Raw genomic sequence first — 57,671 nt, 5'->3', positions numbered from 1 at the left:
TAAATCAATGATTGCCTTCTCATCTTTTTTTAGCTCTATACTTCCAATCGTGTTTATTGCTCTTATATCTATATTTTGTTTATTAAGAAATTCTACAAGCGAATTATACATTAGTTCACTATCTGTATTTCTTCTACAGCCAATTCCTATTACTATATCTTTTGGGATTACTCTTATTATTTTTTCATTAATATAATCATTCTCAAACTCATTATCTGTATTTAAATTTTCAACATCTCTAATACAATTTATTTTATGACTTATTATAACTACTTTTTCTATGTACTTATTTAAGAAACTCTCTTTTAACTCATCAATATTTTGTATAAACTTAAAGCCTCTAGTATCAACTTGATACCATTCATCAACATATAAACCAACACATTTATTGTTAACTAACTTAGAATTCACTTCTTTTACATTTTCTCTAAAGTTATCAATGTATGCACTTAGATTTTTTGCTATCATGTCTAATGAGGCTTTTTGATTTATATCAGTGGCTGTTGTTATTACTGGATTAGCATCGATAAGATTACTTATGTAATGTGTTAATTTATTTGCTCCTCCAATATGCCCACTCAATAAGCTTATTACGTTTTTACCTTTCTCATCTAGTACTAAAATTGCTGGGTCACTAAATTTACTCACTATATATGGCGCTATACTTCGTACAACTATACCTGTAGCCATTATAAATACTATGTAATCAAATTTATTAAATATTTCTCCCACAAAATCGCTCAGTTTCTTTTGAACTATATGTACACAGGTTTCTTGAAGATTTAAATTAATTTCTTTATTTTTTATTTGATATACAACACAATTATCTACTAGAGATTTTATCTTTATAGCTAGATTCTTACCATTTTCTGTGATACAGATTATAGCAATATTACCCTCTATATTCATGTTTAAAATCCTTGTCATATAACTTTGAGTTATTATATTCTTCTCCTAAGAATCTTCCAACCATTATTAAAGCAGTTTTATTTATATTATTTTCTTTAACTTTTATAGCTATGTCACTTAAAGTTCCTTTAACTATTTTTTCATCTGCCCAAGTTGCTTTATATATAACTGCTATAGGAGTATCTTTTGGATATCCACCTTCCAGTAATCTAGACACAACTTTATCAATTTCTTGAACAGATAAAAATATTACCATAGATGTCTGATGCTTAGCATATGATTGTATTGATTCTTTCTCTGGAACTGGGGTTCTTCCTTCCATTCTTGTTATAATTACACTTTGAGAAATTTCTGGAACTGTATATTCAACACCTAAAGATGAAGCTGCTCCTAAAAAAGAACTTACTCCTGGAGTGCAATCGTAATCTATATTCAATTTATTTAAGTCCTCTACTTGCTCTCTAATTGAACCATATATAGAAAAATCACCTGTTTGCAGTCTTACAACAGACTTGTTATTTTCTATACCTTCTCTCATGACATCTATTATCTCTTGTAAATCCATATGTGCGCTATTATGTATTTGGCAATCTTCTTTACAATATTCCAAAAGTTCAGGATTAACAAGTGAACCTGCATATATTACTACATCTGCATTACTTAATAATTTGTATCCTTTTAATGTTATTAATTCTTTATCTCCAGGCCCTGCTCCTACAAAATGTACTTTATTCATAATCATTTTCCCCTTTTTCACAAGATATTATATATATAGGATTTAGTGGTTTAAAGTATTCACCTTTTCCTAATTTCTCTAGTTTAGAAACATTTAAAACACTTACATCTATTTCTTTAAATCCATATTTTTTAAGTAATTTTAAAGTTTGATTAAAAGTATCCATTATTATAAAATTAGCTACAAGTCTTCCTCCTATAACTAAATTATTTTTAGACCATTCTATTATTTCTTCTAAATTATTCCCTGTCCCACCAAGAAAAATAGACTCAACTTGGGTATTTAATCCTACATCGATTGGAGCATACCCTTTTATTACTTCTATATTTTTTAAGTTAAACTTTTTTATGTTTTTCTCTATAAGTTCTATAGCAACATCATTTTTCTCTATAGATATAACATTTAGATTAGGATAATTATATGCAGCTTCAATACTTACACTTCCTGTACCAGCACCTATGTCTATAAAGTTTTTAGCCTTTACTAAATTCAACTTACTTATTGATATTGCTCTAACTTCTTCTTTAGTAATTGGAACTTTCCCTGTTATAAATTCACTATTCTTCATCTAAAATCACCACAACATTCATCTCGAAATTGTCCATTCTTATTATCTCTTCTGGTTTTGCTATTGTTATTTTTTCATTTTCATATGATAAATTTTCTCCTACTACAACAATCTTATTTAAATTTCTATCTATTATTTCTTTACTTATTTGTTTTGGACCTATCTTAGAGTCTGTAACCATACATACTTTTTTATGTGATAGTATATAATCAAAATCTGGTACTTTTCCATGACTACTTGTGATATATACATCATTCATATCAATATATATTTTTGAAAATATATATTGTAATGAACTAATTCCAGAAACCATATTTATCATTTTGTTGTCAATATTCTTAGATAGATACCTACCTATACCATATATTAATGGGTCACCAGAAGCTATTACTGATATTTGCTTTTCTTTATTATTATTTATGTACTCTATAATTTCTCTCAAATTAGAATCTAAGATTATTTTTTCTCCTTCGAAGTTTTTTATAGATTCTAGATTCCTCTTACCACCAATTAATACATCAGAAGTGGAAATTAAGTTTTCACCTTTTTTTGTTATATAGTCCAAATTTCCAGGCCCTAGACCTATTATGTTTATCATATAAAGACCTCCACTAATGCATCTGTATTATCCGATTTACCTAACAATGACTTATCCATTGAAAATATCATCACTTCCACATCAATATCATCTGACTCTTCATTTAAGTATTCCTTTACTCTATCTCTACATTTATTACTCAATATATTATACACCTGTTTATACTCACTATTGTTTATTATATCTATAGCTTCTTCAGATGTTAGGCACTGATTTATTTTATTTAAAAATTCGTATTTAGCTCCCATTAAGGCTAGATTTGCCACTAATATCTCACTTCTAGCATCTGCAACTTTACTATGAGTATTAAAGATACCAGCAGATAGTTTTATAAATTTGCCTATATGACCAGCCATTAATATTTTTTTATACCCTATTCTTTGAGCTTCTTTAATCATATAGCCTACAAAATTACTCGTTCTAACTACATACTTAATATCCAAGTTTAGTTTTTCTCTTATAAACTGTTCTCCATGATTTCCTGGAACCAGTATTATTTTATCTAAGCCTTGTTCTTTTTTCATTTGAAGTTCTATGGACAAGGATTTTTTCCATCCTTCATCACTCATAGGTTCAACAATACCTGTTGTACCTATTATAGATATTCCTCCAACTATACCTAATCTTGGATTAAATGTTTTCTTTGCTACCGTTTCTCCTTGTGGAGCAAAGATTGTTATTTTTAAAACTTTATTATCTCCAAGTATAGATTCAAAATTACTTCCTACAAGCTTTCTTATTTCCTCGTTTATCATTTTAAGTGGAGTAGGATTTATAGCTGGCTTACCAACATCTACACTTAGTCCTTTTTTGGTTACTACTCCAATACCAATTCCACCATAAACTCTAATATATTTATAAAGTTCATTTTGACTCTCACTATTAGTATTTACACTATCAATATCACATAAAGTAAGATAATCTTTATCATTATCGTTTTTGGACACAATTTCAGCTCTTGCATAAATATCCATGGTGTGAGTTGCATCTATGTCATCTCCACCATCTTTTTTTATAGAACATTCCACAAATGTATTAGAAATATTTATATTATCAACCTTTAATGATAATGGTATCCCTTTAGGAGTATCTATATTTATAGTATCAATTTTATTTTTTGTTATCAGCATATATACAGCAGCTTTGGATGCACCTGTTGCACATGAGCCTGTAGTATATCCTCTTCGATATTTTTTACCATCTATATATACATATTCTTCCATACATATACCTACATAGTATATAATATAGCATTTACTATTGCTGCTGCTAAATTACTACCACCTTTTCTACCTTTAGAAATTATATATGGTATGTCTGTTTTTTCAACCTCATCTTTTGATTCTTGCGCCCCTACAAAACCTACAGGAACTCCTATAACTGCATCTAAATCTAATTTACCTTCTGATTTCATCTCCATAACTTTATATAAAGCTGTTGGTGCATTTCCTAAAACAAATATCTTTCTGCCATCTTCTTTAGCTGCAATTTCTACTGCTGCCATAGAACGAGTAATTCCTTTCTCTTTAGCTAATTTTGCTGTTTCTTCGTCTGCTACTAAGCATTTATATTTACATCCTAATACTTCTAGCTTTCTTTTATTTATTCCACTAAGAGCCATATTTGTATCAGTATAAATACTAGCATTATTTTTTAATGCATCTATTATACTATCTACTGCTTCTTCTGATATTTTTAATATGTCTAAGTAATCGAAATCAGCAGTAGTATGTATAGCTCTTTTTATTATTTTTTCTTCGATATTATTCTTAAATCTATAATCTGGTCTAATCTCATCTATTATTTCTTGTATTAATTCAAAACTTTTTTCTTCTATTTTCATAGGATTCTTTATGTATTGCATTCTATTTCCCCCTTAATTCCTCCATTTATTATGTTCAATGTATAAATCTTATTATAAACAGAATCTATATTAGATTCACATAATACATCTATTATCTTTTTATCATCCATAAACTTATCAATTAAGATGCCTATTACTGTACCACTGTGAGCAATGTTTACTCCATATGCTCCACATTTTTTTGATATTTTTATTATTTCACTTAGGTACTCTTTTTTCTCTATATTTTCATTTGCTAAACTACTTAAAGTACAAGCCTCTCCAACTAGGGATAAGTTATCACTTTTTAATCCCTCTTCTAGAATAGCAAATGACCTTTTTATGATTTCTCTATTTTCTATTTTTAAGGTATTGTAATCTTTCCTCAGCCTAATTTTCATAGTATCTAACATTTTGTTTGGTTCAAGTATTATAACTTTTGCATTGGTTAGATTCCCTAAATATTTTATAACAGTTCCACTTAAGGGATTAAATATGCTATTTTTATCTATAAATATAGAATCTGTTGGTTCTATTTCTGCTGCTAATTTACAAATCTCTTCACTACTTAAATCTTTATCTATCAATGACAATGTTGCCTTTATAGTAGCTCCTATATCAGCAGTCGAACTTGCCATTCCCTTTCCAACAGGTATCTTACTGTCTATATTCAGAGAAATATTTTTAGTATATTTTTTAGGTAGATTAAACTTTTCAAATACTTTCTCAATTGCTAGTCTTGACTTACGTCTACCTAAGTTTATATCTATTAATTTTTCTTCAATATACACCTTGGAATACATATCTATTGCATATGAGCATAGATATTCTTCATCATCAATTATTCCTTGTACAAACTCTCCACAAGATGCTGGGCACATTCCATAAGATTTCATTCTAATCACCCAATAAACCTTTTATATTTTCTATAAGAATTTTATTATCTTCATGAGATTTTATAGCTACTCTTATAAAACTATCATCTAGTCCTACAAAGTTAGATGCATCTCTAACCAATAAATTTCCTTGCTTAAATAAATCTTTTTTCAATTCTCTAGATGTTTTTTTATAAATTTTTATCAAAATAAAATTAGCATCTGTATCATAGACTTTTATATTTTTTACGTTTCTCAACTCTTGTAACATGTATTTTCTTTCTTTTATGTAATATTCTTTACTCTTTCTAATATACTCTTTATCTTCAAAAATAAAATCAGATAGTATGTCTGCAAAAGAATTTATAGTCCATGGCTCTTTGTATTCATAAATTTTGTCCATAATGTTAGTATTGCTTGTAATACCATATCCTAACCTTAAGCCAGGCATACCAAAAAACTTAGTCACAGCTTTAATTATGAATATGTTTTTGTTTGATTCTATATATTTGACTAAGCTATACTCATTTTCATCTTCAACAAACTCCATAAAAGTTTCATCAACTATTAACATCTTATTATACTGACCTAATAAATAAACAAGCTCCTTTAAGTCTTGAACATTTCCACTAGGATTATTAGGATTACATATAAATAAGCTATCGAATTTTTCAATGTTATTTTTTATTATATCTATATCAAATTTAAAATTATTTTCTGAATCTAACTCTAAATCTATAATATCTAGATTGTTTAACTTAGCACTTCTTCTATATTCTGAAAATGTAGGATTTATTATAGCTAATCTTTTTTTAAGACTCTTCATAAGCAAATAAATCACTTCTGTAGCACCATTTCCAGGTATTATAAAGTTCGGATTTATATCTATATATTTTGATATATTCTCTCTCAAATTTGTATAGTTTATGTCTGGATAATTCCTACACTCCTTTAATCCTTTTAAAATGTATTTTTCTAAATTTGGCAATACATTTGGATTTATATTTGAGCTAAAATCTATTATTTCTTTTGGGTCTTTCCCATACAATTCAGCCATCTCATCCACATTGGCACCATGCCCTAAATCCTTCATCTATGTCCCCCTTAAGTTCGCAAACCATCATTTATATAATTAATTTGATTAAAATCATCCTACACAACACATATAATAGTGTAAATACTAATATGGATACAAACGAAGATGCGTACATAATTTTATTCGTTTTAATTATATCCTCTTTATCTATCTCCCTAAGCTTATCCCCTATTGTTGGCTTATATACTTTTTCCCCAAAATAAACGTTAGTACCACCCAATTGGATTCCTAAAGCACCAGATACTGCACCCTCTGAAAAAGCACAGTTTGGACTTTTATGATTCTTTCTATCTCTAATGGATATCTTAAAACAATTTCTATAGTTGTAACGTAAAAAGAAACTCCCAATTGTCATAAGGACAACGGATATTCTAGCTGGTATATAATTGGCTACATCATCAATCTTAGCAGAAGCAAAGCCAATATCTTTATATTTTTCATTTTTATATCCAACAGTTGAATCTAATGTATTTATAGCTTTATACACCATAGCAAGTGGTGCTCCTCCAATAAATGCATAAAACATAGGTGCGATTATACCATCTACAGTATTTTCTGCAACAGTTTCTACAGTTGCTCTTATTATCTCAGACTCACTTAAAGTAGTAGTATCTCTACCTACTATATAAGACAACTGCGTTCTAGATTTCTCTATATCTCCAGTTTTTAATACATTATAAATTTTTAAAGCTTCATCTTTCAAACATTTTGTAGCCAGTGTGGTATAAATTATAAAACCATTTACCACAACGCTCAATAATCCATTAAAGCTAAATAACTTCACTATAGAATAGGTTATTAAATACGTTATTCCCACAGTTATAAACCATAATATAAATCCACCAAATTTTAACTGTTTATCACTCTTAAAGACCTTCCTTATTATACCTTGAGTAAAATTTATAAGTTTACCAATAAACCTTACTGGATGAGGAAAAGAATACGGGTCTCCTACAATTAAATCTGCCACATATCCTATATAAATAGATAAAATATTCATTTACTTATTTCCTTTATTCAAAAAATTTTCTATACAATTTAAATTATTATAGAAATGAGTATGAAGATATGTAGCTAAAGTATTTCCTTTACTATAACCGCCATCCCATTCCTCAACTATATTTCCATCTCTTTCTTTTTTCATTGAATATGCACATTTTTCATCACTTTCAAATATTGAATGATGAAACTCATGACCTTTGATAGCCTCTCCTTTTTTAGATAAAAGAGTATTTTCTTTAGCTACACCAATACAGTATCCAAATCTTTTTAAAGAAGATGTCATCTTACTAATTCCACTGAATATACCAACCATATTAAATTCTTGTTCTTCTTGATTCAATAGTTTCTCACCTAGGTACATCAGCCCCCCACATTCTGCATAAATTGGTATGTTATTGTTATGTGCCTCTAATATAGAAGCTCTCATTGACTCATTTGCCTCCAATTCTTTTCCAAATATCTCTGGAAATCCCCCTCCAATATAAATATAATCTGAAGTTGGCACTGATGTATCTTCAAGAGGGCTAAAATAGTTTACCTCTAATCCAAGTTCTTCTAAAAGCTCTATATTCTCTCTATAATAAAAATTAAATGCCTTATCATATGCTATAGCTATTGATTTATTCTTAACATGCTTTTTTATTTCATTATTCTCTATTAAAGTTTGAAAATCAAAATCACTCTCAAACTCATCACTTTCTGAAATTTCTATTATCCTATCAATATCTATATAACTTTCAATTTCATCAGCTAAAGTATAAAATTTTTCTCTTAAAGATTTCATCTCCACACTAGGAACCAATCCTAAATGTCTAGATTCTAAAGAAAACTTATTATTTGGAGGAAAATACCCCAATACTTCAATATTACAATATTTCTCTATAGAACTTTTAATTATTTGATAATGGCTATTGGTCTTAACATTATTTACTATGACACCTTTTATATTTACATCTTTATCTAATTCCTTATATCCAAGTACCATAGCAGCACTAGATGCAGCCATAGATTTTCCATTTATAACTAATATAACAGGTGATTTTAACACCTTTGAAGTATGTGAGCTTGTACAGTTATCTAAATCTATTCCAAAACCATCATATAGCCCCATAACACCTTCTATTACTGAAATATCTGCATCTTTTGATGATTTATTCACTATATACTTTATTTTTTCATCATCTAACATATAAGAATCTAGATTTCTGGAATGTCTTCCAGTTATAAAAGTGTGATATGAAGGGTCTATATAGTCTGGCCCTACTTTATATGGCTGTACTTTCATATTCCTCTTGACTAAGGCTTGCATTATTCCTAATGAAATTGTTGTCTTGCCTACTCCACTACTGGTACCTGCAATTAAGATTTTTTTCATAATACACCTCCTACCTAAATTATAAATACAGAATCATTACTATTTCATAATCTCATATATTTTCTCTATATCTAAATGCTCTCTTAAAAAATCAGCCAATTTATCATATTCTTTATCTTTAAATTCACCAAAAGAATTTACCTTGCTTTCTAATTCTTGTAGACCTTTTTTCTTTCTTATATTATTTAAAATTTTCCTTGTGAAACTTATTTCATCAAAGATTCCATGAATATAAGTTCCAATTACAGTACCATCTTTATTTATGCTTCCTTCAGTATAATTCACTTCTTCATCCAGTTTTTTTGTTATCAAATCTAAGCTTCTTATACCATCACCTCGATTTGTAATACCCATATGGATTTCATAACCTTTTACTTTTATACCTTTAAGGTCATTCATATATTCACCATTACATTCAACAATAGTAGCTTCTACTTGTGTGGTAGTTTTTTCTTTCTCAAATATTGTTTCTGTATCTAAGAGACCTATACCATCAACTTCTTCAATTTCACTTTCAACATGATAAGGGTCTCTTAATTTCTTACCTAGCATTTGATACCCACCACATATACCAAATATCAATTTACCTTGACCATGCAAATTTTTAATTTGTGACTCAAGACCACTTTCTCTTATATACATTAAATCATTTATAGTACTTTTAGTTCCTGGTATTATTACCATATCTGGATTTCCTAAAGATTCTCCAAAATCTACATACCTGATGCTTACATCTTCTTGTGTCTCAAATATATTGAAATCTGTAAAATTTGACATGTGTGGAGTTCTAATTATTTCTATGTGTATATCACCTTTATTCATTTTTTTCTTAAATCTAGTAGTCACACTATCCTCATCTTCTATTTTTATATCTGTATAAGGAACTACTCCTATAACAGGTACTTTTATAATGTCTTCTAGCATCTTTACTCCATCTTGTAAAAGCTCTTTTTTTCCTCTAAATTTATTAATTATTACACCTTTTACTCTTTTTTTCTCATCTTCATTTAATAAAAGCATTGTTCCTACTAATGATGCAAATACTCCTCCTCTATCAATATCTCCAACTATTATTACAGGTGCATCTGCTATTTCTGCCATACCCATATTAGATATATCTCTATCTTTTAAATTTATCTCTGCATTACTACCAGCGCCTTCCATAACTACAATATCATAAGTTGAATTCAAGCTATCAAAGGTATCTTTCAATATATCTACCAATTCTAGTTTGTAATCATGATATTGGGAAGAAGGCATTTCCCCTATAACTTTACCTCTTACAATAACTTGACTTTTGTTATTTCCAGAAGGTTTTAATAGAACTGGATTCATATCAGCTATAGGCTCTATTTTTGCTGCTTCAGCTTGAAATACTTGTGCTCTTCCCATTTCTAATCCTTCTTTAGTTATAAAGGAATTTAAAGCCATATTTTGAGACTTAAAAGGAGCAACAGTATAACCATCTTGTTTAAATATTCTACACAAACCTGCTACTAAGATACTTTTACCTACGTTTGATGCTGTTCCTTGTAGCATTATTTTTTTCCCCACTTTCTAACCCCTCCTTGCTAAAATTTACTAAAATGCCAATAAAAAAAGTCCTATTGCTTCTAAAGATAGGACTTTTATACGTATTAATTAAAAATCTTTCACCCCGAAGACCTCTTGTTTTAAATTAAATTAGGCAGGTATCCTGGCTTAACTTCATCCTACTTCTATAACCTTCCCATCAAATTGACAGTGGTATTTATAGTTTCGTTGGTTTCACAGTAGCGGGGGCTGCAAAGGCATCTAACCTTTTTCCCTTTTAACATATAATTAAGAACCTAATTTTAATCTAATATTCTATTTTCATTAATATTTTTACAGACATATATTGTAATACTTAATTTTAATTAAATTATATAAAGTCTGTAAAATTCATTTTATCTACTACAGTAAATCCACTATTAATTTCTAAAACTGTAATAGATGCATTATCAATTTTAAAGTTCCAATGATATTTATAACCACCAGAAATCAAATGTGTTATTATATTTCTTATTGTTCCTGCATGAGAACATATAAGTATTGTTTTTATATCTAAATGACTATCATTTTCTAAAAGTATATTATCAATTTCTTTTGCCACTCTTTTATAAGAGTCTATGAGACTTTCTCCATTTGGATATCTATAGTTGTTACCTTCTTCTATCATCTTTTCGAACTCTTTGGGATATTTGACTTTAATTTCTTCAAAAGTTATTCCTTCAAAGTCTCCAAAACTAATTTCTCTTAAAGCTTCTTTTTCTTCTATTTCTATTAATTTTAACCTTGATATCTTTTCTATTGTATCCTTTGTACGTGAAGATGGTGTCGTGTAAATTCGGTCTATATTTTCATTACTTAGGTATTCAGTAATTTTATTTATTTGAATTTTTCCTTCTTCACTGATACAACTATTTATGTGACCTGATAATCTTCCTTTTTCATTATCATTTGTCAATGCATGTCTTATTAGTATTAATCTTATCACATTATCACCACTTTTTAGTTTTAAAAAAACATAAAAATTAACAAATATATATAAATCAAATATACAAGCTCTGAAAGTTCTATTCCACAACCTAATATATCACCTGTTACTCCATCAATCTTTTTATAAATGTGTTTTTTGAATAATATTATAAATATAAAAATTACTATAGCTGAACCTAATATTTTAATCAACACTATATTAGGTAATAAGAATATAAATTTAGTAATAAGAATAACTATTAATGATGTATATACTATAGCTGTTATTAACATATTTGTAGTCAGTTTACCTATAAATAAATTTCCCATTCCTTTTTCTCTTGGTGTCACAGTTTTATATGTCAATAACATTACTCCTAATCTTGCAATCATTGGCATAAATATTATAACCCATAATGAATTATTACTTATTATATTGTATATGAATCCAACCTTTAATAAAAGCACAAACATAATTGCTAAAAGTGAATTTGTACCTAACCTTGAATCTTTCATTATTTCAAGCATTTTTTCTTTATCTCTATAGCTATATATTGCATCAAATGTATCTCCTAATCCGTCTATATGAAGACCTCCAGTAATTAATACCCCAGCTAGAGTTATTATTATAGAAGCTATAAATGGTTCAAATAAAAGCATAGAAATCCATCCTATTAAATAAGATAATACACCAATAACAAAGCCTACAAGTGGAAAATACACTATTGATTTATAAAATTCATCATCAAATCCTACATTTAATTTTATAGGTATCCTTGTTAAAAACTGTAGTATTAAAATAAATCTTTTCATAGTCACATACTACTCCTTTATTTTCATAGGTATGCCACTAACTACAAAATAAACTTCATTACTTTTTGATGCTATGTATTGATTTATGCGACCTACAATATCAGCATATATCCTACTAAGTTTATTCCCAGGAACAATTCCCATACCTAATTCATTTGTAACAAATACAAAGTATAGATTTGTTTTTTCTATTTCTTCAATAAGTCTTATAACTTGTTCTTTTATATATTCTTCCAATTTGTTTATCTCTTCTTGAGTAGACTCTTCTATATTTAGATTGTGTTTAAACATTAGATTATTTACTAATAAGGTTACACAGTCTAGTATAACAGTTTCATGTTCTTTGTATAGCTGTCTAATTATGGAATATATATCTTCATATATTTCATATGTATCCCAATTTCTAGGTCTATTTTCTTGATGCTTTTTTACCCTATCTTTCATTTCATCATCAAACGGAATAGAAGTTGCTATATAAGCTGTTTTATTATTCTTATTTAAACATAGCTTTTCTGCAAAGTTACTCTTCCCTGACCTAGCTCCTCCTGTTACCAGAACAATTTCACTCATCAAAACACTCCTACAAATTAAATTTTTATGCCTTATCTCCCCATGTCAATTTCATCAAAAGTTGCCATATTCTTATAAGTATAATTTGAAGCTTCTATTATGTTAAATGCTAAAGCAGCTCCACTTCCTTCACCCAACCTCATATCCATATTTAGTAAAGGGTCTAATTTCAATATATCTAAGGCTCTCTTAGTTCCTGATTCTGCTGACAGATGAGATGCTATCATATATTCTCTAGTTTTTGGATTTATCTTATAAGCAATTAGTGCTGCTGCATAAGAAATAAATCCATCGATTACTACTGGAATCCTATTAGCACTACATCCTAATATTACACCTGCCATTGAACCTATTTCAAATCCACCCACTTTAGATAAAATATCTACTCCATCAGTTGGATTTGGATTATTAATTTCAATAGCTCTTCTGATTACTTCAGCCTTATGTTTTAGTCTCTCTTTTTTAAGACCTGCACCTATACCAGTAACTTCTAATGGGTCACAGCCTGAAATTACAGATATTATTGCTGTACTTGGAGTAGTATTTGCTATCCCCATCTCTCCAATACCAATAACCTTGTAATCTTTTTCTATACACTGTTCTGCTATTTCAATTCCTATCTCTAAACATCTAATAGCTTCTTGTTTACTCATAGCTGGCCCTTTGGCCATGTTTGATGTTCCTTTTCTAATCTTATAATCCAATACTCCCTCTAGTTTTTCATCACAGTTTATTCCTACATCTACAGCTACAACATCTGCCCCTACAAATTTACTTATTACTCCAACTCCACATAATCCTTTCGAAAAATTTGGAAATTGTAGTTTTGTTATATTTTGAGGGTCAGGCGCTACACCTTCTTCATATACACCATGGTCTCCTGCAAAAGCTATTATAACTTTTTTACTTGTATCAAAATTTTCATTACCAAATATCCCTGATAATTGCATACAAATATCTTCTATTTTGCCTAAGCTTCCAGTTGGATGTATAAGCCTGTCCAATCTCTGCTTTGTTTTTTCAATAGAAGAATTATCTAAAGAATATATATTTTTTGATATACTTTCTAATAAACTCATTTTCTATCCTCCCAACATTTTTTTATTTTTTAAATTATCTTTTTAGATAAAAAATACTCTTATTTTCTAAAAATTTCAACTTTTTATTTTTATTTTTACATATATACAAAAATTATTCTACATTTTATCTCTATTTCCTTTATTTTCCATTATGAATTTGCATACAATCGCATGCTTTTTGTAAAAATATATTTAAAAGAACTTTAAGGAGATGATTTTGTGGATGATTTTTCTAAATTAAAAAATTTATATGAAGATGGATATAGATGTATTTATCATGATTGTGTAGATAATAATTACACTATATATCTTAAGAATTTTTATACGGAAGGTTCAGAAACTATCGAGTTAAGTAGCGAATCAGATTTCTCGCAATTCAAAGATTATATATATGGACTGAGAATGTCTTAAATATTATGAAACCCATTAAAATAGGGAGTTTAACAACTCCCTATTTTGAAGTCACAATTTTTTTTATAAGCTTTAAAAGTTCGTCTCTGTTTACTTCTCTTTCATTTTTTCTGTCCTTATACTCTTGAAAGTTAACAACTTTTGTATTTGGTTTTTCCATAAACTCACTTCCCATTTAACATTATTAACTTATCTTAATATATTTTATTCTATACAATTTATCTATTTCCTTCTATTTATAATACAAAATTTCTTAAATAATCCCAAATTTTCAAAACAAAATTTTCAAAATATACTAAAATCTACCTTTCAAATATAATATCAAATAAAATTTAATAATCCTTATACTTTATAGTATAATATACTCATAAAATATAATAAAGGAGATTTTAAATGAATATATTACAAAATGAAAAGTTAATTATAGAATCAAACAATTCTGGTGCTGAACTCACTAAAATATTTTCTAAAAGATATAATAAAGACATTCTTTGGAATGGTAATAAAAAATATTGGGGTAGACAATCACCTATATTATTTCCTATAGTAGGTAAACTTGTTGATAATGAAACTATAATAGAAGAAAATCTATATAGCATGACTCAGCATGGATTTGCCAGAGATATGGAATTTGAGATTATAGATAAAGGAGATACATTCATATCTTATAAATTAACAGACAATGAATCTACTTTAGAAAAGTATCCATATTCTTTTGAGCTAATCATAAATTATACATTAAAAGATAATAGTATAAATATAGAGTGGATTGTAAAAAATACTGACTCTAAAGATATATTCTTTTCTATAGGCGGACATCCTGCATTTAATCTTCCTCTTTTTGAGCAAAATGATTTTTCTAAATATCATCTTGAATTTAAAAAAAGAAGTGATGTAGAAAAAATCAATTTAAATACTTCTTTTATAGATGATATAACATTTATCGGAGATTTAAAAAACTTACAGTTAAGTCCAGAATTATTCAAGAATGATGCCTTAATATACACTAATATAGATGAAGTGTCTATATGTAATAATGATGGTGGCAAATATATAACTCTATCTATGCAAGATTTTCCTCTAGTTGGTATTTGGACTCCTTATTATAGTGAAACTAATTCTACTGCTCCATTTTTATGTATAGAACCTTGGTATGGTCTTGCTGATAGTATACATTCTAATAAAATTTATAAAGATAAGAAATTCATTAATAAACTTGGTAAAGGAAAAATTTTTACTGCTTCTTACAATATAAATATACATTAAATAAAAGTCAGTTACATGTACTACCAAAATGATAAAATATTTTAACATAAGCTAGTATAAGAATATGAGGTAGTATTATTTAATATTCCTTAATCAAAAAATATTACTGGAATGCAAAATTCCAGTAATATTTAATAACTAAACAATATGCTTTTATATAAACCTATAAATAGCTTATTTTTTCTAATTTAACAGTACATACTTATATACGTTTTTTTAATTCTATTTAGAGCTTCATTTAATGTCTCTTTAGGGCACCCTATATTAAGACGGATAAACCCTTCTCCATCTTTTACAAAATAACTTCCAACTACCATAGTTAAATTTGCATGTCTAAAAAACTCTTTAGCTTTTTCTTCATTTTCAAATACTTCTCTAACATCTATCCAAGCCAGAAAAGAAGAGTCTGACTTCATAACCTTTGCTTTTGGTATATATCTTTCAAAGAAATCATAAACTATTTCAAAATTATTCTCTACATAATTGGTCATTTCATCTAGCCATTTTTCACTTTCATTGTATGCTGCAATAATCGCTGGTATTGCAAATACATTTGGAGAAGTTATTGAATTACTTTTTAATCTTTCTAACAAAATTTCTCTAACTTTTAAATCTCGTATTAATACATAAGATGTTTTTAATCCTCCTAAGTTGAATCCTTTATTAGGAGATACACAGATTATACTATTTTTATAAATTTCTGGATGAGCATTCCATAAAGACACAAATCTATGACCTTTAAATACTATATCCCTATGAATTTCATCACTTACCAAAAGTACATTATACTTTAAGCATAACTCTGATACTTTATACAGTTCTTCCTTTGTCCATATACGACCTGATGGATTTTGTGGACTACAGAATATAAATAATTTTATATTTTTGTATTTCATTTGAGCTTCTATATCTTCTAAGTCTAAATAATATCTATTATTCTCTAATTTTAATGAGCTACAACATAATTTTCTATTATTGTTTACTACAGCTTCTGCAAAAGGGTCATAGGCAGGTGTATTTATCAATACACACTCTCCTTGCTTAGTGTATGTTTGGACTATATAATGAAGTGTTGAAACAGTCCCAAAAGTTAACTTTATCCATTCTTTTTCTACATATATATCAAACCTTCTTTTATTCCAATTTATAATAGAATCATAGAAGTCATCTCCTATAAAAGTATAACTATAATCTCCTACTGATGCTCTTTTTAAGATAGATTCTTTTATAGCAGGAGCACATTCAAAATCAATATCAGCTAAATCCATAGGAATTGCATCTTCATTTAAGTCAAACTTTTCTTTAATTACATGGTTGCTCCACTTCCTACAATTCCCCTCTTTACGATTTAATACTTTGTCAAAATTATATTTCATAATTTTATTCTCCTAATATCATAAAATCTTTGGATGTCTTATTGAGTGGAACACCTTTTCCATCTATTATAACAATGTCATCTTCTATCCTAACTCCCCCTATATTTGGAATGTAGATTCCTGGCTCACAAGACATTACCATTCCCTCGGTTAATATATCATCACTATTTGGATTTAGAGTAGGAATCTCGCCATCTCCAAGACCTATACCATGACCTAGACCATGATTAAAATACTCACCAAATCCATGTTTATCTATAATTTCTCTAGCTACTTTGTCAACATCACGGGCCTTAACTCCTTCTTTTATTGACTCTATTGCAGATAATTGTGCTTCTAATACTACATTATATATCTCTTGAATAATTTTAGGAGGTTTACCTATAGATATTGTACGAGTCATATCCGATTGATACCCTTGATAAACAACACCAAAATCTATCGTTATAGCTTCATTTACTTTCAACTTTTTATTTGTAGGTCTTCCATGTGGCATTGCTCCTCTTTCCCCTGATACCACTATTGTCTCAAAAGACATACCACTTGCACCTTTTTTCAATGCATGATACTGAATTAGAGCTGATACTTCTAGTTCGGTCATATCTTTTTTAATCTCAGAAATAACTTCATTAAACACTTCGTCTGTAATATCACAAGCATTTTTAATAAGTTCAATCTCTTCTTTAGATTTCACAGACCTTAACTTCCATAATTCATTGGTTATTAAATTGATTTCAAAGCCTGCATTTTTTAGCAAAATATACTCTTGTATACTCATAGATTGATTTTCTATTGCTAACTTTCCTATATTCAATTCTCTTAATAGCCCAATTATATTTGGTATATAAGTACCTTGAGATACAACTCTTTTTATGAAGCCAGTCGTTTTTTTATCTGCTTCATCAATATATCTACCATCTAGAATTTGATAGTTTTTATCTTTAGTAATAAGTACATACACACCACTACCTGATAATGCTCCTATGTATCTTTTAGTGTTCTTAGCTTTAATCAAAAGAGCGTCAACACCTCTTTTATAGATTAAATCTACTAGTCTCTCTATTGTATTATCCATATCAAAATATTAGAAATCCAGACCTAAGCCATCTAATAAGTCTTCTTCTTCTTTAGAGAATATGTTCTTTGTTTCTTCTTTTTGTTTTTTATTATTCTGTTGACGTTCCATTATTTTAAAGAATGGCCAATATAATAAGACTGCCAATACTAGCTGTAATGCATTTGCTAATATAGAATGCCAATCTCCATTAGTTAAAAAACCTTCTAAGAATACCCCCACATATGGAGGGTCAAATACTGGTTTTGCTAACCATCCCCAATGCATAAAAAACATTGGCAATGTCCCTATTATAGCCCCACCAAATACATGTGGTATAAACATTACTGGATTTAATATTATTGGTGCACCAAATAATATTGGTTCATTTATTCCAAATAATGCAGGGAATAATGATACACGTCCAATCTTTTTATAAGATGCGTTTTTTGATAACATACATGCAATTACACAACCTATACTAATTCCACAACCTGTAAATCCAAAGAATGCACTTGAAGCTCCTGCTGTAAAGAAATGAGGTATTGTTTCACCAGCTTGCATAGCTGCTATATTTTCAGCTATAAATGTAATCATTATAGGTCTAGTTATAGGGCTAAATACTGATGAATGTATTCCGAAAAAGAATATCGTACATATAGCAAAATTAAGAGCAAGAACTGACCATGGATTATCCATACTTCCTACTAATGGAGATAAAAATTGAGTAAGTATTTGTGGAGGTAATTCTCCAAACACTTTTAATGAAATAAAACGTGCAACTATAAAAGTACCACAAACTATTATAGTAGTTGGTATCAATTCAAAAGACCTAGATACAAAATCAGGTACATTTTCTGGCATTTTTATTGTAATATTCTTCTTAGCACAGAAATTATATAACTCTACAGAACCAAGTCCTGCTATCATCCCCGTAAATAGCCCTTTAGCTCCTAAGTTTCCTATTTCTAATGCTCCATCTGGTGTGAATGATGCTACTAGGAATAGAAAAGAAAAAGTTGATAGTGCAACACAACCTGGTATATATAACTTATAATAATTACCTAAATTAAAAGCAATACACATACAAGCATATAATCCTATCAAACCTATGGAAAGACTTACTGGTAAGTCTAGTATTGTTGCATTATTCAATATAAATTTGCTTATCGAGTTACTCTCTCCAAGCATGTTTGGAAGTGCTGGAAGTATTGCAAATATACTTCCTAATATAGTGAATGGTGTCATAGCCACCATACCAGCCTTTATAGAACCAAGGTGACGCTGATTGTCAACCTTGTGAGCTAAAGGCATAAATACTCTATTCATGAACGCTTCAAATTTTGAAAACATATTTAATCCCCCTTTCCCCTCAATATTCTTATTACCCTTGAGCTAATTGATGCTTTTTATATGTTATTAATGCTAACTTCATAACTGTAGCTCCATCCATTTTCCCATATACATCTTTATCTATTACTGCAAAGGGTTTGTTTTTTGGTTCTAATATCCCTTTTAAAAAATCTATTTTGTGAGCTATCTGAGGTCCTATAAGTACTATATCCCAATCATCAACTTCACTTTCTATTGAATCTGCTGGTATAGCTGTAAATTCAAAATCTTTTTCATCAAGTTTAGCACTTTCTTTTACTACCTTCTTCATATTTTGCATTAGCATATTAGTAGAAAATCCACCTGCACAACATAATAATATTTTCATAATAATTCCTCCTAAAATTTATATTTTTTATTATCTCTTGAAAGCATTTAAAACTTTCTAAAAGAAAATTTATGTAAATAATTTATTTATACACTACAACTACTTGTCAAGACAATCTATCAAAGCCTCTATCAAGTCTTTTGCTAGTTGAGAAGTCATATAGTGGTCTTGGGCATGTACCATTAAAAGACTCATTGCTGGACTTTCAACATCTTCATTTAAATCTTGAGTTATCAATTCTGTCTGTATTCTATGAGCTTCAATATCTATTTTACGAGCCTCCTCTATTAACAATTTTGCTCCTTTAAAATCTTTTACTTTCACTTTTTTTAAAGCTTCGAAAGCTTTTGATTTACTTTCTCCTGCAGTTGATATAAGCTCCATTATTTGTAACTCTGTTGACATTTTCCTATTCTCCTTTAAATAAAATTTCTTATATGTTTATATTTTTCTTCATCAAAATTTAAGATTAATTGTGTATATAACTTTATAATAGCATCCAAATCTTTATTACTTACTATCGAAAATGCACAATGACCATATCTGACTGGTACACAAGTTACTACACAAGGTTTCCCTTCATTTACAAGATGTGCTTCTCCCCCATCAGTACCACCTGATTCAAACATATCATGTTGAAGTTGTATATTGTTTTTATTAGCAATTTCCATTACATAATCTATTATTTTTCTACTAGGGACTAAAGTCCTATCTCTATGCATTAGCATTATACCTTTATCAATTTGTTTCTGATTTGTATAGTCTCTTACAAACTCGTTCTTAGCACATGCTACATCTATTACAAATACTATATCAGGATTTATTAGCTGTGTTGCTGTCTTTGCTCCTCTTATTCCAACTTCTTCACTACTTGTAGCTGCAAAGTGAATATTACAGTTTAGATTTTTATTCTCTAACTCTTTTAAAACCTCTCCCATCACAAAGCATCCTATCCTATCATCAAAAGCTTTTCCAACTAATCGGTCTTGAAGAGTGAATTCCTCAAAGTTTGTTGTATAGGTTACCATATCCCCAACATGAATTCCTAGATTGTATACTTCATCTTCTGTACATGCTCCAATATCTGCATATATATTTTCAACTTTGCCATTATTATATGTGGCATTTATTATAGCAGGTATTTTTTTTCCTTCTCTTGTTGTAATTCTAATTTTTTGAACAAACTGTGCAAGAGGTTTTACTCCCCCTATTGTTATTAGGTGAATCATGCCAAGTTTACCTATACTTCTCACCATAAATCCAACTTCATCCATATGAGCACAAATCATTACATTTGGTGCATTTTCATCTTTTATCTTAGAAAAGATTACACTCCCTAGCCCATCACATATAACTTTATCACTATAAGTTTTTAGCTCGTCTAATAAAACTTGTCTAACCTCCTCTTCATTAGATGCTATACCATCTGCTTCTGATAATCTCTTAAAAAACTCTATATTCATGCCTAACCTCCCAGATAGATTTTTAACTTATACATAAACTCTTCATAGGATTGTGACTTATTTAGCATATCTACCATATCCTTATCTGTCATAATCTTACTTAGATATTTAGATATCTGTTTATGAAGCTCTAAATTTCCCTTTATTAATGAAATCATGAAAATAATTTTTGGCACCCTATTTTCATAACTAATATCAGTTTGTATCAAAGCTACTGATATAATATTTTTATTACCTGTCATTTCAATTGGATGAGGTATTGCTACACCATTTGTGTAAATAGTGCTCAAATAACTTTCTCTTTCCCACACATCTCTAGGATAGGTTGGGGAACAAGCTCCTTCATCAACTATGCATTGTGACATGCTATCGAGGATATTCTTATATTTGATTTTGTCTTTTATACATCTAAAGTGATTCTTATCAAACAGACCTAATATATATTGTTTTGGGCTTGATATATTTCCTATATGGTCTGCAAATCTAACACTTTCTTTAATATCTAAATAATCCAGTTCATCTAAAATTTCATTTATAAGTATAACTGGAGCATTTATTTCAAATAAAAGAGTTGTTATTGAAAAAATCAAATCTGGTGCAAATTCTACTACAGGTTTTTCCTCTAGTAATGAAAAATTTTTTATATCAGCATTTGGAAAGATTTCTTTAAGCCTTAAATTTATTAAAAATGCACTACCTCCACCAGAAGAGCATATTATAGCTATCTTATACTTTTTATTAAAATTGGCCTCTTCTCTCTTTTCAAAGGGTACAGCAATATGAGTGGCTATAAAACCTATTTCATCTTGACTTATTTTTATATGATACTCATTTTCTATAATTTTTGAAAACTGAATAGATAAATTAAAAACAGTTGGATATTGTTGGCTTATCTTAACTGAAAAAGGATTTATTATCTTGTGATTCTTCTTTATACGTTCTATTAAACATGCAATATGTAAATAAAATAAATTAAGAAATTCTTTATCCTCTAAAAAATTAGAGTTATACTTTTTGTCTATATCTCTAAAAAATTCATATATTATATCTTGAAGTTTATTTTTGTCTATATTCTTTATAGTGGCTTTCTTATCTTTAGTCCTTAATTTTATAAGTTGTTTTAAATAATACTTTTCATCATGATTAAGATTGTATTTTTTATCTTTAAAAATTTTATCTAATAAGTCATCTATAATTAAATCTTCCGTATATAAGTCTAAATCATTAACATCTCTTGCCACTCTCATACTAACTCTTATATACAATATAATAATTTGTGCTAATATTTCCTCAAGCTCTGTTAGGTTGACTTCTAAGTTATGTTCATTAAGAACATTTTTTATTGTACTTCTAATACTATCTAATTTAAATTTATCTATAAATCTATTTCTATACTCTGTTATATTTCTATTCCCTTTAAAATAACTATCCACTAATATACTTTGAATTTCTTTTACAGAGCCTTCTATTTTAATTCCATAATGAGCCTTTCTCTGTAATTTTAATTCTGTATCCTTTATCTTTTCATCTACCTTTTTTAAATCATTTTTTATTTGGGATGAACTTACTAAAAATTTTTTACTTAATTGTTCTATAGTTTTATAACCTTCATTTATTAAAAGTTCTACTATTATAGATTCTAACCGTTGTTCTGGATTTTCAACTAAATCTGAGGGTAAGCTTTTTAGGTAATGCTCGAATTTCTCTTGGTCTTTAATATTTAGAATATATCCTAATTTAGACTTATACTCTAATTTGAAGCCATTACATTCTTTTATAGTTTCTATCTTTTTTATTTCATTTCTGATAGTTCGAGTAGATACCCCCAATTTATCTGCAAAATAATCTATATTTAGATAACTACTACTATTTTTCAATGTCTCAAGAATAATGCGTTCTCTCATATGCCCACCTCCCTCAGTATTATTATCTTTTTCAAAGTAGTATTACAAACAAAAATATCTTCTTACTAAAAATTAAACTCTTAATTTTATTTATATTTACGAAGTTTATATCCTAGTATATTTTAGCATTAAAGTTTATGATACAGATTTCATAATAATAAAATATATAGTTCAATTTTTATTATATTTTAATTATATATGTAATACTTTACCAATAAAAGCTGATATTTTTCATCAATTAAATGAAAAAAATACACTATTATATATAAATGATATAAATTTTTCATATAACAAATATCCTAAACTTATCTAAAATAAATTTAGGATATTTTATTTTTTATGCTTTATTTACAGACCCACATACTTTAATTTTTTCTTTTACAAAGTCCTTTACTGATTGAATTCCTGCCAACCCATATTTTTTAGGGTCTATAACCTCAGAATCTTTACTTAAAACTTTTTTAACTCCATTACTATATGCAATTCTTAATTCAGTTGCGTAGTTAACTTTTCTAATCCCTCTTTTTATAGCCTCTTTTATAATATCATCACGTATTCCCGAACCTCCATGTAATACTAAAGGTATTGAAACTACTTTTTTAATTTCTGATAGTCTGTCTAAATCTATTTTAGGTTCACCTTTATACAATCCATGCGCTGTACCTATAGCTATGGCTAATGAAGATACTCCTGTTCTATCGACAAACTCTTTTGCCTCTTTTGGATTTGTATAATCATTACTATCTCCACCATCTAAATCATCTTCTTTTCCACCAACTTTTCCAAGTTCTGCTTCCACTGGTATAAGAGATGGGCTACATGCTTTTACTACTGATTTAGATAGATATATATTATTTTCAAAACTTTCATGAGAACCATCTATCATTATTGATGTATAACCATCCCTTAAAGCTTTCATTGCAAGTTCAAAACTTGAACCATGATCTAAATGCATTGCTATAGGTATATTTACTCTCTTCGCTGCAACCTTTGCATTTGCTAGATAATAATCAAGCCCTGCATACTTCACAGTTGATGGAGTCGTTTGTAATATAACTGGAGAATTTAGCTCCTCAGCAGCTTCTATAACAGCAATTACCATTTCCATATTTTCCACATTAAATGCACCTACTGCATACCCTTCATCTTGTGCCTTTTTAAGCATCGATGTTGTTGTTACTAATGCCACATTGATACCCCCCAAATTATTTAATTATAATATTTTAATAAATATTTTTAGTATTCATATATTGTTACACCTTTTACTACTCTATTTACTGTTCCTGTAACTGATGGTGTATCTGGCTTATTTTCAACTTTTATAGATACAAATAGTGCTATAGTTTGTGCAAATAATATGTATGGCATTGCAAGATACGCATCTGGCAATTTATTATATTTTCCTCCAAACTCAAACTTTGTTCCTGAAAAATTACTTTCGCCTTCTACAGACACTGCACAAGTGAGTTTGGCAATCTTATCTCTTTTTATTTCTTCTAAAACATCTAAGTCATATTTTCTTGTATATGAACAATTCGATACAAATTCAAATACAAGTGTATTTTTATCAATAAATGATTTGGGACCATGTCTAAATCCCATAGGAGAATCATATACTGTAGCTATTTTCCCTGCTGTAAGTTCTAAAAGTTTTAGTTGTGCTTCTTGTGTAAGACCACCTAATCCTCCTGAACCTAAATATACAACTCTATCAAAATCTTTATTTATTAACTCATGTATTTCGTCTTTTCTATCTATAACATTTCTTCCCATTTCAATTATTGAATGTATATATGACTTTTCTACATCATCTTCTAAACTATCAAATATTAGCATAGCAGATAACATCATACATGAAAAACTTCCAGTCATAGCGAAACCTTTATCATTTGATTTTGATGGCATTAGTAACAAGTAATTGTTTTCATCATTTTTAGCCATTTTAGCCAGTTCGCCTTCTGGATTACAAGTTATAACTAAATGATAAAAATTATCTACAATTTGATTTCCTAAGTTTAGAGCAGCCAAGCTTTCAGGGCTATTTCCACTTCTTGCAAATGAAACTAATAACGTTGGCACATCTTTTTTTAAGTAATCATATGGATTAGAAACTATATCTGTAGTAGGTATTGTTTCAAATATATATTTTCTTATATCATTTTTATTTTTAAGATAAGGGAGTATTGAGTTTCCTACATAAGCTGAAGTCCCAGCACCTGTAAAGATAACTCTAAACTGCCCATGATTACTACTTATTGTATCTATAAACCTACTTAATTTTTCTTTATTAGATTTATATGTTTCATAAGTTTCTAACCATAATTCAGGTTGTTGTTTTATTTCGTTAGTCGTTATTATTGCACCTAAATCTTTTAATTTTTGTTCTTCTAGTTTAAACATTTTCATTCCCCTTTCATACTCATAACACTTAATTTTGGTAATGAGGTTATAACCACTTTTAAATGTAAAAAAAATACTCTTTTATATTTTTTACTTGGACTTATTATTACTACTAAAACTAATTTTTAAATATACTCTATACATTTTGATTACTCTCATAGATTATTTATAGTTTATCTTAAAAAATTTAATAGAATTATATTATAGGCGTTTTGGCATTTTTATTTTATGATAAAAATTTATTTAAAAAAGTGGTAACTACCACTAATCCAAATATAAATTAATTTAAATTTTTTGTCAATACATAAAATATTTATATCAATCAATTTTATATATTTTTTTAAATTACTTTATCAATTATATTTATTGCACAGTTAATTTACCTTCATAAACTTCATATTTATTTTTTTAGCACAAAGTTTACAAATTTATGTGCCTGAATTATAATCATTTCTATAAATCTAAAAAACACTAGGAGAAACTATTATGAAAAATATAAAAGTCGGTATGATAGGTCTTGGCTCTATAGCTCAAAAAGCATATTTACCTGTATTAACAAAATCTGATAGATTTAAATTTGTAGGAGCCTTTACTCCAAATAAATCCAAAAGAGAAAAAATCTGTAGTGATTATAGGCTCACACCATTTGATTCTATTGAATCTTTAGCTAAAAAGTGTGATTGTATTTTTCTACATAGCTCTACAGAGACACACTACGAAATTATAAAGATACTATTAAATTTAGGTATTCATGTATATGTGGACAAACCACTTGCATCAACAGTAGAGCAGGGAGAAGAGCTTATCGAATTAAGTATGAAAAAAAACCTAAATTTAATGGTTGGATTTAACCGTAGATTCTGCCCTATGTACAAAGAAATCAAAAGGAATGCTACAGAAATTGTATCTATCAATATATGCAAACATGGATTAAATTCTATAAGAAATGTTGGATTTGACAGTACACTTATAGATGACTATATACATGTTATTGATACTGCCTTATGGTTAGCAGATAGTGATGTTAAAATTACTGGAGAGGATTTATTTTTAACAGACAATAAGAATCTAATATTTGTAAGTCATAAGCTTAAGGGTAAAAACTTCTCCATAAATACCTTTATGCATAGAGATTCTGGAACAAAATTAGAACAAGTTGAGATTATTTCAAAGGGTAAAATTCAAAGAGTTAAAAACCTTAATACACTGGAAATAGAAGAGTATGGAAATCTAACTTCAAAACAAAGTGGTGCATGGGTAAATATATTAAAACAAAAAGGTTTTGAGGACATAATAAATCATTTCATTGATTGCTTAGAAAATAGTATAAAACCAGCAATTAGTGGAGAAGAGTGTGTTAAAGCTCAAAGATTACTAGAGAAAATTATCGGTTCAGTAAAATAGATATTTATTATAAAAATAAGCTAGGGATAAGTGTCTCTAGCTTATTTTTATAATGAGACTTGCTTTTTATATATCAAATTCTATTACATACATATCAAACTCATTATATTCACATTAATTCTATTTAACTTAACTTTGTTACTTCAACTAAATTCTGATACTTATTAACTTCTTTTAAGCACACAAAACCTGTTTCCATATTTAGGGCATTACTTATTCCACAAGCATTTGCGAACTTAAGTAAATTTTCTATTTCGTAGCCTCTTAAAATACCCACACTAAATCCAGCTATCGTACTATCTCCACTGCCTACAGTATTTACACATTTTAAAGGTGGTACTTTTACATCATATACACTATCTCTATTTAAATAAACCATCCCATCCTTACCTAAAGATATACATACATTTTCTGCCCCCATTTCAAGAAGTTTTTTTCCTGATAAGATAACTTCCTCTCTTGATTCTATATTAGCTCCTAATAAATTTCTTATTTCATCTATATTTGGCTTTATTAAATATGGTTGTGATTTTAAGGCTACTTTTAGCGCATCTCCTGATGTATCTAATATAAATTTTATATTATTTTCTCTACATAAATTACCTAGTTTCTCATAATAGTCTGTTGGCATATTTTCACAATAACTACCAGATGCCACTAATATTTTAGTATTTTTTATTACTTTATCTATGTCATTTTCAAACCTCTCTAAATCACTTTTTTCCACTCTTGGCCCCTTTTCTAGAAATTCTGTACTTATTTTGTTGTCTTCGATTATATTTAGACAATTTCTAGTTTCCTGCTCTATTTTTGTGAATTTATTTTGTATATCTAATTTTTTAAGTTCATTTTTTATAAATTCCCCATTAAATCCACCTAAAAATCCCATAGCTAAAGGTGTTTCTTTTAAAATTTTACATACCTTAGTAACATTTAATCCTTTACCTCCAGCAGTTGCATTTGTACTTACTACCCTTTGTACCTGACCTATGTTTATACTATTTACTCTATACATTCTATCTATAGATGGATTGAACGTTATTACTGTAATCATACTCGATTCTCCTTATTATTAATTTCTCACTTCCATAAAATAAATCAATATGTAAAATATAAAAACTTAGCCTATAATATATTCAAATTGGTAATTACCACTTTGAATATAAATTATTTTATTTATTTTGTCAATGCACCATAACTTCAAGCTAGTTAATAGTATCACTTATTAGATTTTGATTAAATTTTACTCATTGACATAAGTATTTGTATATTTTATAATCAAACTGTGGTAATAACCACTTAGAAAGGACTATTTTTTTATGATAAAAAGAAATGATAAAAGACCAATATATGACCAACTTGTTGAGATATTAAGGACTAAAATTGAAAACGAGATGGAGCCAAATGATAGAATGCTTTCTGAAAGAAAAATTTGTGATGAATATGGAGTAAGTAGGACTACAGTTAGACTAGCAATGGCTGAATTAGAACATATGGGATACATATACAAAAGACATGGAAAAGGTACTTTTGTTGCTGCACTAAGTCAAGATTCCCAAAACTTAATGGACAGTTATAGCTTTACAGATTATATGAGAACACAAGGAAAAAAACCAAGTACAAAAGTATTATCATTTGAGGTAGTAGAAAGTACAAAATATTTTTCTGAGAAATTAGGTATAACTCCTGGTGAAAAAATAATAAAAATAATGCGTCTAAGACTTGCTGATAATCTTCCTATGATGCTTGAAAGAACATATCTCCCTATGAAAGAGTTTACAGGATTGACACAAGAAAAAGTAGAACAAAAACCTCTGTACGAGATATTTAGAGAAGATTATGGGGAAATTATCAAAGTGGCTGATGAGGAATTTTCAGCAGGAATAATATCTGATAAGGAATCAAAGTTATTAGAAGTACCAGGTGATTCACCTTGTCTAAAGTTACTTCGTACGACATATAACGATGATAATATAGTTATTGAATTTACTTTGAGCGTTGCTAGAAGTGATAAATTTGTATATAAAATAAGGCATGTAAGATAGTAAATTTTAAATAGATTTCCAGAAAACTTAATATTTTATAAACTTCAAAACTACAAATGATAATGTAATTTATAAGGAGGTAGTTTTGAAAAATTTTATTTATGCAGATAAATTTTTTATGGAGTATGGTACCAAGGAAAAAGGTTACCTTAGCATAATTGATGGCAAATTTGGTAAATTTCAGAAAGAAAAACCACAAGCTATTGATAGTGTTATAGACTTTTCAGGTAAATATATTGCTCCTGGTTTAGTTGATACTCATATTCATGGCATTTTAGGTGCAGACATCATGGATAATACATTTGAAGCAATAAACACAATTTCAAAAGGGTTGTTAAAATATGGAGTGACTTCTTTCCTCCCCACAACTTTAACTGATTCTATAGATAAACTAAGTGATTCTATAGAAAATATAAGTAATAACTATGATAAAGTTGAAGGAGCAAAAATACAAGGTATTTATTTAGAAGGCCCTTTTTTTACAGAAAAACATAAAGGTGCTCAAAATGAAAAATATTTTAAAGACCCTAGTATTGACATTTTAAAATCATGGCAAAAAAAAGCAAAAAATTTAATAAGAAAAATAGCAATTGCCCCAGAACGTAAAAATTCAATAGAGTTCACAAAATATGCTACCGAAAATAATATATCAGTAGCACTTGGTCATAGTTCAGCTACATTTGAACAGGTTGAACAAGCTGTTAATTCTGGGGCTAAAGTGTTTGTACATATGTATAATGGAATGAGTCCTCTAAATCACAGAGAGCCTGGAATGGTTGGAGCAGCTATGGCACTAAAAAACACTTATGCTGAACTAATATGTGATGGTCATCATGTAAGTCCCATAGCTGCTAAAATAATAATGGATATTAAGTCCAGAAACAATATTGCTTTAATTACAGATTGTATGAGAGCAGGTGCTATGGATGATGGACAGTATACTCTTGGTAAGTTTAATGTAAATGTAAAAAATGGTGTTGCAAGATTGAGCAATGGAAGTTTAGCTGGGAGTGTATTAACAATGGACAATGCTGTTAAAAATATAGTTAATTGGAATATATCAACTTTAGAGGATGCAATAAAAATGGCTACATATATACCTGCTTTAAGTTGTAATATTGATAATATCTGTGGCTCTATATGCCAAGGTATGGATGCAGATTTTATAGTAATAGATAATGACTTTAATATACATGAAACTTATATAAATGGTATCTGTAAGTATAGAGCTAATAAATAAATTTTATATAAAAATAAAGAGTGGATATTTTCAATTATCCACTCTTTCATAGTACACTTTATTTTATAGTATAAGTCTACAAAAATTAAATCCTATTTATCAATCTGTTCTCTAAGCCACTTAGTTGCTACATCCAGTTGCTTATTTTCATCTTTTTCTTCAATTGTAGGCTTTATTCCTTTTTCATTGATATAATCTCCATTAGGTGTAAAATATTGAGCAGTAGTTAGTTTGTACCCTGTTCCATCTTTTAATCTTACAACTGATTGTACCAACCCTTTACCAAAGGTTGTAGTACCTACAGAAATACCTTCTTTATTATCAACGATTGCAGCTGTTAATATTTCAGCAGCAGAAGCACTTTCTCCATTAGTTAAGACTACTATTGGAAGTCCTAATTTTTCTTTATCAGATTTCAAGTACTCAGTGTTTCCTTTATTATCTTTTGTATATACTATAGTTCCTTCGCCAATTAGCTCATCAGCAACTTCTTTACATATATCCAGCATTCCACCAGGATTATTTCTAAGGTCTATTACTAATCCCTTAATATTCTTTGCTTTTAATTCTTTTAAAGCTTTGTCAAAGTCAGTATATGTACTTGATATAAATTGAGTGATTTCTATATATCCTAAATCATTATCAATTACTTTACTTTCTATACTTTTCTCAACTATTTGTTCTGTCTTTACTTTAAAGTTTAGATGTTTGTCTTCTCTTAATATAGTCAATTCGACTATTTTTCCTTTTTTACCTTTCATCATACGCACAGCTTCATCTGAATTCTTATATGACACAGATTTTCCATTTACTTTTACTAATTTATCCCCTGCTTTTACACCTGCTTTTTCTGCTGGAGAATCTTTCATAGGAACTACCACTAGCCCTCCATCTTTCGATGCACCTATATACATACCTACACCAACATAGGAGCCTTCACTATCATTTATTAAGTCTTCCATTTCATCTTTAGTGTAATAACCAGAGTACTTATCATTAGTACCTAAGAACAAACCTTTTGATGCTCCATCTACTAAGTCAGCATCAGATACTTTTTTATAAAAATCTTGTTTTATAATAGTTTCTAATCCTAACAACTTATCATATTTTTTATAGTCCTCATAGAGCTCCTTCGATATTACAACCTTATTCCCCAATGTTAACTGAAAGGCTGATGTAGTCATCGCCGTTATAATTACTAAAATCACCCCTAAAAAAATAGCTTTCTTCTTTGAAATCACAAGATACATCTCCTTTTACATAAACTATTATTATTATATGACTAGCTGTTATTTTTATTACATTTACCCAAATATATTGCTTTATTATAATAAACTATACTAAAATTTATATTAAATACAATTGCTTTACACATTATAACACATTAAGGGAGGAATATTTTATGAAAAAAGAATTTAGGAAAAAAGTTATTGAATCCAGAAAAAGTAAGAGTGCAGATTTTGTATTTAATAATTCAAATTTAATAACAGAAAAATTACTTCAAATGAAAGATATAAGAAATGCAACTAATATAATGCTTTATCTAGACTTCAATAACGAAGTTCAAACAGATAGTTTAATTCAAAAACTTTTATCCCTAAAGAAAATAGTCTCAAGCCCTATTACAATAAAAGAAAATCATACATTAATCCCTACTCAAATAACAGACTTAAAAGAAGGATTGAAAATTGGAACATATGGAATAAGAGAACCTAAAGAAAAATCACCTACAATCGATATCAAGGCCTTAGATGTTGTAATTGTACCAGCTGTAGCATATGATATAAATTGCTATAGACTAGGATATGGTGGAGGATTTTATGATAGGTTTTTAGAAAACTTAAGAAAAGATGCTATAACTATAGGAATAGCATTTGATTTCCAAATATTCAATTCTATCCCAAAAGAAACTCATGATGCACAATTAAATTATATAGTTACTGAAACTAGAATTATCACACCAGACAATTAGAATAGCAAATATTGTTAATATCACATCTTAAGTCATGGCTTTTAAAATAATAATAAACACATATCATTTACTTATAATAAAAACCATGACTTTATTATATAAACTACTTAGTTATTTAGTTATAAAACATATTTTTATTTGGTTGAATTTAATTCTATTCTATCTGGAAGCTCACTCATATTTGTTTCAACAACTATGTACGGATAAGAGTCCTCCTTATCTTTATACTTTATCTTGACTCTTAAAACATCTTTTCCTTCTTCACTTACACTTTCTATTTTGTTCATTTCTATACCATATTTATTATTTCCTCTAGTTACTATGATGTATATTTTGTTATCAATTTTAGCTGCCAAAGCTCTTTCTTCATTTGTATACTTATCCATGACATCAAGTATTTTTTCTGGTATTGAATTTCTTTGTAATATCGTATAATCTACAGGCTTAGATTTCTCTACAAACATACTTGGTATGAATATAAATCCCCCTATAACGAATACAAGAGCTATAACTCCATAAATTATACCTTTAATATTAAATTTTACATTCAATCTTATCACTCCTCCCATCTATTCTAAATATATGATTTACAACCTTATCTTAGACTCTAAATTATTGATTAGAATACGTTTATCCATAATTATAAATATATGTAATACTATTAAAAAACATATTTTCGACATTTTATAATAAATAAAACATAAAATAAAAAGAGCTATATTAAAACAATTTAATTGTTTTAATATAGCTCTTTGATTTTCAATCTTAAAATGTTTATTTGTCACTAACGCCTTCTTGATATCCAGATGTCTTTGTAATCTGTCTATAAAGAACACAGACCAGTATTATGACGCCCATATATCCAGTGTATGGATATAAGATACCAACCAGCTTGTCAAATGGTAGGAATCCACCTATAAGACCTAATATAGCTGTTATTATTGTTATTATCTTAAACTTAGGATGATTATCATCAACAAATCTATTAGTTACTGACCATAATAGAGGCACAGCTGTTGTATATATACCTAATATAAGAATTATTGAGAATAAAACTCCAACTATTGGTGAAATCTTATCAGCTAAGAATAATGAAGGTATTGCTTTTGAATATAGATTTCCTATATCAGAAAGAATAGCTAAGTGCATCATTATAGCTGCTGCCATAAGTGCTACCCCACCTAATATACCACCACAAACAGCTTCTTTTTTATTAGCAGCACTTGCTCCTAATCCTGTTAAGAATGCCATGACAACGATTGTATTATAAGTAGTGTATATTACACCAGATAGGTATGCGTTTGGAACTGGTTTAGTTATCTCTACAGTTCTAAGAACTTCTGCCGCTTGACCTATATTACCTATATTATTAGCTAAACTTATACCACCAACTAAAAGTGTAAAGATTATTATTATAGGTCCTATTCCACCTAGTATCTTTGATAATTTATCAAGACCTAGTGAAACAGTTAATAATGCTACTACTGCCATACCAACTCTACCTACAAATGGATTTAATCCATAGTACTCAGTTAAAGTTGCTCCTGCTCCTGAAATCATTACTACGAAAACACCAAATAAGAATAATGGTCCAAACCACTCAAAGAATATTCCTAAATACTTACCACAATAAACACGATAAATTTTGATAGGTTCTTTAAGTTGAAGTTCTTTACCTTTTGACATAACTGAAGCACCCATCCATGAGAATAATACCATTGAAATTATCCCACCAATAACTCCTGCGAAACCATAAAAAGTGAAAAATTGCATTATTTCCTGTCCTGTTGCAAATCCAGAACCAATTACTGTTGCTACATAAGCTCCTGCGAAACTTATGACTGTTTTAACATTTACCTTTTCTGACATATCTCAGTTACCTCCCCACGTGAAATTTTTCATCTGCTTAAACAATTCGATAAACTACCTATAATTTCCTTTAACATAAAATACATGATAACTGTTTTAGAGCTTTTTAGTATAATAACTTAAAACTTATAATATATCTTTTATACAGTATACCTCCCTCCATAAGATTTATTAAATTCTTTTTTGTCTAAGTAGCTTTTATATATAAAATTAATTTCCCTATAAACTATATATTAGTCATATTTTTCTGAATAGTCAATATATATTTGAATATTTTCTCTATTTTTGTAAAAATTTGAATATTTTATTACATTTTTGATATATTGATATCATGTATAAAAAAGAGAGATATAAATTAATACAGACCTTTATATCTCTCCTTCAAATATACTATATTATTAACAAATATGAATAATTTATATGTCTTAAATTCTTTTTGCAAGAATGGCTTCTTTGACAGCTTTTATTATATCATCACAAGTTAATTCATATTTTTTTAACAATTCATTTGGAGCACCAGATTCTCCAAATGAATCTTTAACTCCAACTTTTTTTACTATAGTTGGATAAGACTCTCCAACTACTTCACTTACAGCAGAACCTAACCCTCCAATTATACTGTGTTCCTCTACAGTTACTATGGCATTTGTTTCTTTTGCTGTTTTTAATATTAAATCCTTATCTATAGGTTTTATTGTAGACATATTTATGACCCTAGCACTTATACCTTCTTCTTGCAACTTTTCTTGTGCCAGTATAGCCTCATTTACCATAATTCCACAAGCTATAATAGACACATCATTTCCATCTCTTAAAACTGTACCTTTTCCTATTTCAAACTCATAGTTTTCATCAAATAAAATTGGTACTGAGCTTCTTCCTAATCTAACATAAACAGGACCATTATACTTAGCTACTTCAAAAATCATTTTTTCTGTTTCAACACCATCAGCTGGAACAAGAACTGTCATATTTGGTATAGCTCTCATTATAGCAATATCCTCTACACTTTCATGAGATGCTCCATCTTCTCCAACAGTAAGACCTGCATGAGTAGCACAAATTTTTACATTTAGTTTTGGATAGCAAACTGAATTTCTTATAATCTCAAAAGCTCTTCCTGTAGCAAACATAGCAAAAGTACTTGCAAAAGGTATTTTGCCAGCAGTTGATAATCCACAAGCAGCACCTATTAGGTTTTGTTCTGCTATACCCATATTAAAAAATCTATCTGGAAATGATTTATAGAAGTCGTGTGTCTTTGTAGATTTTGATAAGTCTGCATCTAACACAACAACATTGTCATTTATTTGACCTAGCTTTACTAATGCTTTACCATATGCCTCTCTCGTCGCCATTTTACTCATTGTCAGCACCTCCTAGTTCAAGCAAGGCTTTTTCTAACTCTTCATCACTTGGAGCTGTTCCGTGCCATCCTGCTTGATTTTCCATAAAAGATATTCCTTTGCCTTTTATAGTTTTTGCAATTATCATTGTAGGTTTTTTAACTGTTGATTTAGCTATGTCAAGAGCAGCAAATATTTGGTCAAAATCATGTCCATCTATTTCAATTACATTCCATCCAAAAGCTTTAAATTTATCAACTATTGAACCTAAATTCATTACACTTTCTGTATCTCCGTCTATTTGAAGCCCGTTATTATCTAAAAAAGCAATTAAATTATCAAGCTTATAGTGTGCAGCACTCATAGCAGCTTCCCAAACAATACCCTCTTGAACTTCTCCATCACCAAGTAAAGTATATACGTTCCATGGTGCATTATCAAGTTTTGATGCCATCGCCATACCACACGCAACTGAAAAACCTTGCCCTAGAGAACCTGTAGATATCTCTATACCAGGCGTACCTTTCATATCTGGATGACCTTGTAACATTCTTCCAATTTTCCTTAGACCATCAAGTTCTTCCTTATCAAAATAGCCTTTTTCAGCCAATGTAGCATATAATGCTGGTGCAGCATGTCCTTTTGATAATACAAATCTATCTCTATCCTCCATTTTAGGATTTGAATAATCCACATTCATTTCATCAAAGTATAACGCAGTAAGTATTTCAACTACTGATAATGACCCTCCTGGATGTCCAGATTTGGCTCTATGTATCATGGAAACTATATCTCTTCTTATGATACGCGCAATCTCATTTAATCCTTTATGGTCTCTCATGCAATTACCTCCCTTGAGTTCGTAATTTTATATCAATTCCATATTATTATATCACTTTTATGCTATTTTTTTGCGTTATTTTTGATTTTCTTAATACACGCTACCAAAATTAAATACTAAAAGATATTTCCAAAGAAAAAAGGGATTGTCTAATAAAAGACAAACCCCTCTTTAAAAAGTAAACAATCCTAAACTTATTTGAAGTCCATCGTCTACTTTTATCATCATATTTTCATCTAGACAACCAATTTTCTCCCTCAGTCTCTTTTTATCAATAGTTCTAATTTGCTCTAAAAGAATTACTGAGTCTTTATTAAGCCCATATTCATTGGAACTTATCTCTACATGAGTAGGTAGTTTGGCTTTATTAATCTGAGATGTTATAGCTGATACTATAACTGTAGGACTATATTTATTACCTACATCATTTTGTATTATCAGAACAGGTCTAACGCCTCCCTGCTCTGAGCCAACAACTGGACTTAAATCAGCGTAATATAAATCACCACGCTTTATTTCACAATTAGTACTCACCTTGGGCAATCTTCCCTTCATTTTTATCATCAGAAGATACTTCTTCAACTGTCATACCTAACTCAGCCAATGACAGATTAATTTGACCCATTTCTCTATAACCCGTTTTCATAGATTCTTTAATATGAATTCTCTTTTTCTGAGTTATATAGAACTGAAAAGCAGCTTTTGCAAAATCTTCTCTGTTACTGTTCTCCATCTGAACTATACTATCAACTTCAGAAATCAGAGAGTCTGGTAAAGTAACTTCTATTTTTTCTTTACTTTTATCGTACACAAAATCGCCTCCCAGATTATAATATCATGGTTTTATTTTAGCAAATAACTGTTTATTTGTACAAGCTCATTATTTTCCATATAAACACGGTCAACTCTTCTTGATATCATACATAACACTTCATAGTTTATAGTTCCTAAGTCTTGGGCTATACGTTCAGCTGTAACTTCACCTTCTCCAAATAGTATAACCTCATCTCCAACTTTTATGTCTATATCTTTGTCAATTCTAACCATTATTTGATCCATACAAATTCTACCAACTACATCAAACACTTCTCCTTTAATAAGAACCTTTGGATTTTTTTGAATTCTAGTAAATCCATCTGCATATCCTATTGGAACTGTAGCGATTGTTTCTTTACCAGTAGTTGTATACTTTAGTCCATAACTTATTCCTACACCTGGTTCAACTTGTTTTATATGTCCGATTTTTGATTTTAATTTCATTGCTGGTCTTAATTCTAATCTTTCTTTAAATACATCCTCAGATGGATAATGACCATATAATATTATTCCTGCTCTTACCATATTTAATCTTAAATCAGGGCAATCCATAATAGCTGCACTGTTTGATACATGTTTTATAGCTATTTTTACACCAGCTTCGTCCAACTTATCAGACATAAATTTATAATTATTAGCTTGTTTATAAGTGTACTCTTTACTTACTTCATCAGCTGTAGCGAAATGAGTAAACATACCTTCTAAATTTATATATTCTAATTTATTTAATTTTATTATTTCCTGTACTGACTCTTCATTAGGTTGGAAACCTATTCTAGTCATTCCTGAGTCTATTTTAATGTGAACACAGGCTTTTTCTCCTAAAGATTTTGCAACCTCGTTTATCTTTTGTGCTGTTTCTAAAGAATAAACTGTCATAGTTATTTTATTTTTTATAGAATCTTCGAAAGCTTCGTCTGGAGTATATCCTAAGTTCAAAATAGGAAGTGTTATGCCATTTTGTCTAAGTTCGATTCCTTCAGCAGTTCTTGCTACTGCTAAATAATCTACTTTTTCTTTTTCTAGCAATTTTGCAACTTCTACTGCACCATGTCCATATGCATCAGCTTTTATTACTCCACAAACCTTAATATCTTCTTCTAATAAATTTTTAATATTATTTAAGTTAAATCTTAAGTTATCTAGATTTATCTCTGCCCATGTAGGCACTGTTATTTTTTGCATTTCTTTAGTCCCCCTTAGTTTCTGTATTCAAAATCATTGTATTTTACTGTAAATCTCGGCACGCCTTCTTTATCTAATACTTCCATTTTTTCAGGGTTCTTTGTGTCAGCATTTACATATAATACTTGCTTATTAAAATATTTATTATCCCCAGGAATAAAAGTTTCTAGAACCAAATGTCCTTTGGATAACTTTATTTTCATCTCTTCGTTTTGAAGATAGTTTTTTATAAAGTCTCCTATAAAAAGATATTGATTGTTCTTTCCTGTATTAGGCAATTCCACTATATCACTGATATTTGGATTTTTAACTAATATTTTATCACCTTGATACTCTATACTCTTCCCTTTTAAATGTTTTGGGGAAATTACTTCTAATTTATAGTTATCAGTTTTTTTATAAGTATGAATTAAAACATAATTGTGTGGGCTTTTATTTCCAAATACTTCTACTTCAGCTTTACAACTGTAAGAATTCATATCAGAAATCTGCTTTTGAAAGTCTTTGTATACTTCTTCTTTAGTGGACTGTCGCTTTTGGCATCCTATTACAATTATAACCAGTGCCAAAAACATAATACATACTATGGTCCACTTTTTTCTCACATCACACCTCCTACTCTAGTTTATTCATTGTATAAAGCTTTTATTATATCATATCTACAAATTATACCTTTAAGTTTATTGTCATCATCTACCACAGGAACTCTGTTTATTGATTTTTTAATCATTACATTAGCTACATCATCAAACTTATCATCTTCATGAACCTTTATTATATCTTTAGACATAAGTTCTCCAACCTTATAAGCAGCCACCTGTTTTATATCTTTTTCTACTTTTTTTAAATCATCTAAGAAAATCAATCCTTGTAATAGATTTATATAGAGAGGTGCTTCTATATATTTTTCCTTTTTAAGAATATCTGTTTCAGAAATCACTCCAACCACTCTGTTTTCTGAATCTACAACTGGCAGACCTCCTATTTTTTCTGCAATTAGCATATTAGCTACATCTGCTATACTATCATCTTGTTTTGCTACTATTACATCTGTTGTCATTATTTCTTTTGCTGTTTTATCCATCATAATGTAATCACTCCTTAGTCCTTAATTATGGTTATCGCATTTGCTATAGCATAATCTTTTGAATGTGATATTGAAACTTTTATTTCTAAAACATTATAATCTATGCACATTTTTGCAAGATTATTATAAGTTTTTACTATTGGTTTTCCCATTTCATTTCTGAGAACTTCTATGTCTTTAAAGTTAAATACTCTAATTCCTGTACCCATAGATTTACTTATAGCTTCCTTAGCTGCGAAATTACCTGCTATACTTTCTGCTTTAAAATTCTTAGAATTAAAATATTCAATTTCTTTATCAGTAAATATTTTTTCCAAAAACCTGTTATTTTTTTCTACAGCTTTTCTTATTCTGTCAATTTCAATTATGTCTACACCAATATCAAATATATTCATTGTTCCTCCAGAAAATTTATAATGCTTCTTTAAATATTAATAATGAATTTATAAATTTACTATTGATAATACATATTATTATTTAGTTTATGTTACTTATCTTAATTTAATAATCATTATAATAAAATTGTAACTTTTAAAATTATTTGTAATGAATATTATATACAAATCTATTATATTATTTATTATACTACACAACTAAGCAAATTTTTTAAATTTTATAAAAATTTTATATATATTTATTATATGAAGATGTTTTCATTTACATAAAACCTAGCTAAACCTTCTTTATATTCTGAATTACAACATAATTTTGCAGTAAATTTAAATTTTTTGTGAATTTATTATCACTAAAAATTTACAATTTTTTTGTTATTTTATTAACACTAAAAAACAAAAAAGTCATTTTATCCAAAATACTTTTTTGGTCAAAATGACTTTTCAGATTATAAATTAATTTATTAAATCCATTCAGCAGATTCTGTTAATATAACAGTTTTATTCTGAGCTACATTAACAAATCCTTCTGCTATTTTTGCTTCTTTAAAACTTCCATCTTTTTTTATCTTTAAAGTTCCTACAGGTATACCTGAAACAAATGGTATATGACCTTTCAATACTCCTTTGTCTCCTTTTGTAGTTCTAACTACTATCATTTCAACGTCTCCATCATAAAAAGTATTATCTGGAGTTACAACTTTCAATGAAAATTCACTGGCCATGACTACATACTTCCCTTCGCTTTTTTAACAGCATCTTCTATTGTTCCTACAAACAAGAATGCTGACTCTGGTAAGTCATCATGTTTACCTTCAAGAATCTCTTTAAATCCTCTTACAGTCTCTTTAACAGGAACATATTGACCTGGATTTCCTGTAAATTGCTCAGCAACTGTAAATGATTGAGATAAGAATCTTTGTATCTTTCTAGCACGTGCAACTATTAACTTATCTTCATCAGATAATTCATCCATACCAAGTATAGCGATTATATCTTGAAGTTCTTTATATCTTTGAAGTATTGATTGTACACCTCTAGCTACTTCATAATGTTCTTTTCCTACTATATTAGGGTCAAGAATTCTTGATGTAGATTCAAGAGGGTCAACTGCTGGATATATACCCAATGATGATATTTGTCTAGATAAAACTGTTTTTGCATCTAAGTGAGAGAATGTTGTAGCTGGTGCTGGGTCAGTTAAGTCATCCGCTGGTACATATACTGCTTGAACAGATGTTATTGAACCTTTTTTAGTTGATGTTATTCTCTCTTGAAGCGCACCCATTTCAGTAGCTAATGTTGGCTGATAACCAACAGCTGATGGCATACGTCCTAGAAGTGCTGAAACTTCTGAACCAGCTTGTGTGAAACGGAATATATTATCAACGAAAAGTAAAACGTCTTGTCCTTGCTCATCTCTAAAATGCTCTGCCATTGTAAGTCCAGTTAAAGCAACTCTCATTCTTGCTCCTGGTGGCTCATTCATCTGACCAAATACTAGAGCAGTTTTATTTATAACTCCAGATTCACTCATCTCTCCATAAAGGTCATTACCTTCTCTTGTTCTTTCTCCTACTCCTGAGAATACAGAAATACCACCATGTTGCTTAGCGATATTGTTTATAAGTTCTTGTATTAAAACTGTTTTTCCTACTCCTGCTCCTCCAAATAGACCTATTTTTCCACCTTTTAGATATGGTGCTAGTAAGTCAACTACTTTAATACCTGTTTCCAGTATTTCAGCTGTAGTTTCTAGTTCATCATATGCTGGTGCTGGTCTATGTATAGGTAATTTAGGTGCAGATTTTGGAGCTGGTTTTCCATCAACTGGTTTTCCAAGAACATTAAATATTCTACCTAAAGTCTCGTCTCCAACAGGAACACTTATTGGTCCACCTGTATCTACAACTTCCATACCTCTTACAAGTCCATCTGTCGCACTCATAGATATACATCTTACAGTATCATCACCTATATGTTGAGCAACTTCTGCAACTATTTCTTTATCTCCTAACTTTATTACTAACGCATTTAATAAGTTAGGTAGGCTTTGTTCACTATCAAACTTAACATCTAGTACAGCTCCTACAATCTGTACTACTTTACCTACATTTGCCATTTCCTAACCTCCCTATTTTAGAGCTTCAACTCCACCAACTATCTCTGTTATTTCTTGAGTTACAGCTGACTGTCTTGCTCTGTTATAACTTAACTCTAAATTAGATAGCATTTCATTCGCATTGTCTGTGGCTGATTCCATCGCAGTTCTTCTAGCACCTTGCTCTGACGCAAAAGATTCCAAAATTCCACCATATACTGTACCTGATATAAATTGAGGTACTATATAACTCAAAACTGCCTCTGCTGATGGTATATATTGTACTTTTGATTTACTTTGCTTTTCTTCTTTTATTACACTTCCTTGGTCATCTGTACCTTTCTCGAAAACTAATGGAAGCAATTTTAAAATTTCAACTTCTTGCGATAAAGCTGATTTAAATTTTGTATAAGAAATATAAACTTCATCTACTTCACCTTTTTTATACAGGTCGATAATAGTTTGTGAAATTTCTATCGCATCTTCATATCCACAAGCTTCCACACTATTTATATCTTTTGCTATATTGTAATCTCTTTTAGAAAAGAATTCATGAGCTTTCTTTCCTACAGTTATAACTGTTTCCTTTTTACCTTGCATATGAGATACAGATTCCTTTAACACATTGGAATTGTATCCACCAGCAAGACCTCTGTCTCCAGCTACTACTATATAGCACTTATTCTTTACTTCTCTTTCTTTTAAAAATTCATTTCTAACTCCACGTGTTGTTTGGGCAATATCTTTTACTGTATCATACAAAGTATTAAAGTATTCTCTTGAATCTTCAGCTTTTTCTTTTGCCTTTCTAAGCTTAGAAGATGCAACTAGTTCCATAGCTTTAGTTATTTGTTTTGTACTTTCAACAGTTCCCATACGTATTTTGATTGCTTTAATTCCAGCTCCTGCCAATTAATTTACCTCCTTTTTTAAAAAGGATTATACTTCAACAACAAACTTTTCTTTAAATTCATTTATTGCATCTGTTAAATCATGAGTGAAGTCATCTCCACCTAATATTTTTCTTGATATTTCTGGATAATTATTATCTACAAATGCATACAATTCTGATTCAAATCTAGCTATATTATCTATTGGAATATCCTCTAGATGATTATTTATAACAGCGTATATTATCATAACCTGATTTTCAACTTTTATTGGTTGATGCTCACCTTGTTTTAATATCTCAACTATTCTTTCACCTTGAGCAAGTCTCTTTTTAGTATCTTCATCCAAGTCAGAACCAAATTGTGAGAATGCTGCAAGTTCTCTATATTGTGAATATGCAAGTTTTAATGTACCTGCAACTTTTTTCATTGCTTTAATTTGCGCAGAACCACCAACCCTCGATACTGATATACCAGGGTCAACTGCTGGTCTTACACCTGAATAGAATAATTCTGGTTGTAAGTATATTTGACCATCTGTTATAGATATAACGTTTGTTGGTATATACGCAGAAACGTCACCAGCTTGAGTTTCTATTATAGGTAAAGCAGTCATTGAGCCTCCACCTAATTCATCTGATAACTTAGCTGCTCTTTCAAGTAATCTTGAATGTAAATAGAATACATCTCCAGGATATGCCTCACGTCCTGGTGGTCTTCTAAGTAATAATGACATTTCTCTATATGCAACGGCTTGTTTACTTAAATCATCATATACTATAAGTACATGTTTTCCATTGTACATAAACTCTTCACCCATCGCTGCTCCAGCATATGGCGCTATATATTGAAGTGGCGCTGATTCAGATGCTGTTGCTGAAACTACTATTGTATAGTCTAAAGCTCCACCTTTTTCTAGTGAATTAACCAATTGAGCTACAGTAGAACGTTTTTGCCCAATTGCTACATATATACATATAACATCTTTTCCTTTTTGATTTAATATAGTGTCAATAACTATAGATGTTTTACCAGTTTGTCTGTCACCTATTATTAACTCTCTTTGACCTCTACCAATTGGTATCATTGAATCTATTGATTTGATTCCTGTTTGTAATGGTTCATAAACAGACCTTCTATCTATTATACCAGGTGCTTCAGATTCAACTGGTCTAGTTTTTGTATATGCTATAGGTCCTTTTCCATCTATTGGTTGACCTAGAGAATTTACAACTCTACCCATTAAAGCTTCTCCAACTGGAACTTCAACTATTCTTCCAGTTCTCTTAACTATATCGCCTTCTTTTATTTCACTGTCATCACCAAGTATAACAGCTCCAACTACTTCTTCTTCTAAGTTAAGTGCCATACCATATATTTCACCTGGGAACTCTAGTAACTCACCAGACATAGCTTTCTCTAATCCATATACACTCGCTATACCATCCCCAACTGTTAAAACACTCCCTGTATCTGTTAACTCAACTTTATTCTCATAATTTTTTATTTGCTGCTTAATTATAGAACTTATTTCTTCAGGTTTTAAGTTCATGGGTTCACCGCCATTCTTAAGATATTACTTCAGATAGCTTTTCTTTCATCTTATCTAGACGAGTTTTTACAGTGCCATCTATCTGTTCATTTCCAAGTCTAACTAGAACTCCCCCTAGTATAGTCTTGTCAACTACATTTTCTATAGTAACATTTTTATTGTATTTACTTGAAAGTTTAACTTCAAGTTCTTTAATATCTGTTTCACTCATTGGAATAGCACTTATTGCTACACCAGCAATCACATTGTTTTTCTTATTTAATAACTCTTTATAAGCTAATTCTATATCTTCTAAATATGATATCCTATCTTTGTCTACCAAAACTTTCAAGAAGTTTTTTATGTTGGAACTTACTTCCTTACTAAAAATAATTTCTACCAAGTTTTTCTTTTCTGATTTTGAAACTAATGGTGATTTTAAAACTTTGTAGAAATCTTTACTAACTTTAGTCATCATATCTACTACTTTTTCTAATTCTTTGAACAATAAATCAGTTGAATTTTCTTCTTCTCCTAATTGAAATAGGGCTTCAGCATATCTGTTGGCTATTACATTTATCATTTAGCTTCCCCTACCTCTTTTATAAAGTTTTCTATCAATTCTTCATGTTTAGATTTATCTAAATCTTTTTCAATGACCTTAGATGCTGCAAGTAGTGCTATATTAGATATATCACTCTTAATTTCATTTATAACCTTTTGTCTTTCTTGTTCTACATCTTTACTTGCTTTCTCTTTTATATCAAGAGCATCTTTCTTTGCAGTATTTACTATATCATCTGATTTCTGTTCTGCTCTTATAGTTGCTTGTTTTATGATTTCTTGACCTTCATCTTTAGCAAAATTGATTTTTGACTCATATTCTTTTTTCAGAGCTAAACCTTCATTTTTTGCTTTTTCGCCTTCTGCCAGATCGTTTTTAATATCATTTTCTCTTGATTCAATTATATTTAATACTGGCTTAAATAAAAGCTTTCTCAGAAGTAAAAATATTATAAAAGTATTAACAATTTGGAACACAAATTCCCATGTTATACCTACTAGTGCTTTCTCCATAATTATCCTCCTTTCCATAAATCATAACTACTTATAATCACGAGAAGAAAAAACTCTTCTCATGATTATAAGTTTGAGATGATTTACCTATAAACCTATCTCAAAATATTTAAGGACTAAATCTACATTCCTAAGTATTTAAAGAATGGATTTACGAATAGAAGTATTATTGATACAACCAAACCATATATTGCTGAAGACTCTGCTATAGCAACACCTAGTAATAAAGTTGAAGTTATATCACCTTTAGCTTCTGGTTGGTTCCCTACTGCTTCTGCTGCTTTACCTGCTGCTACACCTTGACCTATTCCTGCACCTATACCTGTTGCAACTGCTATTCCTGCACCTATTGCTGATGCTGCCGCTACTATTGCTGTTTCCATAATTATTTCCTCCTTAAAACTTTAATTTTTTAAATTATTTTATTTTTATCTTAATATAAGTTGATTTCTTAATCTAATTCTCCTGCACTTGATATAAACACCATTGTTAACATTATGAATATATATGCTTGTAACAATCCTGCAAATAAGTCAAAATACAAGTGCAATGGTACTGGTATTAGTATCTGTCCAATTGGTATTGATAATCCTGGTATTAAACTAGATACAAAACCTAAAAGTTGATAAAATAGACCCATTATAATTGTTCCACCTAAAATATTCCCAAATGGACGGAAACTTAATGATATTGGTCTGGCTAACTCACCTATAATATTGATTGGTAACATTACAGGAAGTGGTTGAGCCAATTCTTTAAAGTACGATAATCCCTTAAATTTAACTCCTGCAAAATAAATCATAAAAAATGTAATCATTGCCCATGCAGCAGTTGTATCTAAGTCGGTTGTTGGTGATCTTAATCCAAGTAATGGGCTTAAATTTGAGCATGCGAAAAATAAAAACAAACTTCCTATGTATGGTATCATATATGGCATTCTTTTTATTGTGTTTTTACCCATAACATTTGTAACCATTTTAGCAAGACCACCTATTGCAAACTCCAAAAATATTTGGATTTTACTAGTTGGAACTTTTTTTAAGTTTCTAGTCAAGAAATAAGATGCTATCGCTAAAAAGGCCATTATTCCCCAACTCACTAGTATTGTTTCACTAATTTTAAAGTTTCCTATGAGATAATAATGCGCTTGACTCATACTTATGCCTCCTTCCTCTTTAATTTATTTATAAAGTTTTTTGATAATATGACAAACTTTGTACTCAATAATCCTAATGCTGTTCCGATTATATTTAAATGTGGTACTTTAGCTGAAGCAATTAGAACAACTGCCATTATAAATAACCTAATGGTATATTGTGCTGATGCATAAGCTTGTGCCTTTCCAGCAGGAAATGTCACTGATTTTTCCAGTGATATTGCCAATAATCTAAAATTTAACATAGCTATTATAGAGCCAAATATAAGTCCTAATAATAATGGCTTACTTAATGTTGATGTTATCAACATTAGCACAATTAAAATTACATCAAATATTACTATACCCTTTGTTACTGACCTTACTTGGTTAAGTAATTTTATATCCAATATATCACTTCCTTCGTGTATATACTATTAGAGTTTTATAAACACCACTGAAAGCTCCTCCAACGCCTAACAATAAAAATATTATTGTCAGAACTGGACTAGTATTTAATTTACTATCTAAAAATTTTCCTAAGAAAGTACATCCTAATATTGATATTACAATCATCAATCCTATTTGGCTTATTAAACTAAACAACTTTGCAATTTCCATATGTGTATTTCTTTTACTCATAAATAGTATCCCTCATTATTACAAAATAAATAACAATTAATTAATCTATATCATAAATTTATTTAATTATAAAATATATCTTACTACTAATCTGATGATTTTTCAAACACTTTCTTTTAACCATATCATTCCATTGTCATAATTTGACTTTTATTGTCATGTCATTACTATTTACTAAAATTTTATAAGCTCTATTCCTGCTTCTTTTAGCAATTCTGTAGACATGTCATCTGGATAATCACCTTCATAAACAATTTTTAATATACCTGCATTTATGCACATTTTTGCACACAAAACACAAGGCCTTGTAGTAACATACAAAGTTGCTCCATCTACACTAATACCATTATGAGCTGCTTGTATTATGGCATTTTGTTCAGCATGTAATGCTCTACACAATTCATGTCTTTCTCCTGAAGGAATATTCAATTCCTGCCTTTTACATCCAATATTTTCACAGTGTTCAAGATTTCTTGGAGAGCCATTATATCCAGTTGTTAATATTTGTTTGTCCCTTACAATGACAGCACCTACTTGTCTTCTAATACAAGTTGAACGCTTTTTCACTACTTCTGCAATTTCCATGAAGTATTCATCCCATGATGGTCTCATAATTTACTTTTCTCCTCTTTGCTTATGTACTGGTCTTATATATTTATTAGATTTCAAGCTAAATAAATACTTATTTTTATATTATATACACATGTTAATTGAATGTCCAATAAAAAAAGAGCATTTTTACCATTTAAATTTTAAATACCCGTTATATGCTCTCTTTAATCTATTAAATTTATTATATCATCTTAACAAAATATTAATAGCCTTATCTAATATAAATTAATTTTTTGGATAGATTCCATTATTTAATATGGCTTCTAAAACCCCCCCAGCTATGCATCTAGCTTTATCTGATATTGTAAAAGCATTCTTAACTTCTTCTTTTCTAGGGTCTATGTCTAGTATTTTTAAATTTTTATTTACCTTTGCTCCATCTTTTAATAATCCTCTAAGCACTCCAGGTATTGTTGCTCTAACTTCATGCTTTTTTTCATAATCACTAATATAACAAAGTAAGTCTCCTTTTTCAACTATGTCGCCTATTTTACATACATTTTCCATTATACCAGCATGTTGTGAATGCATTACCCTCTCTTTAGCGAAACCTTTTATTGCACCTGGTATTCCAGTATTTTTTTCTGCTCTACCATCAATTATTATTCTTCCTAGGTTATGACCTCTCATTGTTTCTATAACAATGTCTACATCTTCACCTGCACAAAAGCCAGGTCCTAAAGCTATTGTAAGTGGCGCCATATCTTTAGTTGTACCTAAGTTTTTCTTAGCTAATATCCCATCAACCAAAACAATTGGATTTATTTTTGATAGCATTTCTCCTTTTGGGTCTATAATCAATGCTACTTTATCTTGAGACAAGGTCTCTTCTATTTCTTTTTCAGTATTACAAAGTATGCACTCTACACCTTCAACAATCACCTTTTTTTCATAAACAGCTTCACAAAAAGAAATTTGTCTTCTTATGGCTAATGGTTCTTCTATTTCTAGAGCAATCACTTTAAAACCACTATTGTGTAATTTATGAATAACTGCTGTCGCTAAATCTCCTGCTCCTCTTACCACTATACAATTTTTCATGTATTATCACTCCTAATAATATCCTTCATACTTTATTTCTAATTTAATTAATACACATCAATTTAATTGTAAGCAACTAACATGCCATATTGAAAAACATTAATATTTTGTAGATTCCTGTAAAATAGCCATTCTTTTTTAATTGGTAAAAACTTTTTATTCTCAATTCGAGAAATTTATCAATTCAAGAATTACTATTTTGAGAAAAATATATAAAAAGGAACCTTCTTACATAAAATTATACATTACATAAGAAAGCCCCAAGAAATATTTATGGTTATTTATTTTTATTTAGTTCCAAATAATCTATCTCCAGCATCACCAAGACCAGGAATTATATATCCATGTTCATTCAATTTTTCATCAATTGATGCAACATATATATCAACATCATCATGATATTTTTGTACTTCTGCTATACCTTCTGGTGCAGCTACTAAATTAGCTAATTTTATACTTTTAGCTCCTTTAGATTTAAGTAAATCTATAGCTGCTACAGCAGACCCTCCTGTTGCAAGCATAGGGTCAACTACTATTATATCTCTTTCTCCTATATCTTGAGGAAGTTTACAATAGTATTCAACTGGTTTTAATGTTTCTGGGTCTCTATATAGTCCCACATGCCCAACTTTTGCTGCTGGCATTAAACTTACTAATCCATCTACCATCCCAAGACCTGCTCTTAAAATTGGAATTATTGCTAATTTTTTACCCGCAACTACTTTAGATGATGTTTTTTGAATAGGAGTTTCTATTTCTACATCTTTTAATGGTATATCTTTTGTTATTTCATATCCCATTAACATTGCAATCTCAGTTAAAAGTTCTCTAAAATCCTTAGAACCAGTATTTTTATCTCTCATTAAAGTTAATTTATGTTGTATTAATGGATGGTTTGTCTCTACCACTTTACTCATTTTGATAATTCCTCCTGATAAAACTGTAATTTTTATTATTTATTATGTTTTTCTTCTATTGATTTAATCATATTTACTCTTCTAGCATGTCTATCACCTTCAAAATCTGTGTTAATCCATGCCTCAACTATTTCAAGTGCTAGACCTTTTCCTAAAACTCTTTCACCTAATGACAACATGTTTGCGTCATTATGTGCTTTTGACATTTTTGCAGAAAATACATCTGATACAACTGCACATCTTATTCCAGGAACCTTATTTGCAGCTAAAGATATTCCTATACCTGTACCACAACATAATATTCCATAATCTACTTCTTTATCTACAACTGCATTTGCAACTACTTCTCCATAAACAGGATAATCAACAGAATCTGTAGCATTATTAGTTCCATAATCCACACATTCTATCCCTTTACCTTCTAAATAGCTTATTATTTCTTTTTTTAAATTATATCCTCCATGGTCACAACCTAATCCTATCTTCATTTGTTTATCCTCCACTTCATATTTTTTTTACTATTTCGTTGACAGAATATATTATTTCTTTCACAGTATCTTTATAAGTATCTAAATTTCCACCAAATGGGTCAGATATATCTAACTCACTCTTATTTACAAACCCTTTAAAAGTATACACTTTTTCTTTGCATTTTGGAACTGCTTGTACTAAAATTTCTTTATGAGATTTAGTCATTGTTAGTATTATATCTGAGTTATCAATTAATTCCTTAGTAATTACCTTACTTCTATGATTTGATAAGTCTATACCTAATTCTTTTACTGCTTCTATAGAATGTTTAGAAGCATTCATACCATCTACTGTTGATATACCTGCTGATGATATACAATATTCTTCAATATTTCTTCCATATTCTTCAATTGCCTTCTTTAATATAGCTTCAGCCATAGGGCTTCTACAAGTATTCCCTGTACATACAATAAGTATATTCATATTTTACAACTCCCTTTTAAGCCTTTATTACTTTGTATCCTGCTGACTTAAGTAATCTATTCATAATGGCTTGTCCAACGCCAGTTTTAGGGAACTCCTCTGAATATATGACATCAATACCCTTTTTATCCATTTCTATAAGAGCATCAAACAGATTACTTGCAACTTCTTCAAGAGTGCTTCCTAAATCTATTACTTCTCCATCATAAAACTCTCTATTTCTACTAATACACATTACGCCTGTTTTTAGGCCTTTCTCTTTATTAGATTTTATCATATCATTAATCTTTGTTGCTACATTTTCTCTTTTTCCAGATATAATATATACATCTGCATTTGGAGAATAGTGTTTATACTTCATTCCAGGAGCTTTAGCTTTTTGATTGTCTTCTTTTTTACTTAATGATGGGTCAAGCTTTACTTCACCAAGAAGTTCTTCCAAAACTTCTTTAGTGATACTTCCAGGTCTCAATATCATTGGAGTTTCTTCTGTCAAATCTAATACAGTTGACTCTAATCCAAAGTTACTATCTCCACCCAAAACTATCCCATCTACTCTTCCATTCATTTCTTCATATACATGTTTTGCTTTTGTTGGAGATGGTCTACCAGATATGTTTGCAGAAGGAGCTGCAATAGGTACGCCAGCTTCTTTTATTATTGCCCTGGCAATAACATTAGAAGGCATTCTTATTGCAACTGTATCAAGCCCCCCACTAGTTCTATATGGAATTATATCTTTCTTATTTAATATTATTGTTATAGGTCCTGGCCAAAGCTTTTCTATAACAAGTTTAGCTTTATCACTTACATCTTTAGCTAAATCATATACTTCTTCTTTTTCATATATATGAACTATTAGTGGATTATCACTAGGCCTTCCTTTAGCTTCATAAATCTTTTTTACTGCATTCTCATCTAATGCATTTGCACCTAGCCCATATACTGTCTCAGTTGGAAAGATAACTGTTTTACCTTCTCTAAGAAGTTTTGCTTGTATTTTTATTTCTTCATAATCAATATTATTTATATCAATACTACTTATAATAGTTTTCATCTTTTGTATGCCTGCTTTCATTTTAATTTTATATATAGTTTACAATTATTGTACCTACCAAAAAACCAATTATACAATACACACTTTTTGAATGCGGGAAAATTTCTTCCAATACAACATACATCATTGTACCTCCTGCTGTAGCAAGAAATACACCTATAAGGGACGTAAATGCCCCTCCGAAATAAGCACCTAAAAAACTTCCTAGACCCATAGGTAGTCCAGCTATCAAAGTAAATAAAATGACCTTGCCTAGTTTCATTTTATTGCAAACTAAACCCAATGCCATAGCTAATCCTTCTGGTATATTGTGTAGACCTATAACTATAGCAAGAGTTATACCTAAGCTTTCAGTTGACATGAAAGAAGAACCTATTGCTAACCCCTCTGGTAAATTATGTAGTAATATACTTATGAATATAAGATACCCAGATGTCATACTTCCAGACACATCTAATTTTGTTTTTATGTACATAGTTATGAGAGCTCCAACAAATGTAAATATAACTGTATTGAGTATACCCATTTTGTCCATTGATTCTTTCATCAAGTCAAATACCACTACAGCTAACATTATTCCGCCAGATAATCCCATAAAGAAATTTAGATATTTATCAACCTCTCTTTTAAAAATAGCCGATATTACTCCTCCTAATCCTGTCCCTATAACACCTGCCAAAAGCCCAATCATTGTTACCTTTAGTATCATATAACCCTCCTATACTTGTATATAACAATTATATACAGTAGAATATGATAACATGACCTAAAATGCAAAATAGCTGTTTCAAAATAGAAAATAATTTCTAGAAAGAAACAGCTTCTTTAAAACATTACTTATATTGCAGTCATTTTCTCTGTTTGGTCAACAGTAATTAAAGCATCTATCATTTCATCTATATCTCCATCTAAGAACGCATCTAGCTTATATAAAGTTAAATTTATTCTATGGTCACTTATTCTACCTTGAGGGAAATTATATGTTCTTATTCTTTCTGACCTATCTCCTGTTCCAACCTGGCTCTTTCTTTCCGCTGCTATATCTTTGTGTTGTTCTGCCAATGCTTTATCGTAAAGTCTAGCTTTTAATATTTTTAAAGCTTGCTCTTTATTTTTTAATTGTGATTTTCCATCCTGACAAGATACTACTTCACCTGTAGGTATATGAGTTACCCTAACTGCAGAGTCAGTAGTGTTGACACTTTGCCCTCCATTACCTGAAGAACGGAAAACATCTATTCTTAAATCATTTGGATTTATTTCAACTTCTACATCTTCAACTTCTGGTAATACAGCAACAGTAGAAGTTGATGTGTGTATTCTTCCACCAGATTCAGTTGATGGTATTCTTTGAACTCTATGAACTCCAGACTCATACTTTAATCTTGAGTATGCTCCTTTACCTTTTATCATAAAAGATACTTCTTTATATCCACCAACTCCAGTATCACTTGCACTTAATAATTCTATTTTCCATCTTCTTCTCTCAGCATATCTTGAGTACATTCTAAATAAATCACCTGCAAATAGAGCTGCTTCATCTCCTCCAGCTCCACCTCTAATTTCAACTATAACGTTCTTGTCGTCATTAGGGTCTTTAGGTAATAATAATATTTTTATTTCGTCCTCTAGAGGTTCTACTTTTTCTTCCATCTCAGCTAACTCCATTTTAGCTAATTCTCTTAATTCTTCATCTGACTCTTCTTGTAAAATTTCTTTTGATTCTTTTATACTATCTAAAACATTTTTATACTCTCTGTATTTCATAACAATAGGCTCTAAGTCAGCGTGTTCTTTTATATACTTTTGCCAAACTTTTTGATCATTTATTATATCAGGGTCACCTATTTTTTCACTTAAGTCTTTATATGTATCTTCCAATACCTCTAATTTTTTTAACATACTTTCACCTCGATTAAATGTAACATATCAATTGTTGATTATATCATATATTGTAACCTATAACAACTCTATCAATGCCTTGAATATCCTTCTTTGTATATATTTTTTTATATCCATTACTTTTCATAATATTAATAACATCTTCAGCTTGATTATGACCAACTTCGTATGCTAATATTCCACATGTATTTAGATATTTCTTACCCTGCTCTGTTATTTTTCTATAGAAATCTAATCCATCATCTCCACCTTCAAGAGCATTATATGGCTCATAATCCTTTACTTGTGTATGTAAAGTTTCTATATCTTGTTTTTTAATATATGGTGGATTTGAAACTATGATATCAAATTTTATATCACTATCACTTATTGCTGTAAATAAGTCAGAATTAATGAACTCTGTCTTTTCATCAACTCCATTTATAATAGAATTTTTTTTAGCTATTTCTAAAGCTATTTCTGATACATCAAAAGACATGACTTTAGAATTTTCAATATATTTTGCTAAACTGATTGTAATAGCACCAGAACCAGTACCTATATCTAGTATACTTACATCTCTTTTTCCTTTACACATTTCGATTATTTCTTCTACCAATGTTTCTGTATCTGGTCTTGGAATTAATACACCTTCCTTAACAAAAAAATCTAATCCCATAAATTCTCTATTTTCAACTATATAGGCTATTGGTCTCCCATTTAATCTTTCTTGTGCAAAGCCCATAAATTTTGTTTCTTGTTCTTGAGCTAACTCTTTATTTAGATTTAAGTGAATATACAGCCTGTCAACATCACCTAAAGCTTTTTGCAATAATAACTCTGTATCTAATCTTGGAGTATCGCTTATATCTTTAAATGTATCTGAATATTTAATAATTATATCTCTTATCGTCATAATAAATATCCTTTTCTTTAATCTACTACTGCCTTTAATGCTTCTAAGGCTACCTCTAGCTGCTCATCATCAGGCTCTTTTGTTGTAAAATATTGCAACATCATCCCTGGGTATGCAATAATTTTAGTGAATCTATTATCATATTTTCCAAGAATCCTGATTACCTCATAAGATAAACCTGCTACTATTGGCACACATATGATTCTCATAAATATTCTAAGAATTGGATTTGGCCAACCAAAAAATGCAAATAATATTATTGATACAGCCATAACTATAAATAAAAAATTTGTACCACATCTAGGATGTAACCTTTTAAATTTTCTAGCGTTTTCTACTGTAAGTTCTAAATCATTTTCATAGCAATATATAGATTTATGTTCTGCACCATGATATTGAAATACTCTTTCTATATCCTTGCTTCGTGAGATTAGTACTATATATGCAAATAATATAACTATTCTTATAATACCTTCTATTAAATTGAGCATAAAGTCATTAGGCATTACTTTAGAAAAAGCTCCTCCTACTAATGTAGGTATGAAAATAAATAATCCAGCAGAAAGTAGCATTGCTATGACCAATGAAAATATTATAATGATATCATTCGCTTTATCTTTAAAGATTTTCTTTATAAATAAATCAAATTTATCTTCTTCGGCTTCTTCCATAAAAAATTCTGAAGAAAAATTCAAACTTTTTATACCTTGAATCATTGTATCTATCATAACAAAAGAACCTCTAACAAAAGGTATCTTATCTATATTCTTATCTCTTACCCAACTTTTTATTCTATCTTCTTTTAGTGCTATTTCTCCGTCACTTTTTCTAACAGCTACTGCTCTTTTGTCTTTTGACTGCATCATTACACCTTCAATAACAGCTTGCCCACCTACAGCTTGTTTTGCCATCCACTCACCTCATTTTATTGTATTTAGAATACTCAATTTTACATATTTATTATTATAATACAAAAAGACAATTTAAAGTAGAATATGAATGTTTTTTTGTAATAAAATAGGAGTTGGCTTCCTCCAACTCCATTTTTATAAAAATTAATCCATTTTGAATCTTTTTTTGAATTTGTCGATTCTTCCACCTTTTTCTATGTTCTTTTGTTTTCCTGTATAGAATGGATGGCACTCTGAACATATTTCAACTTTTATTTCGTCCTTAGTTGAACCAGCAGCAAATGTGTTCCCACAAGCACAACGCACTTCAACTGGATTGTATTTTGGTTGTATTTCCTTTTGCATTATAGTCACCTCTTCTCTTTATTTAAAAAAATTAATTATATTAACTTTCTTTTTACATTATCAACTACATTATTATAGCACAACTTATTATGCCATTCAAGTGATTTTTCCATTACTTTATATAATCTATATTTACATTTATATTACTAACTTTACAAATTCTTTATTGATTTTACAAACTCTTTATTGTCTTTAGTTCTTTTGATAAGCTCAATAACTTTATCTGTAATTTCCATTACTGAATTATTACTCATTTCTCTTCTTAATCTCCAAAGAGCTGTCTTTTCTTCATCATCAAGCAATAAGTCATCTCTTCTTGTCCCAGATTTGTAAATATCTATTGCAGGGAATATTCTTTTTTCAGCTAATTTTCTATCTAGGTGTAATTCCATATTTCCTGTACCTTTAAATTCCTCAAATATTACATCGTCCATCCTAGAACCAGTTTCGACTAATGCTGTTCCTAGTATTGTCAAAGAACCACCTTGTCTAATGTTTCTAGCTGCTCCAAAGAACTTTTTAGGTCCATGAAGTGCACCAGGGTCAATACCTCCAGACAAAGTTCTACCTGTAGGAGATATTGTAAGGTTATATGCTCTTGCTAATCTAGTTATACTATCTAGCAAGATTACCACATCTTTCCCATGTTCAACTAATCTTTGAGCTCTATTTAGTACCATCTCTGCAACTTTAACATGATGGCTTGATACTTGGTCAAAGGTAGAGTATATAACATCTCCTTCAATAGATTCTTTCATGTCAGTAACTTCTTCTGGTCTTTCATCTATAAGAAGTACTATAAGTTCAACATTTGGATGATTTTTAGCTATGCTATTTGCAACACTTTTTAGAAGAACTGTTTTCCCAGCTTTTGGAGGTGCTACTATTAATCCCCTTTGTCCTTTTCCTATAGGAGAAATTAAATCTATAATTCTTGTAGCTATTTCATTTCTATTAGTTTCCAGTGTAAGTCGCTCTTCTGGGAATATTGGTGTTAATGTCTCAAATGCATTTCTTTGTATAGCTGTATCAGGGTTTTCATCATTTATTTTTTGAACATATAAAAGCGCTCTAAATTTCTCTCCACTTTTTGGATGTCTAGTTATCCCTTTAATTTTATCTCCTGTTTTCATATTAAATCTTCTTATTTGAGATGGCGAAACGTAAACATCTCCTTCAGTAGATAAATAATTTGAACCTCTTAAAAAACCAAAGCCATCTGGCAAAATTTCAAGTACACCTACTACTTCATCTTCTTTTGATGTGTTAAATTCATCAACTATTTTAGATTCATCGACTTGTTTAGGCATATAATAGTTTTTATTATTATTTCTGACCATTCTATTAGATATATTTGATGCCTTATTACAATCATTTACATTCGTTGTCTTATTATAATCGTTTCTTTGGTTTCTGTTTTCTTGGTTTTGGGAAATATTTTGAGTATCTATTTCTTTCTTGTTGTATGATTTGGTAGGGCTCTTATATTCAACTTCTTTTTCTATACTCTCACGCTCTATATTTTCTTTTCTATTTTTTATGTCTTCTTTAATCTCTTCATTTTTTTCTTTAATCTCTTCGTTTATTTTTTCCTCATTTTTACTTTTAGAATTTATAATCTCAATTAACTCATTTTTCTTATATGTAGTAATTGATTTTATTTTTAATTCTTTCGCTATCTCTCGTAGCTCAACTAAGGTTTTACTACCTAATCCTTCTAATACTTTATCATCTAAAATCAAAAAAATCCTCCTCATCTATATATTCATTTATATACATACTTATTTTGGAAATTGAAGGCATGAAAAAGAAAAGTTTTATTTAAACAGTTAAGTCTAATAATATCACTATTTATACATTATGGTCAATAAATAAAATTTAAAACACTATCATCTATTATATTATTG

Annotated in this window: 64 protein-coding genes and 1 riboswitch (1 of these 65 running past the window's edge); of the genes, 6 read left to right on the top strand and 58 right to left on the bottom strand. The window is 29.4% G+C overall.

The features are described from left to right. From cbiG to cobT, 15 genes are all read right to left on the bottom strand, one after another. Positions 1–909: the 5' portion of a cobalt-precorrin 5A hydrolase gene (gene cbiG / locus KGF38_RS14410; protein ID WP_074180121.1), read on the bottom strand. The gene continues 213 nt to the left of window position 1, outside the view; 909 of the gene's 1,122 nt are visible here — the first part of the coding sequence; it begins with the start codon at positions 907–909; its stop codon lies off the left edge, out of view. After that, positions 893–1,645, bottom strand: a complete 753-nt coding sequence (locus KGF38_RS14405) for a cobalt-precorrin-4 methyltransferase (RefSeq protein WP_074180120.1) — start codon at positions 1,643–1,645, stop codon at positions 893–895. The genes cbiG and KGF38_RS14405 overlap by 17 nt, the downstream gene beginning before the upstream one ends. After that, positions 1,638–2,213: a decarboxylating cobalt-precorrin-6B (C(15))-methyltransferase gene (locus KGF38_RS14400; protein WP_054277712.1), complete on the bottom strand. Its 576-nt coding sequence runs from the start codon at positions 2,211–2,213 to the stop codon at positions 1,638–1,640. Before KGF38_RS14400 ends, KGF38_RS14405 begins: the two co-directional genes overlap by 8 nt. Further along, entirely contained in the window at positions 2,203–2,811 is a 609-nt protein-coding gene (locus tag KGF38_RS14395; RefSeq protein ID WP_074180119.1) for a cobalt-precorrin-7 (C(5))-methyltransferase, read from the bottom strand. The genes KGF38_RS14400 and KGF38_RS14395 overlap by 11 nt, the downstream gene beginning before the upstream one ends. Continuing rightward, positions 2,808–4,034 carry a cobalt-precorrin-5B (C(1))-methyltransferase CbiD gene (gene cbiD / locus KGF38_RS14390; RefSeq protein WP_074180118.1) on the bottom strand — a complete coding sequence of 409 codons (1,227 nt, stop codon included), beginning with the start codon at positions 4,032–4,034 and terminating at the stop codon, positions 2,808–2,810. Before cbiD ends, KGF38_RS14395 begins: the two co-directional genes overlap by 4 nt. An 8-nt stretch (positions 4,035–4,042) precedes the next feature. Further along, positions 4,043–4,675, bottom strand: coding sequence for a cobalt-precorrin-8 methylmutase (locus tag KGF38_RS14385; protein ID WP_054271879.1), 633 nt, complete (start codon positions 4,673–4,675; stop codon positions 4,043–4,045). Beyond that, complete coding sequence (locus KGF38_RS14380) at positions 4,663–5,550, bottom strand: cobalamin biosynthesis protein (RefSeq protein ID WP_074180117.1); 888 nt, start codon at positions 5,548–5,550, stop codon at positions 4,663–4,665. The genes KGF38_RS14385 and KGF38_RS14380 overlap by 13 nt, the downstream gene beginning before the upstream one ends. 1 nt (position 5,551) lies before the next feature. Then, positions 5,552–6,622 carry a pyridoxal phosphate-dependent aminotransferase gene (locus KGF38_RS14375; RefSeq protein ID WP_074180116.1) on the bottom strand — a complete coding sequence of 357 codons (1,071 nt, stop codon included), beginning with the start codon at positions 6,620–6,622 and terminating at the stop codon, positions 5,552–5,554. A gap of 31 nt (positions 6,623–6,653) precedes the next feature. Next, positions 6,654–7,625: an adenosylcobinamide-phosphate synthase CbiB gene (cbiB, locus tag KGF38_RS14370; RefSeq protein WP_074180115.1), complete on the bottom strand. Its 972-nt coding sequence runs from the start codon at positions 7,623–7,625 to the stop codon at positions 6,654–6,656. Continuing rightward, on the bottom strand, positions 7,626–9,002 hold the full coding sequence (locus KGF38_RS14365; RefSeq protein WP_074180114.1) for a cobyrinate a,c-diamide synthase: 1,377 nt from the start codon (positions 9,000–9,002) through the stop codon (positions 7,626–7,628). Between the two features lie 39 nt (positions 9,003–9,041). Further along, positions 9,042–10,556 (bottom strand): cobyric acid synthase, encoded by a 1,515-nt coding sequence (locus KGF38_RS14360; RefSeq protein WP_074180113.1) that lies wholly within the window; start codon positions 10,554–10,556, stop codon positions 9,042–9,044. 114 nt (positions 10,557–10,670) lie between these two features. Beyond that, positions 10,671–10,850: riboswitch (cobalamin riboswitch) on the bottom strand. A gap of 55 nt (positions 10,851–10,905) precedes the next feature. Continuing rightward, a complete protein-coding gene (locus KGF38_RS14355; RefSeq protein WP_074180127.1) occupies positions 10,906–11,520 on the bottom strand; it encodes a histidine phosphatase family protein in 615 nt (204 codons plus the stop codon). 20 nt (positions 11,521–11,540) lie between these two features. Further along, on the bottom strand, positions 11,541–12,314 hold the full coding sequence (cobS, locus tag KGF38_RS14350; protein WP_074180112.1) for an adenosylcobinamide-GDP ribazoletransferase: 774 nt from the start codon (positions 12,312–12,314) through the stop codon (positions 11,541–11,543). 9 nt (positions 12,315–12,323) lie between these two features. Beyond that, the gene (gene cobU, locus KGF38_RS14345) at positions 12,324–12,884 is read right to left on the bottom strand and encodes a bifunctional adenosylcobinamide kinase/adenosylcobinamide-phosphate guanylyltransferase (RefSeq protein ID WP_227832480.1); all 561 of its coding nucleotides are present in this window, start codon (positions 12,882–12,884) and stop codon (positions 12,324–12,326) included. Positions 12,885–12,916: 32 nt separating this feature from the next. Further along, positions 12,917–13,963, bottom strand: coding sequence for a nicotinate-nucleotide--dimethylbenzimidazole phosphoribosyltransferase (cobT, locus tag KGF38_RS14340; protein WP_074180111.1), 1,047 nt, complete (start codon positions 13,961–13,963; stop codon positions 12,917–12,919). A 219-nt stretch (positions 13,964–14,182) separates the two neighbouring features. Here cobT and KGF38_RS14335 point away from each other — a divergent pair, with 219 nt between their 5' ends. Beyond that, entirely contained in the window at positions 14,183–14,374 is a 192-nt protein-coding gene (locus KGF38_RS14335; protein WP_227832479.1) for a hypothetical protein, read from the top strand. Positions 14,375–14,767: 393 nt separating this feature from the next. Beyond that, entirely contained in the window at positions 14,768–15,640 is an 873-nt protein-coding gene (locus tag KGF38_RS14330; protein ID WP_074180110.1) for an aldose 1-epimerase family protein, read from the top strand. A gap of 188 nt (positions 15,641–15,828) precedes the next feature. On the opposite strand, the gene KGF38_RS14325 is transcribed toward KGF38_RS14330, so the two are convergent. The 9 genes from KGF38_RS14325 to KGF38_RS14285 form a co-directional block, all read right to left on the bottom strand. Continuing rightward, entirely contained in the window at positions 15,829–17,016 is a 1,188-nt protein-coding gene (locus tag KGF38_RS14325; RefSeq protein WP_227832477.1) for a MalY/PatB family protein, read from the bottom strand. A 4-nt stretch (positions 17,017–17,020) separates the two neighbouring features. Continuing rightward, positions 17,021–18,091, bottom strand: coding sequence for an aminopeptidase P family protein (locus KGF38_RS14320; RefSeq protein WP_227832476.1), 1,071 nt, complete (start codon positions 18,089–18,091; stop codon positions 17,021–17,023). A 9-nt stretch (positions 18,092–18,100) separates the two neighbouring features. Beyond that, the gene (locus KGF38_RS14315) at positions 18,101–19,423 is read right to left on the bottom strand and encodes a PTS sugar transporter subunit IIC (protein ID WP_054271890.1); all 1,323 of its coding nucleotides are present in this window, start codon (positions 19,421–19,423) and stop codon (positions 18,101–18,103) included. A gap of 31 nt (positions 19,424–19,454) precedes the next feature. Next, on the bottom strand, positions 19,455–19,790 hold the full coding sequence (locus tag KGF38_RS14310) for a PTS sugar transporter subunit IIB (protein ID WP_054271891.1): 336 nt from the start codon (positions 19,788–19,790) through the stop codon (positions 19,455–19,457). Positions 19,791–19,889: 99 nt separating this feature from the next. Then, positions 19,890–20,195: a PTS lactose/cellobiose transporter subunit IIA gene (locus KGF38_RS14305; RefSeq protein WP_054271892.1), complete on the bottom strand. Its 306-nt coding sequence runs from the start codon at positions 20,193–20,195 to the stop codon at positions 19,890–19,892. A gap of 14 nt (positions 20,196–20,209) precedes the next feature. Further along, positions 20,210–21,253 (bottom strand): aminopeptidase, encoded by a 1,044-nt coding sequence (ypdE, locus tag KGF38_RS14300; RefSeq protein WP_227832474.1) that lies wholly within the window; start codon positions 21,251–21,253, stop codon positions 20,210–20,212. 2 nt (positions 21,254–21,255) lie between these two features. Then, positions 21,256–23,157 carry a BglG family transcription antiterminator gene (locus KGF38_RS14295; protein WP_054271894.1) on the bottom strand — a complete coding sequence of 634 codons (1,902 nt, stop codon included), beginning with the start codon at positions 23,155–23,157 and terminating at the stop codon, positions 21,256–21,258. Positions 23,158–23,494: 337 nt separating this feature from the next. Further along, positions 23,495–24,346, bottom strand: coding sequence for a tagatose-bisphosphate aldolase subunit GatY (gene gatY / locus KGF38_RS14290; protein WP_054271895.1), 852 nt, complete (start codon positions 24,344–24,346; stop codon positions 23,495–23,497). Between the two features lie 47 nt (positions 24,347–24,393). Beyond that, positions 24,394–25,557: an SIS domain-containing protein gene (locus KGF38_RS14285; RefSeq protein WP_054277724.1), complete on the bottom strand. Its 1,164-nt coding sequence runs from the start codon at positions 25,555–25,557 to the stop codon at positions 24,394–24,396. 486 nt (positions 25,558–26,043) lie between these two features. Here KGF38_RS14285 and KGF38_RS14280 point away from each other — a divergent pair, with 486 nt between their 5' ends. Beyond that, the gene (locus KGF38_RS14280; RefSeq protein WP_054271897.1) at positions 26,044–26,961 is read left to right on the top strand and encodes a Gfo/Idh/MocA family protein; all 918 of its coding nucleotides are present in this window, start codon (positions 26,044–26,046) and stop codon (positions 26,959–26,961) included. A 124-nt stretch (positions 26,962–27,085) separates the two neighbouring features. Here the strand turns inward: KGF38_RS14280 and pfkB are convergent, their stop codons facing one another. Next, positions 27,086–28,015 (bottom strand): 1-phosphofructokinase, encoded by a 930-nt coding sequence (gene pfkB, locus KGF38_RS14275; RefSeq protein ID WP_074180105.1) that lies wholly within the window; start codon positions 28,013–28,015, stop codon positions 27,086–27,088. 265 nt (positions 28,016–28,280) lie between these two features. Between pfkB and KGF38_RS14270 the strand changes: the two genes are divergently transcribed. After that, positions 28,281–29,006 (top strand): GntR family transcriptional regulator, encoded by a 726-nt coding sequence (locus tag KGF38_RS14270; protein ID WP_054271899.1) that lies wholly within the window; start codon positions 28,281–28,283, stop codon positions 29,004–29,006. Positions 29,007–29,091: 85 nt separating this feature from the next. Continuing rightward, positions 29,092–30,246, top strand: a complete 1,155-nt coding sequence (gene nagA / locus KGF38_RS14265; RefSeq protein WP_079739818.1) for an N-acetylglucosamine-6-phosphate deacetylase — start codon at positions 29,092–29,094, stop codon at positions 30,244–30,246. Positions 30,247–30,338: 92 nt separating this feature from the next. Here the strand turns inward: nagA and KGF38_RS14260 are convergent, their stop codons facing one another. Further along, positions 30,339–31,496: a S41 family peptidase gene (locus KGF38_RS14260; RefSeq protein WP_054271900.1), complete on the bottom strand. Its 1,158-nt coding sequence runs from the start codon at positions 31,494–31,496 to the stop codon at positions 30,339–30,341. Between the two features lie 152 nt (positions 31,497–31,648). On the opposite strand from KGF38_RS14260, the gene KGF38_RS14255 reads away from it, so the two are divergent. Beyond that, on the top strand, positions 31,649–32,218 hold the full coding sequence (locus tag KGF38_RS14255; protein ID WP_227832472.1) for a 5-formyltetrahydrofolate cyclo-ligase: 570 nt from the start codon (positions 31,649–31,651) through the stop codon (positions 32,216–32,218). Between the two features lie 134 nt (positions 32,219–32,352). On the opposite strand, the gene KGF38_RS14250 is transcribed toward KGF38_RS14255, so the two are convergent. From KGF38_RS14250 to rho, 32 genes are all read right to left on the bottom strand, one after another. Further along, positions 32,353–32,769 (bottom strand): hypothetical protein, encoded by a 417-nt coding sequence (locus tag KGF38_RS14250; RefSeq protein WP_054271902.1) that lies wholly within the window; start codon positions 32,767–32,769, stop codon positions 32,353–32,355. Between the two features lie 223 nt (positions 32,770–32,992). Continuing rightward, entirely contained in the window at positions 32,993–34,087 is a 1,095-nt protein-coding gene (locus KGF38_RS14245; RefSeq protein ID WP_219673911.1) for a hypothetical protein, read from the bottom strand. Between the two features lie 425 nt (positions 34,088–34,512). Then, a complete protein-coding gene (locus tag KGF38_RS14240; RefSeq protein ID WP_054271904.1) occupies positions 34,513–35,454 on the bottom strand; it encodes a transketolase family protein in 942 nt (313 codons plus the stop codon). Next, entirely contained in the window at positions 35,447–36,274 is an 828-nt protein-coding gene (locus KGF38_RS14235) for a transketolase (protein WP_054271905.1), read from the bottom strand. The genes KGF38_RS14240 and KGF38_RS14235 overlap by 8 nt, the downstream gene beginning before the upstream one ends. Before the next feature lie 171 nt (positions 36,275–36,445). Beyond that, a complete protein-coding gene (locus KGF38_RS14230) occupies positions 36,446–36,829 on the bottom strand; it encodes a type II toxin-antitoxin system PemK/MazF family toxin (RefSeq protein ID WP_003421356.1) in 384 nt (127 codons plus the stop codon). After that, positions 36,798–37,085, bottom strand: coding sequence for a ribbon-helix-helix protein, CopG family (locus tag KGF38_RS14225; RefSeq protein WP_054271906.1), 288 nt, complete (start codon positions 37,083–37,085; stop codon positions 36,798–36,800). Before KGF38_RS14225 ends, KGF38_RS14230 begins: the two co-directional genes overlap by 32 nt. Positions 37,086–37,117: 32 nt before the next feature. Beyond that, the gene (gene alr / locus KGF38_RS14220; protein WP_054271907.1) at positions 37,118–38,275 is read right to left on the bottom strand and encodes an alanine racemase; all 1,158 of its coding nucleotides are present in this window, start codon (positions 38,273–38,275) and stop codon (positions 37,118–37,120) included. Between the two features lie 14 nt (positions 38,276–38,289). Continuing rightward, positions 38,290–38,880, bottom strand: a complete 591-nt coding sequence (gene gerS, locus KGF38_RS14215; protein WP_054271908.1) for a germination lipoprotein GerS — start codon at positions 38,878–38,880, stop codon at positions 38,290–38,292. A 20-nt stretch (positions 38,881–38,900) separates the two neighbouring features. Continuing rightward, positions 38,901–39,362, bottom strand: coding sequence for a CBS domain-containing protein (locus tag KGF38_RS14210; RefSeq protein ID WP_021386374.1), 462 nt, complete (start codon positions 39,360–39,362; stop codon positions 38,901–38,903). 14 nt (positions 39,363–39,376) lie between these two features. After that, positions 39,377–39,757, bottom strand: a complete 381-nt coding sequence (gene acpS / locus KGF38_RS14205) for a holo-ACP synthase (RefSeq protein ID WP_054271909.1) — start codon at positions 39,755–39,757, stop codon at positions 39,377–39,379. 461 nt (positions 39,758–40,218) lie between these two features. Beyond that, positions 40,219–40,479 carry an ATP synthase F1 subunit epsilon gene (gene atpC / locus KGF38_RS14200; protein ID WP_054271910.1) on the bottom strand — a complete coding sequence of 87 codons (261 nt, stop codon included), beginning with the start codon at positions 40,477–40,479 and terminating at the stop codon, positions 40,219–40,221. Between the two features lie 2 nt (positions 40,480–40,481). After that, the gene (atpD, locus tag KGF38_RS14195; protein ID WP_021386424.1) at positions 40,482–41,876 is read right to left on the bottom strand and encodes a F0F1 ATP synthase subunit beta; all 1,395 of its coding nucleotides are present in this window, start codon (positions 41,874–41,876) and stop codon (positions 40,482–40,484) included. A 12-nt stretch (positions 41,877–41,888) separates the two neighbouring features. Continuing rightward, positions 41,889–42,767: an ATP synthase F1 subunit gamma gene (gene atpG / locus KGF38_RS14190; RefSeq protein WP_227832470.1), complete on the bottom strand. Its 879-nt coding sequence runs from the start codon at positions 42,765–42,767 to the stop codon at positions 41,889–41,891. A 27-nt stretch (positions 42,768–42,794) separates the two neighbouring features. Next, positions 42,795–44,297 (bottom strand): F0F1 ATP synthase subunit alpha, encoded by a 1,503-nt coding sequence (atpA, locus tag KGF38_RS14185; RefSeq protein ID WP_054271912.1) that lies wholly within the window; start codon positions 44,295–44,297, stop codon positions 42,795–42,797. A 16-nt stretch (positions 44,298–44,313) separates the two neighbouring features. Then, positions 44,314–44,859 (bottom strand): F0F1 ATP synthase subunit delta, encoded by a 546-nt coding sequence (locus KGF38_RS14180; RefSeq protein ID WP_054277731.1) that lies wholly within the window; start codon positions 44,857–44,859, stop codon positions 44,314–44,316. Further along, the gene (gene atpF / locus KGF38_RS14175; RefSeq protein WP_054271914.1) at positions 44,856–45,353 is read right to left on the bottom strand and encodes a F0F1 ATP synthase subunit B; all 498 of its coding nucleotides are present in this window, start codon (positions 45,351–45,353) and stop codon (positions 44,856–44,858) included. The genes KGF38_RS14180 and atpF overlap by 4 nt, the downstream gene beginning before the upstream one ends. Positions 45,354–45,475: 122 nt before the next feature. Beyond that, positions 45,476–45,736 (bottom strand): ATP synthase F0 subunit C, encoded by a 261-nt coding sequence (gene atpE / locus KGF38_RS14170; protein WP_021386434.1) that lies wholly within the window; start codon positions 45,734–45,736, stop codon positions 45,476–45,478. 68 nt (positions 45,737–45,804) lie between these two features. Beyond that, positions 45,805–46,509, bottom strand: a complete 705-nt coding sequence (gene atpB, locus KGF38_RS14165) for a F0F1 ATP synthase subunit A (protein WP_054271915.1) — start codon at positions 46,507–46,509, stop codon at positions 45,805–45,807. A gap of 2 nt (positions 46,510–46,511) precedes the next feature. After that, positions 46,512–46,898, bottom strand: coding sequence for an ATP synthase subunit I (locus tag KGF38_RS14160; protein WP_054271916.1), 387 nt, complete (start codon positions 46,896–46,898; stop codon positions 46,512–46,514). Between the two features lie 4 nt (positions 46,899–46,902). After that, positions 46,903–47,130, bottom strand: a complete 228-nt coding sequence (locus tag KGF38_RS14155; RefSeq protein ID WP_021386436.1) for an AtpZ/AtpI family protein — start codon at positions 47,128–47,130, stop codon at positions 46,903–46,905. Between the two features lie 174 nt (positions 47,131–47,304). Further along, a complete protein-coding gene (locus KGF38_RS14150) occupies positions 47,305–47,742 on the bottom strand; it encodes a deoxycytidylate deaminase (protein WP_003421374.1) in 438 nt (145 codons plus the stop codon). 225 nt (positions 47,743–47,967) lie between these two features. Then, the gene (yqeB, locus tag KGF38_RS14145) at positions 47,968–48,783 is read right to left on the bottom strand and encodes a selenium-dependent molybdenum cofactor biosynthesis protein YqeB (RefSeq protein ID WP_074180098.1); all 816 of its coding nucleotides are present in this window, start codon (positions 48,781–48,783) and stop codon (positions 47,968–47,970) included. Between the two features lie 287 nt (positions 48,784–49,070). Beyond that, positions 49,071–49,700, bottom strand: a complete 630-nt coding sequence (upp, locus tag KGF38_RS14140; protein WP_054271918.1) for a uracil phosphoribosyltransferase — start codon at positions 49,698–49,700, stop codon at positions 49,071–49,073. Positions 49,701–49,735: 35 nt separating this feature from the next. Further along, positions 49,736–50,188 carry a ribose 5-phosphate isomerase B gene (gene rpiB, locus KGF38_RS14135; RefSeq protein ID WP_054271919.1) on the bottom strand — a complete coding sequence of 151 codons (453 nt, stop codon included), beginning with the start codon at positions 50,186–50,188 and terminating at the stop codon, positions 49,736–49,738. Between the two features lie 16 nt (positions 50,189–50,204). Continuing rightward, positions 50,205–50,654: a low molecular weight protein arginine phosphatase gene (locus KGF38_RS14130; RefSeq protein WP_074180097.1), complete on the bottom strand. Its 450-nt coding sequence runs from the start codon at positions 50,652–50,654 to the stop codon at positions 50,205–50,207. A 16-nt stretch (positions 50,655–50,670) separates the two neighbouring features. Beyond that, positions 50,671–51,711 (bottom strand): L-threonylcarbamoyladenylate synthase, encoded by a 1,041-nt coding sequence (locus tag KGF38_RS14125; protein WP_054271921.1) that lies wholly within the window; start codon positions 51,709–51,711, stop codon positions 50,671–50,673. 28 nt (positions 51,712–51,739) lie between these two features. Continuing rightward, positions 51,740–52,420 (bottom strand): ZIP family metal transporter, encoded by a 681-nt coding sequence (locus KGF38_RS14120; RefSeq protein WP_054277734.1) that lies wholly within the window; start codon positions 52,418–52,420, stop codon positions 51,740–51,742. Positions 52,421–52,548: 128 nt separating this feature from the next. Then, positions 52,549–53,613, bottom strand: coding sequence for a peptide chain release factor 1 (gene prfA, locus KGF38_RS14115; protein WP_054271923.1), 1,065 nt, complete (start codon positions 53,611–53,613; stop codon positions 52,549–52,551). Between the two features lie 43 nt (positions 53,614–53,656). Continuing rightward, a complete protein-coding gene (gene prmC / locus KGF38_RS14110; RefSeq protein WP_054277735.1) occupies positions 53,657–54,508 on the bottom strand; it encodes a peptide chain release factor N(5)-glutamine methyltransferase in 852 nt (283 codons plus the stop codon). A gap of 17 nt (positions 54,509–54,525) precedes the next feature. Continuing rightward, entirely contained in the window at positions 54,526–55,419 is an 894-nt protein-coding gene (locus KGF38_RS14105; protein WP_054271925.1) for a DUF1385 domain-containing protein, read from the bottom strand. Between the two features lie 144 nt (positions 55,420–55,563). Continuing rightward, positions 55,564–55,764 carry a 50S ribosomal protein L31 gene (gene rpmE / locus KGF38_RS14100; protein WP_021386394.1) on the bottom strand — a complete coding sequence of 67 codons (201 nt, stop codon included), beginning with the start codon at positions 55,762–55,764 and terminating at the stop codon, positions 55,564–55,566. A gap of 152 nt (positions 55,765–55,916) precedes the next feature. Next, positions 55,917–57,521 carry a transcription termination factor Rho gene (rho, locus tag KGF38_RS14095; RefSeq protein ID WP_176702557.1) on the bottom strand — a complete coding sequence of 535 codons (1,605 nt, stop codon included), beginning with the start codon at positions 57,519–57,521 and terminating at the stop codon, positions 55,917–55,919. Between the last annotated feature and the right edge of the window lie 150 nt (positions 57,522–57,671).

Origin of the sequence: Clostridioides sp. ZZV14-6387 (assembly GCF_020657835.1) — a bacterium.
GTDB lineage: Bacteria > Bacillota > Clostridia > Peptostreptococcales > Peptostreptococcaceae > Clostridioides > Clostridioides difficile_A.
Note: the sequence above shows the minus strand (reverse complement) of the source record. Positions and strands in the feature narration are given on the sequence as shown.

What these genes read in the sequence shown, in the direction of transcription:
- KGF38_RS14405 (WP_074180120.1), bottom strand. Translation starts at nt 1,645, where the DNA reads ATGAATAAAGTACATTTTGTAGGAGCAGGGCCTGGAGATAAAGAATTA.
- KGF38_RS14400 (WP_054277712.1), bottom strand. Translation starts at nt 2,213, where the DNA reads ATGAAGAATAGTGAATTTATAACAGGGAAAGTTCCAATTACTAAAGAA.
- KGF38_RS14395 (WP_074180119.1), bottom strand. Translation starts at nt 2,811, where the DNA reads ATGATAAACATAATAGGTCTAGGGCCTGGAAATTTGGACTATATAACA.
- cbiD (WP_074180118.1), bottom strand. Translation starts at nt 4,034, where the DNA reads ATGGAAGAATATGTATATATAGATGGTAAAAAATATCGAAGAGGATAT.
- KGF38_RS14385 (WP_054271879.1), bottom strand. Translation starts at nt 4,675, where the DNA reads ATGCAATACATAAAGAATCCTATGAAAATAGAAGAAAAAAGTTTTGAA.
- KGF38_RS14380 (WP_074180117.1), bottom strand. Translation starts at nt 5,550, where the DNA reads ATGAAATCTTATGGAATGTGCCCAGCATCTTGTGGAGAGTTTGTACAA.
- KGF38_RS14375 (WP_074180116.1), bottom strand. Translation starts at nt 6,622, where the DNA reads ATGAAGGATTTAGGGCATGGTGCCAATGTGGATGAGATGGCTGAATTG.
- cbiB (WP_074180115.1), bottom strand. Translation starts at nt 7,625, where the DNA reads ATGAATATTTTATCTATTTATATAGGATATGTGGCAGATTTAATTGTA.
- KGF38_RS14365 (WP_074180114.1), bottom strand. Translation starts at nt 9,002, where the DNA reads ATGAAAAAAATCTTAATTGCAGGTACCAGTAGTGGAGTAGGCAAGACA.
- cobS (WP_074180112.1), bottom strand. Translation starts at nt 12,314, where the DNA reads ATGAAAAGATTTATTTTAATACTACAGTTTTTAACAAGGATACCTATA.
- cobU (WP_227832480.1), bottom strand. Translation starts at nt 12,884, where the DNA reads ATGAGTGAAATTGTTCTGGTAACAGGAGGAGCTAGGTCAGGGAAGAGT.
- cobT (WP_074180111.1), bottom strand. Translation starts at nt 13,963, where the DNA reads ATGAGTTTATTAGAAAGTATATCAAAAAATATATATTCTTTAGATAAT.
- KGF38_RS14330 (WP_074180110.1), top strand. Translation starts at nt 14,768, where the DNA reads ATGAATATATTACAAAATGAAAAGTTAATTATAGAATCAAACAATTCT.
- KGF38_RS14325 (WP_227832477.1), bottom strand. Translation starts at nt 17,016, where the DNA reads ATGAAATATAATTTTGACAAAGTATTAAATCGTAAAGAGGGGAATTGT.
- KGF38_RS14320 (WP_227832476.1), bottom strand. Translation starts at nt 18,091, where the DNA reads ATGGATAATACAATAGAGAGACTAGTAGATTTAATCTATAAAAGAGGT.
- KGF38_RS14315 (WP_054271890.1), bottom strand. Translation starts at nt 19,423, where the DNA reads ATGTTTTCAAAATTTGAAGCGTTCATGAATAGAGTATTTATGCCTTTA.
- KGF38_RS14310 (WP_054271891.1), bottom strand. Translation starts at nt 19,790, where the DNA reads ATGAAAATATTATTATGTTGTGCAGGTGGATTTTCTACTAATATGCTA.
- KGF38_RS14305 (WP_054271892.1), bottom strand. Translation starts at nt 20,195, where the DNA reads ATGTCAACAGAGTTACAAATAATGGAGCTTATATCAACTGCAGGAGAA.
- ypdE (WP_227832474.1), bottom strand. Translation starts at nt 21,253, where the DNA reads ATGAATATAGAGTTTTTTAAGAGATTATCAGAAGCAGATGGTATAGCA.
- KGF38_RS14295 (WP_054271894.1), bottom strand. Translation starts at nt 23,157, where the DNA reads ATGAGAGAACGCATTATTCTTGAGACATTGAAAAATAGTAGTAGTTAT.
- KGF38_RS14285 (WP_054277724.1), bottom strand. Translation starts at nt 25,557, where the DNA reads ATGTTTAAACTAGAAGAACAAAAATTAAAAGATTTAGGTGCAATAATA.
- KGF38_RS14280 (WP_054271897.1), top strand. Translation starts at nt 26,044, where the DNA reads ATGAAAAATATAAAAGTCGGTATGATAGGTCTTGGCTCTATAGCTCAA.
- pfkB (WP_074180105.1), bottom strand. Translation starts at nt 28,015, where the DNA reads ATGATTACAGTAATAACGTTCAATCCATCTATAGATAGAATGTATAGA.
- KGF38_RS14270 (WP_054271899.1), top strand. Translation starts at nt 28,281, where the DNA reads ATGATAAAAAGAAATGATAAAAGACCAATATATGACCAACTTGTTGAG.
- KGF38_RS14260 (WP_054271900.1), bottom strand. Translation starts at nt 31,496, where the DNA reads ATGTATCTTGTGATTTCAAAGAAGAAAGCTATTTTTTTAGGGGTGATT.
- KGF38_RS14255 (WP_227832472.1), top strand. Translation starts at nt 31,649, where the DNA reads ATGAAAAAAGAATTTAGGAAAAAAGTTATTGAATCCAGAAAAAGTAAG.
- KGF38_RS14245 (WP_219673911.1), bottom strand. Translation starts at nt 34,087, where the DNA reads ATGTCAGAAAAGGTAAATGTTAAAACAGTCATAAGTTTCGCAGGAGCT.
- KGF38_RS14240 (WP_054271904.1), bottom strand. Translation starts at nt 35,454, where the DNA reads ATGAGTAAAATGGCGACGAGAGAGGCATATGGTAAAGCATTAGTAAAG.
- KGF38_RS14235 (WP_054271905.1), bottom strand. Translation starts at nt 36,274, where the DNA reads ATGAGAGACCATAAAGGATTAAATGAGATTGCGCGTATCATAAGAAGA.
- KGF38_RS14230 (WP_003421356.1), bottom strand. Translation starts at nt 36,829, where the DNA reads ATGAAGGGAAGATTGCCCAAGGTGAGTACTAATTGTGAAATAAAGCGT.
- alr (WP_054271907.1), bottom strand. Translation starts at nt 38,275, where the DNA reads ATGCAAAAAATAACAGTGCCTACATGGGCAGAGATAAATCTAGATAAC.
- KGF38_RS14210 (WP_021386374.1), bottom strand. Translation starts at nt 39,362, where the DNA reads ATGATGGATAAAACAGCAAAAGAAATAATGACAACAGATGTAATAGTA.
- acpS (WP_054271909.1), bottom strand. Translation starts at nt 39,757, where the DNA reads ATGAATATATTTGATATTGGTGTAGACATAATTGAAATTGACAGAATA.
- atpC (WP_054271910.1), bottom strand. Translation starts at nt 40,479, where the DNA reads ATGGCCAGTGAATTTTCATTGAAAGTTGTAACTCCAGATAATACTTTT.
- atpD (WP_021386424.1), bottom strand. Translation starts at nt 41,876, where the DNA reads ATGGCAAATGTAGGTAAAGTAGTACAGATTGTAGGAGCTGTACTAGAT.
- atpA (WP_054271912.1), bottom strand. Translation starts at nt 44,297, where the DNA reads ATGAACTTAAAACCTGAAGAAATAAGTTCTATAATTAAGCAGCAAATA.
- KGF38_RS14180 (WP_054277731.1), bottom strand. Translation starts at nt 44,859, where the DNA reads ATGATAAATGTAATAGCCAACAGATATGCTGAAGCCCTATTTCAATTA.
- atpF (WP_054271914.1), bottom strand. Translation starts at nt 45,353, where the DNA reads ATGGAGAAAGCACTAGTAGGTATAACATGGGAATTTGTGTTCCAAATT.
- atpE (WP_021386434.1), bottom strand. Translation starts at nt 45,736, where the DNA reads ATGGAAACAGCAATAGTAGCGGCAGCATCAGCAATAGGTGCAGGAATA.
- atpB (WP_054271915.1), bottom strand. Translation starts at nt 46,509, where the DNA reads ATGAGTCAAGCGCATTATTATCTCATAGGAAACTTTAAAATTAGTGAA.
- KGF38_RS14155 (WP_021386436.1), bottom strand. Translation starts at nt 47,130, where the DNA reads ATGAGTAAAAGAAATACACATATGGAAATTGCAAAGTTGTTTAGTTTA.
- KGF38_RS14150 (WP_003421374.1), bottom strand. Translation starts at nt 47,742, where the DNA reads ATGAGACCATCATGGGATGAATACTTCATGGAAATTGCAGAAGTAGTG.
- yqeB (WP_074180098.1), bottom strand. Translation starts at nt 48,783, where the DNA reads ATGAAAAATTGTATAGTGGTAAGAGGAGCAGGAGATTTAGCGACAGCA.
- upp (WP_054271918.1), bottom strand. Translation starts at nt 49,700, where the DNA reads ATGAGTAAAGTGGTAGAGACAAACCATCCATTAATACAACATAAATTA.
- rpiB (WP_054271919.1), bottom strand. Translation starts at nt 50,188, where the DNA reads ATGAAGATAGGATTAGGTTGTGACCATGGAGGATATAATTTAAAAAAA.
- KGF38_RS14130 (WP_074180097.1), bottom strand. Translation starts at nt 50,654, where the DNA reads ATGAATATACTTATTGTATGTACAGGGAATACTTGTAGAAGCCCTATG.
- KGF38_RS14125 (WP_054271921.1), bottom strand. Translation starts at nt 51,711, where the DNA reads ATGAAAACTATTATAAGTAGTATTGATATAAATAATATTGATTATGAA.
- KGF38_RS14120 (WP_054277734.1), bottom strand. Translation starts at nt 52,420, where the DNA reads ATGATACTAAAGGTAACAATGATTGGGCTTTTGGCAGGTGTTATAGGG.
- prfA (WP_054271923.1), bottom strand. Translation starts at nt 53,613, where the DNA reads ATGTTAAAAAAATTAGAGGTATTGGAAGATACATATAAAGACTTAAGT.
- prmC (WP_054277735.1), bottom strand. Translation starts at nt 54,508, where the DNA reads ATGACGATAAGAGATATAATTATTAAATATTCAGATACATTTAAAGAT.
- KGF38_RS14105 (WP_054271925.1), bottom strand. Translation starts at nt 55,419, where the DNA reads ATGGCAAAACAAGCTGTAGGTGGGCAAGCTGTTATTGAAGGTGTAATG.
- rpmE (WP_021386394.1), bottom strand. Translation starts at nt 55,764, where the DNA reads ATGCAAAAGGAAATACAACCAAAATACAATCCAGTTGAAGTGCGTTGT.
- rho (WP_176702557.1), bottom strand. Translation starts at nt 57,521, where the DNA reads ATGAGGAGGATTTTTTTGATTTTAGATGATAAAGTATTAGAAGGATTA.